Here is a 57,671-nt window from a genome sequence, read left to right as displayed (position 1 = left end):
CGAAGAACGCGTCATACAGGCCAGGCACGTCGGACGGGCTGAACAGAGTAATCTCTTCACCCTTCAGCAGGCGCTGATACATCAGCTTGTTCAGCTGCACGCCGTAGTCCATATGACGCACGCGGTTGCCTTCAACGCCGCGGTTGTTCTTCAGCACCAGCAGGCTTTCCACTTCCAGATGCCACATTGGGTAGAACAGGGTCGCTGCACCGCCGCGCACGCCGCCCTGAGAGCAGGACTTCACCGCGGTCTGGAAGTGCTTATAGAACGGAATGCAGCCGGTGTGGAATGCTTCACCGCCGCGGATCGGGCTGCCCAGCGCACGGATGCGACCGGCGTTAATGCCGATACCGGCACGCTGAGAAACGTACTTCACAATCGCGCTGGAGGTGGCGTTAATGGAATCAAGGCTGTCGCCGCACTCAATCAGTACGCAGGAGCTGAACTGGCGCGTCGGGGTGCGCACGCCGGACATAATTGGCGTCGGCAGCGAAATCTTAAAGGTGGAGATCGCATCGTAGAAACGCTTGACGTAATCAAGACGGGTTTCACGCGGGTAGCCAGAGAACAGGCAGGCGGCCACGAGGATATACAGGAACTGCGCGCTCTCGTAGATCTCACCGCTGACGCGGTTCTGCACCAGGTATTTACCTTCCAGCTGCTTGACTGCCGCATAGGAGAAGTTCATGTCGCGCCAGTGGTCGATAAAGCCGTCCATCTGCTCAAACTCTTCCGCGCTGTAATCTTCCAGCAGGTGAGGGTCATATTTGCCCATATCGACCATGCGTTTGACCTGCTCGATCAGCTTCGGCGGCTCGAACTGGCCGTAGGCTTTTTTACGCAGGTGGAAGATGGCCAGGCGGGCGGCCATGTACTGGTAATCAGGTGCATCACGCGAGATCAGGTCAGCGGCAGACTTGATCACCGTTTCATGAATGTCGGAGGTGCGAATACCTTCGTAGAACTGGATGTGTGAACGCAGTTCAACCTGCGAAACGGAGACGTTTTGCAGACCTTCGGCAGCCCAGTCGAGAACACGGTGGATTTTATCGAGATCGATGCGTTCGGTGCGGCCGTCGCGTTTGGTTACAAGCAGACTCTGATTCATGTCGCGTTTTACCTGTCCTTAACAAATAATCCCCACGTTTATACACAGCTTGCTCGTTGTGAGTAACTCTGTGGATAAACACTATATATAGGGGGTGAGGGAAGACTGACTAACAATATGGTGAGTATTCTAGTAATTTCCGCGTGCTTAACAAGGCTTGATTTTCAGGTGAAACTACTGTCGCAGGGTGGGTATTTTTCCTAAGTCCACGTTTCTCAAGGCCCACAGTCGATGTCAATGGTTTGAGAAATTTTTTAGAAATTTGATCGAGCGCGGGTTTCTTGTTCATCCCCGATATTTCCTGAATTTCTTTGCTGAAAAATACGGCGTATTGAGACGCCTCACAGCAATAATTGTCGTGATGGGGTAACCCTAACTCAGCCGTGATGACAGTTGTAAGACGAAAAAGATCTGGCAGGGGTGGAGCGGTATCCACCCCCTGATGGGTCAGTCAATCGCGCGGTGCGTGTGAACCATGTAGTTCACATCAACGCCAGGGGCCAGCTTGAAGTGGTTGGTCAGCGGGTTGTAGTGCAGGCCAATGATATGGCGCTCGCGCAGTGGGGTTTCGTCAACCCAGTTCAGCAGTTCGCCGGGGCGGATGAATTTTTTGATGTCGTGCGTTCCGCGCGGCACCATACGCAGCACGTACTCAGCGCCGATAATCGCCATCAGCCAGGCTTTGCTGTTGCGGTTCAGCGTAGAGAAGAACACTTCGCCGCCGGGTTTCACCAGCCTGGCGCAGGCGTGAACCACAGAGCGCGGGTCCGGCACGTGCTCCAGCATCTCCATGCAGGTCACCACGTCATACTGCCCGGCGAACTGTTCGGCGTGCTCTTCAACCGTTTGCTGCACGTAATCAATGGTTACACCGCTTTCCAGCGCGTGCAAACGGGCGACCTGTAACGGCTCCGCGCCCATGTCCAGCCCGGTGACGTTAGCACCTTCACGTGCCATGCTCTCCGCCAGGATGCCGCCGCCGCAGCCGACGTCGAGGATCTTTTTACCAAACAGCCCGTCGCAGTGCTGAGCAATCCAGCCGAGGCGCAGGGGGTTAATCCGGTGCAGCGGCTTAAATTCGCCATCCAGGTCCCACCAGCGTGTCGCTACTGCTTCAAATTTGGCGATCTCGCCGCGATCTACGTTCTGCGCGCCCGCGTTTTGTTCTGCTTTCATTGGGGTATGACTCCGGCCAAAGTTTGCCGCAGTATACAAGTTTCCCGCCCCTGACAGCCAGGGTTGTTGCCTGCGCTAAAAACAGAATGCAATAAAGCGGCCAAAGCGATGCTTTCCATTCAACACATGCCCGCGATGTGATATACTTTCGCACCTTTGAATCCGGGAATAAGACAGAAGGAAAGCGCGTCCATGAGCGACCTCGCCCGCGAAATTACACCGGTCAATATCGAAGAAGAGCTAAAGAACTCTTATCTGGATTATGCAATGTCGGTCATCGTTGGCCGTGCGCTGCCAGATGTCCGTGATGGTTTAAAGCCGGTTCACCGCCGTGTGCTTTACGCTATGAACGTGCTCGGTAACGACTGGAACAAAGCCTATAAAAAATCCGCCCGTGTTGTCGGCGACGTCATCGGTAAATATCACCCGCATGGTGATACCGCCGTGTACGACACCATCGTGCGTATGGCGCAGCCATTCTCGCTGCGCTACATGCTGGTCGATGGCCAGGGTAACTTCGGTTCCGTCGACGGCGACTCGGCTGCGGCGATGCGTTATACCGAAGTGCGCATGTCCAAAATTGCTCACGAACTGCTGGCGGATCTTGAAAAAGAGACCGTCGACTTTGTGCCAAACTACGACGGCACCGAGCAGATCCCAGAAGTGATGCCAACCCGCGTACCTAACCTGCTGGTTAACGGTGCTTCGGGGATCGCAGTCGGTATGGCGACCAACATTCCGCCGCACAACCTGACCGAAGTGATCAACGGCTGTCTGGCGTATATCGACGATGAGAACATCACCGTTGAAGGCCTGATGGAGCACATCCCAGGCCCGGACTTCCCCACCGCTGCTATCATCAACGGTCGTCGCGGCATCGAAGAAGCTTATCGTACCGGTCGCGGCAAAATTTACATCCGCGCCCGTGGCGAAGTGGAAGTGGATGCCAAGACCGGCCGTGAAACTATCATCGTGCATGAAATTCCTTATCAGGTGAACAAAGCGCGCCTGATTGAGAAAATCGCCGAGCTGGTGAAAGAGAAGCGTCTGGAAGGCATCAGCGCCCTGCGCGATGAGTCCGACAAAGACGGGATGCGCATCGTCATCGAAGTGAAGCGCGATGCGGTGGGCGAAGTGGTGTTAAACAACCTTTACTCGCTGACGCAGCTGCAAACTTCTTTCGGCATCAACATGGTGGCACTGCATCAGGGCCAGCCGAAGATTATGCCGCTGAAGGATATTCTCGAAGCCTTCGTGCGTCACCGTCGTGAAGTGATCACCCGCCGTACCATCTTCGAACTGCGTAAAGCGCGCGACCGTGCCCATATCCTTGAAGCACTGGCCGTGGCCCTGGCAAACATCGATCCGATTATCGAGCTGATCCGCCAGGCTGCGACCCCAGCCGAAGCAAAAGCGGGCCTGATTGCCCGCCCATGGCTGCTGGGCAACGTTTCTGCGATGCTGGAGCGTGCCGGTGACAACGCCGCCCGCCCTGAGTGGCTGGAAGAGCAGTACGGTATTCGTGATGGCCAGTACTACCTGACCGAGCAGCAGGCGCAGGCTATCCTGGATTTACGCCTGCAGAAACTGACCGGCCTTGAGCATGAAAAACTGCTCGACGAGTATAAAGATCTGCTGGCGCAGATTGCTGAGCTGCTGCGCATTCTGGGCAGTTCAGAGCGCCTGATGGAAGTGATCCGTGAAGAGCTGGAGCTGATCCGCGATCAGTTCGGCGACGCGCGTCGTACCGAGATCACCGCCAACAGCGCCGATATCAACATCGAAGACCTGATCAATCAGGAAGACGTTGTGGTGACCCTGTCGCACCAGGGCTACGTGAAGTATCAGCCACTGACTGATTACGAAGCGCAGCGCCGCGGCGGTAAGGGTAAATCGGCAGCGCGTATTAAAGAAGAAGACTTTATTGACCGCCTGCTGGTGGCCAACACCCATGATACCATCCTCTGCTTCTCAAGCCGCGGTCGTCTCTACTGGATGAAGGTCTACCAGCTGCCGGAAGCGAGCCGCGGTGCGCGTGGGCGTCCAATCGTCAACCTGCTGCCGCTGGAAGCGAATGAACGTATTACCGCGATCCTGCCGGTGCGTGAATATGCCGAGGGCTGGAACATCTTTATGGCGACCGCCAGCGGTACCGTGAAGAAAACCGCGCTGACCGAGTTCAGCCGTCCTCGCAGTGCCGGTATTATTGCCGTCAACCTGCGTGACGACGACGAACTGATCGGCGTGGCCCTGACTAACGGCACGGATGAAACCATGCTGTTCTCTGCCGCCGGTAAAGTGGTGCGCTTCGCTGAAAGCGCGGTGCGTGCCATGGGCCGAACCGCCTCAGGCGTGCGCGGTATCAAGCTGGCAGAAGGTGACCGCGTGGTTTCCCTGATTGTGCCGCGTGATGACGGCGCCATCCTGACGGTGACGCAGAACGGTTACGGTAAGCGTACCGCCAACAGCGAATACCCGACCAAGTCGCGTGCGACTCAGGGGGTGATCTCGATTAAAGTCACCGAGCGTAACGGACCGGTTATCGGTGCGGTACAGGTGGTCGACAGCGATCAGATCATGATGATCACCGATGCCGGTACGCTGGTGCGTACCCGCGTTTCTGAAGTGAGTGTGGTCGGGCGTAACACCCAGGGTGTGATCCTGATCCGTACCGCGGAAGATGAAAACGTGGTTGGCCTGCAGCGCGTGGCCGAGCCGGTAGCGGAAGAAGAGCTCGATGCTATCGACGGCAGTGTGGCGGAAGGGGATGATGATATCGCACCTGAAGTTGACAATGACGATGAAGCGCCAGAGGCCGATGACGAGTAATCGTTAAGCCCTGATGAAAAAGCCGGTTCAGCTGAACCGGCTTTTTTTTGCCTGAAATCTGGGGATCTGGAAGACGCTACGCAGGATGCAGCGCCAAATCTGACCAGCAGAGCAGAGAGTGATACAACCAGCGGGTACCCAAAAGGAAAGGTGGCCATGGATATTACTGTTAAGGCGTTCTCATCACCGCTATTAGCCAACGCGCTGAGTTATCTGGTTTCGGTGAAAAAGGCAGGGGGAAGAGACAATGAATATGTTGTTGAGATAAAAAGATTACCAACGATGATCCAGAACTGCTTTGGTTGTTACTGGTCTGGTTATTACCTACAGAATTGCTGCTGGTTGGTTGATTTTTATCCATATGACGCGCTATTCTCGTCGGAACCTGGTGCCCGCTACAAAGTCGACCGCCGTATGGCATTTAGCTACAGTGAGTTGATACGGTTTTTGGCAGAAGGGGTCGGCCAGGCGGTGGAGAGTTTTCTTCAGCATCAGCTTGTAGCCTCTCTTCTGGCTATGCCAATCCATCCGGCATTAGGAAAAATGTACCATCGGTTACTGCGGCGTTACGCCGCTGAAAAAGGATTTATTTATAATCAGACGTGGTTGCAGGAGGCAGTATATGTCATTGAAAAAAAATAATGCTATGGATATGAAGATTATAGCCACCTCAAAGCGGCGGGAAGCGATTGGCGCTGCGATGGACCAGATGTTTTTGGAAAGCAGTGCGAGAATACGCCAAATCCTGCTCGAGTATGGATCGCTGGAGCCTTTCCTTGGCCCCGACCTCTCTGCCAAACCTGAACTCAAATCGAAACGCTGAGTTCACTCAATATTGAAACTCCCGCTGCTCAGCTGCGCTGAATAAACGCGCTGACGGCGGTAATTGTCTGCTGATGTACCTCCTCACGCTTTTCCCGCGATGTTTCGCAAATAAATGCTTCCCCTTCCTCTGCCAGAATCGCTTGTGCCGCTGGCTGACATTGCGGCAGGAAGTCATAGTGTCCGGCCTGTGGCAGGCGCAACAGCGGTAGCGGCAACCTATCCACCCCCAAATTAATCTCCGGCTGTGCGCGGATATAATAGCCCGCGGCAATCACCAGCAGTGGAAGGGTAATAGAGTGCAGGCTGGCGGGAGTGAAAACATCGCTCATTCCCGGGTCGATAGCGACGACAAACTTCACTCGCGGGTCACGATAGCTGGCCGCCAGCGTGGCCGCCGATCGCTGTGCCAGCGGCAGGTGCCCGCGCTGGTAAAACAGGCAGTCCGGCATCTGCGGTTTGCTGCGGCAGTACTCAACCAGCCGTGCCTGGGTTATCCGCGCTCCGGCCAGTGCCAGCACGCTGTAACCGCCCTTTGAATGCCCGATAGCGCCAATCCTGTTGGCGTCAATGGCAGGCCGCCATCTTGCGTCATCAAGATAGTGGGTGATTAAAAACGACAGGTCGCGCGTCTGCAGCGTCAGGTCGGTATCGGGGCTGGAATCGCCGGTGGTGCTGCCCGGGTGATTAGCGGCAATCACAATGGCCCCTTGCGCCGCCAGCGGCACGGCCAGCCAGGCCAGGCTGCTGTTATTACCGCCGCTGCCGTGGCTCAGCACAATCAGGGGAAACTTGCCCGCAGCAGGCTGAGCCTGTTCTATCGCATAAAATCCAGTCAGCACCGGTCTTGCTGCCTGCAAGGTCGCTGCCTGATGGCTTTCGCTGGGGTAGAAAATACGGACATTAAGCGTGCGCTTCAGGGCAGGATTACTGAGCGTTTCCTGCTGCGTAGCAACGGAATAGCTCCAGCTCGAGAAACTGATTAACATCAGTGAAAACAGAAAAATCAGCGGCATCTTATTTACTCCTCACGTATAAAAGTCCCATTATCAGAACTTTACAGACGCCTGGCGTCCTCGATCGCGATTGAGTCCTATGCTAATACCGATAAATTTTCTCCTTAGCTTTGCCTGCCTGCTGCTGCTGGTGCAGAAACGTCAGGCTGGCGCGTTCTTCCGTCTGCTGCTGCTGGTTTTCCTGCTGCACACGGTGGTTGCCGGTTTGGGGGCACTGCCGCAGTTTAATCAGCTGCGCATAATACAGCCGCTGACGGCAGTTGCGCTGCCGCTGTTTTGCTATCTGGCACTGTGTCAGGCCACCGGGCAGAGGCTGCATCTTGCGCTTAGCGTGCTGGCGCTACTGTTAATGGCTGGCAGTATCCTGTGGCTACCGCAGGCGATTGATGGGCTGATGGCAGTCATCTGGATGAGTAGCGCAGCAGCGATGCTGATAACATTGCGTCAGGGCAGGGACACTTTCTGCCAGCTGCCGCTGGAGAGCAGTGGCCTGAGCGTGAATGGCTGGCGTCTGCTGGCCGTCTTGCTAATCGCGGTCGCGCTGATCGACATCAGCGTTGCGGGGCTGCTGGAATACAGGGCGGGCAGCGGGGTTCAGCTATTAACAGCCTGCGGTAATTTACTGGTCTGCCTGCTGGTGGCGCTGACGCTACTGCTGACGCCTGCCACCGCCAGCACGGCGGTAAAATCGCGCAAGGTGAAAGAGGGCGCCGCCGCCGTGCTCGAACGCATCGATGAGCTGATGCGTAGCGGTATTCATCGCGAGACCGGACTGAACCTGGAGCAGCTGGCGCGTAAATCAGGAATTCCGAGTCGTCAGGTCTCCGCCGCCATCAATGCACTCCACCGCCAGAGCGTATCGCAGTATGTTAACAGTTGGCGAATTGCTGAAGCCTGCGAGCACCTTTGCCGCAGTCAGAGTACGATCATTGAGATCATGGAAAACGTCGGTTTCCAGACCAAATCAAACTTTAATCGCGAGTTTCTGCGCATTACCGGAAAAACCCCCTCGCAGTGGCGTAAAGAGTCCGGGGAACAAAGCAGAATTAGCTGAAATAGAGCGGGGGCGGGGCGGGGATAACTGGCTTTTTCAGCAGGTGAACGCTACTGTATCGGCACTCTGTTTTATCACTGCTGATGGCTGCGTGGGTCCCGTTTGAAATATCTTGTCTCTTTCCGTACAACGTTAAAAATCTCGCGCTACCTGTTCCGTGCGCTGGCGCTGATGCTGTGGATGCTGGGTGCCTTGCTGACAACGTTCTACATTATTAACGTCCTGCACGAGAGAGAGTCCCAGGTTCGCCAGGAGTTTAATACCAGCTATGATCAGACTCAGTGGTACGTGCGTCACTCCGCAGACGTGACGCGCGAGCTGAAGTTTATTGCTGAAAACCGCCTGAATACCTCGTCCAGCGGGCTTGATGTGCTGAACGGCGTGTTTCCCGGTAAGAGTACGCTGCCGCAGTTCTACCCGCTTTATGCCGATTCAGACTGTAGTGCGATGAGCAACACCTGGCGTAATTCGCTGGAATCGCTCAGCTATTTCCTCAATTACTGGAAAGTGAACTTTGCCTCGGCCTATGAGCTGAACCGGGTGTTTTTCGTCGGTGGCGAGAGCCAGTGCCTGGCGGACTTCGGGGTGGGGAATGCTTCCGTCGACCGTGAGCGGGCGCTGAAATCGCTGCATGAACGCATCCTGAAGTACCGCAGCGGCAACGAAGAGGAGCGCAAAAATAGCCTGTTCTGGGTGTCGCCGACCGCGCAGCCGGGGGTCGGCTATTACTATATGATCACCCCGGTTTATGTGGCGAATAAGGTTGCGGCGCTGCTCGGTATTGAGCAGAGCATTCGTATGGAGGACTTTATCACCCCAGGCAACCTGCCGGTGGCGGTGACGCTGGTCGATCAGAACAACCAGCGGGTGCTCTCTTCCGCCCGCGGCGCGCTGGCCTTTTCCGCCGACGATCTCCCTGATGACGCCAGCTGGTTTGGCTATGTTGCCGGGTACAAACAGCTGGTGATGAAAAAAGAGCTGCCGCCTTCGTCCCTGAGCGTGGTGTACTCGGTGCCGACCAGCGCGATGATTGAGCCGCTAAAAATGCTGCTGATCAACGCCATTCTGCTGAATATTATCAGCGCGATTATCCTGTTTACCCTCGCCTGGCTGTTCGAGCGCCGCATGTTTCTCCCCGCCGAGGATAATGCACACCGGCTGGAAGAGCATGAGCAGTTCAACCGCAAAATTGTCGCTTCGGCGCCGGTCGGGATCTGCATTCTGCGCACCAGTGACGGCACCAATATTCTGAGTAACGAGCTGGCGCATAACTACCTCACCATGCTGACTCAGGAAGACCGTCTGCGCCTGACCGAGATTATCTGCGGACAGCAGGTTAACTTTGTCGACGTGCTGACCGGTAGCAATACCAACCTGCAAATCAGTTTTGTGCATTCACGCTACCGCAATGAAAACGTGGCGATCTGCGTGCTGGTGGATGTCAGCGCGCGCGTGAAGATGGAAGAGTCGCTGCAGGAGATGGCGCAGGCCGCAGAGCAGGCCAGCCAGTCGAAATCGATGTTCCTCGCCACCGTCAGCCACGAGCTACGCACCCCGCTGTACGGCATTATTGGTAACCTCGACCTGCTGCAAACCAAAACTTTACCCAAAGGCGTGGAGTCGCTGGTGACGGCGATGAACAACTCCTCCAGCCTGCTGCTGAAAATCATCAGTGATATCCTCGATTTCTCGAAAATCGAGTCTGAGCAGTTGAAGATTGAGCCGCGTGAGTTTTCCCCGCGTGAGGTGATAGCGCATATCACCTCCAACTATCTGGCGATGGTGGTGAAAAAGCGTCTGACGCTGTGGTGCTTCATCGACAGCGACGTGCCGGTGACGCTGGACGGCGATCCGATGCGTTTGCAGCAGGTGATCTCTAACCTGCTGAGCAACTCCATTAAGTTTACCCATACCGGCGGCATCGTCCTGCACGCCTACGTCAAAGATGGCTACTTGGCGTTCCGCGTGCGCGACAGCGGCGTGGGGATCCCGGCGAAAGAGCTGACCCGGCTATTTGACCCGTTCTTCCAGGTCGGCAGCGGCGTGCAGCGGAATTTCCAGGGAACCGGACTCGGGCTGGCGATCTGTGAGAAGCTGATCAACATGATGGACGGCGATATTGAGGTGGACTCCGAGCCGGGGATGGGCAGCCAGTTTATTATTCGTATACCGCTCTACAACAGCCGGGTGATGACCCCCGAGCTGCATGATGGCTTGCAGGATAAACAGTGCTGGCTGGCGGTGCGTAACGATCAGCTGGCGGAATTCCTCGACAAAATGCTGCGTGGTCATGGCATCCAGGTGCGGCGCTACGAGGGTGAGGCTGAAGCGGAGGACGTGATTATCTGCGATTACGACTGCCAGCCGGAACAGAACGTGCGCGCTGTGATACGCTTCGACAATCGTCATAATGACGGACCGCGCGAAGTGCTGCCGGGGCGCTGGCTGTGCGCCACGACCACGCCGCACGAGCTGCCGGTGCTGCTTGGGCGCATCTATCGCGTGGAAGTCGCGATGCCGGAAGGATTACCGGCCACGCTGGTTGAGCAGGAGAGCGGCGTCAGCAATGACGATATCCTGATTCTGGTGGTTGATGACCATCCGATCAACCGCATGCTGCTGTCAGATCAGCTCGGCTCGCTGGGTTACCGCGTCAAAACGGCGCAGGACGGTATTGATGCCCTCAATGTACTGAGCCGCAGCGAGATTGATATTGTGCTGACCGATGTCAATATGCCGAATATGGATGGCTACCGTCTGACGCAGCGCCTGCGCGAGCTGGGGCAAACTTTCCCGGTGGTCGGCGTGACCGCGAATGCGCTGGCCGAAGAGAAGCAGCGTTGTATTGAGGCTGGAATGGATAACTGCCTGTCGAAGCCGGTGACGATGGATACGTTGCAGCAGGCGCTGGCGTATTATGCGGAGCGGGTGAGAAAGGGCAGGGGTAGCGTTTAAGTAGTAAGGGCTGACCGGAAAAGAAGGTCAGCCCCTACAAATTCCCATGTAGGGGGCGACCCTTTTTCCGGTCGACCCGTTACACATTCCCTCGTAGGGGTCGACCCTTTTTCCGGTCGACCCGTTACACATTCCCTCGTAGGGGTCGACCATTTTTCCGGTCGACCCGTTACACATTCCCTCGTAGGGGTCGACCATTTTTTCCGGTCGACCCGCCAGGTGAATATTGGCTTAATCTACGGAAGGAGACATGCTCACTGAAGAGAGATAGTTCAGCAGGGCAATATCGTTATCAACACCCAGTTTCATCATCGCTGATTTCTTCTGGCTACTGATGGTTTTAATACTGCGGTTCAGCTTCTTGGCAATTTCAGTCACCAGGAAACCTTCAGCAAACAGGCGTAATACTTCGCTCTCTTTCGGCGACAGACGTTTGTCACCGTAGCCACCCGCGCTGATTTTCTCCAGCAGTTTTGCCACGCTATCCGGAGTATATTTCTTACCCTTCTGCAAGGCTGCCAGCGCTTTCGGCAGGTCGGTTGGTGCACCCTGCTTCAGGACAATACCTTCGATATCCAGGTCCAGTACCGCGCTCAGGATCGCCGGGTTATTGTTCATGGTCAGAACAATAATCGACAGGTCGGGATAGTGACGCTTGATGTATTTAATCAGCGTAATACCGTCGCCATATTTCTCACCTGGCATAGAAAGGTCGGTGATCAGCACGTTCGCATCAAGCTTAGGCAGGCTGTTAACTAAGGCCGTGGAGTCTTCAAATTCGCCTACAACGTTGACCCATTCAATCTGCTCAAGCGACTTACGAATGCCGAACAGAACAATAGGATGGTCGTCGGCAATAATGACATTCAGGTTATTCATATTATTGGTTACCTTGCTGCAGCAGTTCATCGACGTAAGTGTCAACTTCACTGGTGGTATTTTTAATGTTTGAATCGTCACATTCTTTAATGTGCAGTTCTAACGTTTCACAAAGCTGCTTGCCGGGTAGCAAATTTAACATGGCAAACACGCCTTTCAGCCGGTGTGCGGTCTGAGCCAGCGCACTGTAATCCCTGTCTGCGGCTTCATTATACAGCCTCTTTACATCATCTGGTACTGTATCAACGAAAAGCTGGAAATAGCCACTGGCGAAAAGTTGAGCCGTATCCTGCGGGTCCATATTTTCGTCAGTCAACTCGTCCCGGGCAAGCTGTTGTTCAATCAACGTCAGCAGCGCATCCTGCATCGCACTGCTGATATTGAAGTTCACGCGGTACTGATTTGCAGCCAGCTGGCTGAAACCGGGTTCATCATCCGTGAGCAGTAGCGACCATGGCGTTAAACGCTGTGGATCGTCAGTCACCAGCACATCATGTTCCTGGCCGGAGAAGCGCTCGTCTGGCGTAATGCAGTTCGCGCCCCAGTTTTCCAGTTGATGCACCACGATTTTACGCACGTCATCAACGGTAATATCAATCAGGGCGTTAACCCCTTCCAGCAGTTTCTCTTCCTGATCCTGCTGCGGCTCCAGCGGGGCGTGTAGCTGAATACTGTAGCGCGAGCCAATATCCGGGCGCGCCGCAATGTCCAAATGCCCGCCAAGCTGTTTACACAGCTGCTTGCAGAGGAAAAAGGCCATACCGGATGCCTGACCAAAACGATCCTGGTGCGTCTCTCCGAGGAACGGGAAATCGGTATTCGCCATCTCATCGGCGGACAGCCCCGCGCCGGTATCGACAATCTCAATCGACAGGCGGTCGGCGCGCTCTGGCGGTGCGATGATGGTGATGCTGACGCGGCCCCAGGTGGTGGTGGTCACCGCGTAATGCACCAGCGTTGAGAGAATTTTAGCAATGGCCCGGCGGTCACCGAAACGCATCTCATCGCTGCTAAGGGTGTTGTTAATCATCAGCGTCAACCCTTTGCGGCGCATTATCGGCAGGATCTCTACCGCCAGCTCATCCAGCAGGGTTTGCAGGCTGAAGCTGCAGGCGTCCGGCGCCCAGTCGAGGGTTTCCAGCTGGTTCAGCAGCACGATATCATCCACCAGGCGGCTCAGAGCCTGTGACGCCTCCAGCGAATCTTCGAGCTGCTCAGGCTGGTGTTCCGCCCCGAGAGACTGCAAACGGCTGATAACATCATGCAGCGGGCGCTGCAGGGCATGACCCAGGTTCTGTAACAGCTGCTGACGCGACTGGTGGTTTTTATCCAGCACCTGCTGCGCTTTCTGCAGCTTCTTGTTGACCAGTAATTCCCGGTCCTGATCGCGCATCATAAACAGCTGGGTATGCGGAGAAATGACGCTGCGCGCATGGCGGATCTCATACACTTCGTTATTCACCGTGGCCTGCAGCACGCCCTGATGCTGATCGGACATATTGATAATCTTTTGCAGGTTAAGATGCGGCAGCAGATGTTCGGCAATCTTGTTGCTGATAATCGTGCGGTTGTTGGCGAAGTCATACACCAGCAGACCGACCGGTAGCGTGCCAACAATCTCTTCGTTCAGCAGGCGCAGTGACTCCAGCTCTGCGCTCTGATTCTCGCTCGGGCGCAGCGACTGCTGGCGCAGCAAAAACAGCCCTGCCAGCGACATGATCAGCAGCGCGAAGTTTGCCAGCAGCGGCCACAGCAGATTGTGCAGGGTATCAATGACCAGGCCGGTGATCGGTACGCGATAAACCAGCTGTAGCGGGGTGCTGGCCAGCGAAGCGGCAATTTCAATATTCGGGTTAACCCAGTCAATGCGCGTGCTGCCGTTGCTGTCCTGATTGTCATCCCCTTCCGCCACCGGTGCGGCATCCTGCTTCAACTGGAAGTTTTCCAGCGGCATATTGAGCGGGACCAGGTCATTCACCGGCAGGTCAAACGCCACCACGGTTGCCAGATGACCCGGCTGATTAAAAGTGGTGCGAACCGTAAAGTAGTGGTCGTTCTGCCAGCTGAAGCGGCGCAGCGGCGAGAAGCTCTCGCGCTCGTCCAGGGCGTTGGCCTGCTGCAGCATCTCCGCGCGGCGTGCCTCAACGATATTGCTGATGGCGCTCTCTTTGTAGCGCGTGGCCATATCCTTCAGCGGCAGGGTAGAGACCAGGATCATGCTGTTATCCTGGCCGTTCAAAAAGTACATCGACCAGGTGCTGTTTTCCGCGCCCCACAGCGTATCAAGGTAGTTGCTCATGCGCAGGGTCATATCCAGCGTGCCGCTATCGTGAGAACCAAAAATCAGCGCTTCGGTTTTACGACGGGTTTTTTCCAGATAGTAGACGTCCGGGCGCAGGCGCGTTTCCTGCAGACTGTTCGATGGCATACCGGCCGCGCTGGCCGCCAGGTTTTCATAGATCTGCCAGGTGGCGAAGCGATAGGTATCAATGCGCTTTTGCATGGCATGGGTGATATCCGCCATCGCATAACGTTTTTCCGTCAACCAGGCATTTACCGCGTTGTGGATCATAAATCCTGATGCCAGAAGCAGCACCACGATAAACATCACAAAAAAGCGCGTAACATTGCCGGATGTCAGCGGAAATTTATATGGCAACATGCAATGAAACCCCAGTTAACGTGTAATCAGTCGGGCGCTGGCAGCCACGACTAAAAGCAGCGCGGCAATGGCACTGAAGGCCACCGACAGGCTGGACAACTGTGAGATAAATCCGACTAAAGCCGGGCCTGCCAGAATACCTGCATAACCGATGGTTGTCATGGCCGAAATCGCCAGATTGACCGGCATCACCTGCTGTTTACCCGCAGCGGTGAACATAATCGGTACGGCATTGGCACCACCAAAACCGATCAGCATAAAACCCAACAGCGTCACCAGCGTACTCGGCACCAACACCGCCAGCAGCATCCCGGCGGCGGCGCAGAGCGTGCCGCAGAATAGCGTCGCGGTGCGGCCAAAATAGTTAACGATTCGGTCGCCGGTTAAGCGGCCAATGGTCATCGCCACCGAGAACACCGCATAGCCCAGCCCGGCCTGAGCGGCAGGCAGGTCACGCGCCTGGTTGAGGAACAGCGCCCCCCAGTCGAGGATTGCGCCTTCGGTTAAAAACAGAATAAAGCACATCACTCCGAGGAACAGTACCCAGCCACGCGGCATCACAAACAGCGGTGTATCCGGCTGGTGCAGGCGCTGGTTCATCAGGTGACGCTGGCAGCCCAGCCACAGCAGGACCAGTAATAAATCGATAAACAGCACGCCAACTAACGGACTGGCGCCAAGGGCGAGGGCCGCGCTGACCAGACCGGCACCGACAATCCCCCCCGCGCTGAAAAAGCCATGAAAGCCCGACATCATGGCCTTATCTGCGGCCTTTTCGACCTCCACGGCCTGGATATTCATCGCCACGTCGATTAACCCGATCGCAGCACCAAATACCATCAGCGTCAGCCCCAGCGAGAGGGGCGTTGAGAGCGATGCCAGCAGAGGCAGCAGGACCAGCAGTAGAGCACTTCCGGTGGCCATCACCCGCTTGCAGCCGAAGCGGCCGACCAGCACGCCGGTGAGCGGCATGGCGATTAGTGAGCCTAAACCCAGGCACAGCAGCAGGGTACCGAGTGAGCCGTCACTCAGCTGAGCACGCTGTTTAGCGTAGGGGACCAGCGGGGCCCACGACGCCATCCCGATACCGGCGATCAAAAACGCTATTCGCGTTGCGCGCTGTACTGCTCGCGCTTGAGTATCAGAGGCTTGCGCATCCACTGTCGTCATTTTATCCCTATTGCCAGCCACAAAAATTAGCCCCAATTTTTACCACATCTGACCTGTTTTAAGAAGCTAAACCCTGGCGGAATGAGGTTAAAAGCGCTGGCACCAATCCAGCTAGATTAGGGTAGAGGAGTTAATAACCTGAAAAAATGCGGCTGTTAATCAGAATTGTCGCTTAAGGGCAAATTTCCAGAGGAGTCCTGGAAAGCGTGACGGGGATCACTCCTTAAGCCAAATCACTGGAAAAGCGTAAAAAAATTCTGCTGGCAGTGACTTTATGACCGTTCCTCACCAGACGTTTGTCTTGGATAAAACTTGTGCTGAATGTCACGAATCAACATGAAATTTTCGCGAAACTCACCGGGCGGTATTACCTGTTTTTAATCCACTCTGACGTAATAAATTGCCCATTCCTCTCGCTGCCGATTAGGATTTTTCTTGGATTTAAATCAAATCATTACTGTCAGCTGAATAGTAATTATCTGGCATTTTTTGCCGCTCTTCTCAGCTGTCGAGTACGGTTAGTAATTAAATAAATTTATCCTTCCGATAAATAAACATCAAACAACACATTCACTTTATTAATTATATCTGTTAGTGAAATTAACAAAATAACAGTCTCTATTAGCCAGTTTTGGTCCTATATTTTCGCGGGGAAACTAACCTCCGTCCGTACATCAGGTGAAAAGCGCTGCCGGTAGATGGCACTGCTCAAAATTTTGTCTAACGCAATAAAAGTGAAATTTATTTTCACTTTTATGCGTTGGACACTTAATCCCTGTTATCTGGTGTACACGAGGTTATGACCATGGCACAGCTCAATAATGGCAGCGTAGAAATCCTTTCACGCGACGACGGAACGATCCTCTCTCAGGCCACTTCGGGCTCCTCGAAAACGGTTCTCCTCAATCAGCCTAGCGTGGTGAAAATCCACGGCACGCGCGAGATGGTGGCTGAATACGAACGCCAGGGTAACGACCTGATCCTGCACATGAAAGATGGCACTACCGTGCGCTATCAGCAGTTCTTCTTTGACGATGTGGACGGCGAGCACAGCGAACTGGTGTTTGACGATGGGGTTAACCGGCCGGAGCACGTGCTGTTCCCGGTGACCAACGAACTTGATGCACAGACCGCGATGGTCCTCACCCCGCAATATGAATCCCTCGGCAGTATTGAACCGCTGCTGCTGGCTGATACGGGGGCCGGTAACGGCGTGATGACCGCTGCCGGTATCGGGGCGCTGGGATTAGTCGGCGTGGGCATCGGCGCCTTAGCGGGCGGTGGCGGCGGTGGCGGGGGCGATGACAACAACGGCGGCACAAATCCGCCTGCCACCACGCCGACGCTGACTATCGGCAACTTCGCCGGGGATAACATTCTTGACGGCAGCGAAAAGCAGACCAGCCAGCTGCTGAGTGGTACCACCACCAACGTGCAGGCCGGGCAGACGGTGACTATTACGCTTAACGGCGTGAGCTACACGGCGGTGGTGCAGGCCAACGGCAGCTGGAGCGTTTCCGTGCCTGCCAGCGCGCTGCAGGCGCTGGCGAGCGGGACTGCCACTTTCTCCGCCACCGTCACCAACGCCAGCGGCCAGACGGCGACCGACACGCATAATTTCACCGTTGAGCCAACGGTGGTACCCGGCGTACCCACCCTGACCATCGGCACTTTTGCCGGGGATAACGTGCTGGACGGCGCGGAAAAGCAGACCAGCCAGCTGCTGAGCGGCACCACCACCAACGTACAGGCCGGGCAGACGGTCACCATCACCCTTAACGGCGTTTCCTACACCGCCAGCGTGCAGGCCAACGGCAGCTGGAGCGTCTCGGTTCCTGCCAGCGCGCTGCAGGCGCTGGCGAGCGGCACCGCGACCCTCTCCGCCACCGTCACCAACGCCAGCGGCCAGACGGCGACCGATACGCACAATTTCACCGTACAGCCCGATGCCACCGGCAGCATCAGCATCACTGCGCCTATCAGCGGCGACGGCTATCTTAACGCCACGGAAGCACAAAGCGCGCTGACCATTTCCGGTACGGCCAGCGGTCTGCCAGCCGGCACGGCGATTTCCGTCACCCTCGGCGGCCATGCTTACACCACCACCACGGCAGCGAACGGCAGCTGGAGCATCAGCGTACCGTCTGCCGATCTGCAAAGCCTGCCGCAAGGCTCAAACCTGATCGTGGCGACCGCCACGCTGGCCAACGGCACCACTTTGCAGAACAGTACGGTCGTGACGGTTGACGTCCACACCACGCTGCCAAATGCCGGGATCGATCTGCCGTTTGGCGACGGGGTGCTGAGCGGTGCGGAAGCGGGCAGCAGCCAGACCATCACCGGTAACACCGGCGTGAGCGGGGCGGGGCAGACCGTCACTGTGACGTTCAACGGCAACACCTACACCGGCACGGTTAACAGTAACGGCAGCTGGAGCGTCACTCTGCCCGCCAATGCGGTCTCAACCCCGATTGAAGGGCAGCTGCCGCTGGTGGTGACCGTCACCGATCCCGCAGGCAACAAAACCACCACCACCACCCAGGTGAATGTCGATACCCAGCCTCCGGGGCTGGAGGTGAATATTCCTGATGCCCCACTCAACGCCGCCGATGTCGGCCAGGCGTTGACGCTGACCGGCACCAGCACCGGCGGCCAGACCGTCACCGTGACGCTGGATGGTCAGACCTACACCGCGACGGTGGGCGCGAACGGCAGCTGGAGCGTCAATATTCCAGCTTCCGCGCTGCAGCAGCTTGAGCAGGGGAATAATTCGCTGACGGTAACGGCCAGCGATAAATATGGCAACACGGTCAGCAGTGACCCGCTGAATCTCAACGTGGATACGCTGGCGCCTGCCGTTAGCGTTAACCCCGTCAGCGGCGATGGCTACGTCAGCGCCGCTGAACTGGCGGGTAACCTGACCATCATCGGTCGGGCGGAAGCCAACAGCACTATTCAGGTGAAGTTTGGCGACGTGACGCTGACCACCACCACCAACGGTTCCGGCGACTGGAGCGTGGTGGTTCCGCCGGAAAGCAAAGCTACCCTCATTGACGGCAGCTATCCGGTCACCGTAACGGCAACCGATGCGGCCGGTAACCAGGGCACGGCCTATACCGAGGTGACTTTTGCCGCCCAGCCAGCCAATCAGCCAACCATCACCTTCAACAGCTTCGCCGGGGATAATATTCTGCAGGGGGCAGAGCTGAATGTGGCGCAGGAGCTGAGCGGCACTGCCGCCCACGTGCAGGCCGGACAAACCCTGACCCTGACCTTCAACGGGGTGCAGTACACCACCACGGTGCTGGCGGGCGGGCTGTGGCACGTCTCCATCCCGGCCAGCGCCCTCAGCGGTCTGAGCGATGGCCAGACGGTAACGTACTCCGCCACCGTTGCCGATAAAGCAGGCAACGTCGCCACCAGCAGCGGTTCGGTCAGTGTGGTTCTCGATCCGGCTGCCGCCAGCCTCGCCATTGCTCCGATCAGCGAAGATAACTGGGTCAACGCGCAGGAGGCTCAGTCACCGGTTAGCGTGAACGGTACCAGCCTCAATCTGCCCGTGGGCGCGCCGCTCACCGTCACCTTTAACGGTCATACTTACAACACCACCGTGGCAGCCGATGGCAGCTGGAGCATCACCATTCCTCCGGCTGATTTCGCCGGAGTGGCTAACGGCAGTTATCCGGTGGTGGTCACCGATGCCAATAACAACTCGGTGACCAGCAGCCTCAATTTGGGCGTGCAGGTTAACTTCCCGAACAATATTGAATTTAATGCCGCCTTCGGTGGCGACAACATCCTCAACCTGGGCGAATCGACAACCCCGCAGGTGCTGAGCGGTAATACCGGGCTGGCGCTGCCGGACCAGGTGGTCACCGTGAGCCTGAACGGCGTGAACTACCCGGCGACGGTTAACCCGGCCACCGGCGAGTGGAGCGTAACGCTGCCGCCATCGGCGCTCAGCGGGCTGCCGCAGGGGAGCAATACGGTCACCGTGACCGTCAGCGATGCTGCAGGCAACCAGATCGTCAGCAGCACCACTGTCAGCGTGGATACCACCCCGCCAACCCTTTCTGTCGGCACCATTGCTGGCGACGGCGTGATTAACGCCAGCGAGCAGAATCAGCCGCTGGCGCTGAGCGGCCAGGCAGAGGCGCTCAGCACCATTACCGTGGTGATCAACGGTGTGACCTACCATAGCGCGGCCGATGCCAGCGGCAGCTGGAGCGTCAATGTCGACCCGGCCACCCTGCAGGGGCTGAGTGATGGCAAATATGACATCAGCATTACCGCACGCGACAGCGGCGGCAATGAAACCACCGTGCAGGCGCCGATCGTCATCGATACCGCGCCTCCGGTTGTGACCGTCGCGCCGGTTTCTGGCGATGGCTATCTTAATGCTGCCGAGCATAACGCGGCGCTGGCGATCGTCGGCACCACCGAGCCGGGTGCGGGCGTGGTCGTGACCATCAACAATGTCGACTACACCGCTACCGTGGCTGCCGATGGCAGCTGGAGCGCCAATATACCGGCCAATGTGGTTAGCGGCCTGGCGGACGGCAGCTACACCGTGACGGTGACCGCTACCGACAGTCTCGGCAACATGGGCAGCAGCAGCCAGCCGCTGACCGTGATTGCCAGCGCTGCCTCGCTGCCGGCGATTACCGTGGGCGCGTTTGCCGGCGATAATATTGTGGATGGCGCCGAGAAAGGGCTGTCGCAGCTGATGACCGGCAGCACCAGCAACGTACAGGCCGGGCAGGTAGTGACCGTGACGCTTAACGGCAACCAGTATACCGGGCTAGTGAACGCCGACGGCAGCTGGAGCGTGCTGGTTCCTGCAGCGGCGCTGGCTAACCTCGCGAACGGCACCGACAGCTACACCGTCAGCGTCAGCGACGTTGCCGGTAACCCGACCAGCGCCAACGGGAGCTTCACCGTTGATAACACCTTCAGCGCCATCGCCATCGGGGTGATCAGCGATGACAATATGCTGAGCCACAATGAGTCGCTGTTGCCGATGGCGATTCACGGCTTCAGCCGCTTTGTTGCCGCAGGCAGCCGCGTCGCGGTGACCTTCAACGGCAAAGAGTATCTGACCACGACCAATAGCGACGGTAGTTGGACGGTGAATGTGCCGTCTGCCGACCTGGTGGCGCTGCCCAACGGCAACCTGACCGTGACCGCCACTGCCACGGATATCAATGGCAACACCGTCACGGCTCAGCACTCGCTGGACAGTTCCGTGACCTCTGAGCTCGACCTCAGCATCAATCCGCCGTTTGGCGATGCCTTGCTCAACGCGGCGGAGGCCGGCAGCGAGCAGACCCTGAGCGGCAGCACCGGGGTGGAGGGGGCAGGCCAGACCGTCAGCGTGGTGATTGCGGGGATTACCTACACCGGGACGGTGGACGCGCAGGGCAACTGGAGTGTTTCCCTGCCTTCCGCCGTGCTGCAGTCTCTGCCGCAGGGGGCCAACTCCCTGAGCGTCACGGTGGCTGACAGTGCGGGCAACACCAGCACGGCGACCGGCAACTTCACCGTCGACACCGTGGCGCCGCAGGTCAGCGTGGAAGCCCTGACCGGGGATAACCGCATCAACGCCGCAGAGAGCGGCGAGCTGCAAACCCTCAGCGGCTCCGGCGAGGTCGGCGACCGCATCACCGTCACGCTGAATGGCGAAACCTACACTACCACGGTTGGCGGCACCGGCAGCTGGAGCATCGATCTGCCGGCAAACGCACTGACGGCCCTGACCAATGGCAGCTACCCACTGCAGGTCACCAGCACCGATACGGCGGGCAACAGCACCACCGTCACGCGCACCATCGAAGTGGACCTGACGGCCCCAGCGGTCAGCGTTAATCCGGTCTCTGACGGCGTTATTAACGCCGCGGAATCCGGCCAGCCGCTGGTCGTCACCGGCGGCGGGGAAGCGGGTAACGTCATTAGCGTTGAGCTGAACGGTACCGCCTTCAGCGCGGTGGTCGGCACCAACGGCCAGTGGACGCTGACCATTCCGGGAACTTACGTGGCGGGCGTAACCGACGGCAGCTATACCCTCAACGTCACCGCAACCGATCCGGCGGGCAACACCAGCAGCAGCAGCACGCCGCTGGCTATTGATACCGGGGTTCCGGCGATCTTTGTCTCTAACGTCACCGCCAATAATATCGTTGATGGCGCAGAGCAGCAGGTGGCGCAGATTATCAGCGGCACCGTGACCAATGCCGAAGCCGGAAATACGGTTACCGTTACCCTGAACGGCGAAAGCTACACCACCACGGTACAGGCGGGCAGTCCGGGCAGCTGGCAGGTGGAGCTGCCGGCATCGGCGCTGAGCGGGCTGGCGAATGGCTCTTACACCCTGACGGTCAGCATTACTGACCAGGCAGGCAACACCGGCAGCAGCAGCAAAACCTTCACCGTGGATAACACCCAGCCGGCGATTGCCTTTGACCCGCTGAGCGACGACGGCTATCTCAACCAGCAGGAAGCCGAAAACGGGCTGGCTGTGAGCGGTAGCACCCTCAATATCGCGGAAGGCAGCACCGTCACCTTCACCTTCAACGGCAAAACCTATAGCGCGCAGGTGCAGGCGGACGGTTCGTGGAGCACCACCATTCCGGCGGGCGATCTCACCGTACTGGCCGATGGTCCGTTTACCGCCACCGCCAGCGTGGTGGCGCCAAATGGCACTGAGGTGACCAGCAGCAGTACCCTCAATGTGCATATCAACACTCTGCCGCAGCCAACGCTGGAAGCGCCGTTTGGCGACAGCGTGCTGACCAATGCTGAAGCAACCGCAGCCGCGGGCCAGACGCTGAGCGGCACCACTGGCGAAACCGGCAACGGCCAGACGGTGGTGGTCAACATCGGCGGTACGGACTTTAACGCGACCGTTAACAGCTCCGGCGTGTGGACGCTGGCGCTAACGCCGGAACAGCTGCAGGCGCTGCCGACCGGGCAACAGAACATTACCGTCACCGCGACGGACGTGGCCGGAAACAGCAGCACTACCACGCCGGTTCCGGTGAATATTGCCACTGAGCTGCCGCCAGTGACGGTTGGCCCGGTGGCTGAAGATGGCATTATCAACGCGGCGGAACATGCGCTGCCGCTCGACATTAGCGGTACCACCACGGCGGGCAATAGCGTGGTGGTCAGCCTGAATGGCAAAACCTATGAGGCGGTGGTCGACGGTGACGGCAACTGGAGCGCCACCATCCCGGCCAACGACGTGCTGGCGCTGCAAAACGGCGGCTATCCGCTGACGGTCACGGTTTCTGACCCAACGGGCAACCAGACGGTTAACAGTGAGGTAGTACAGGTGCAGCTTACCGCGCCTACTTATACCCTCGATCCGATTGCCGGAGACGGCATCATCGATCGCGCTGAAGCCGCGCAGCCGCTGGATATCACCGGGACCGGCACCAGCGGTGATACCGTCAGCGTCACCATTGGTGGCCAGACGCTGACCACCACGGTGGTGAACGGCGCATGGTCGGTGACCGTTCCGGCAGAGACCCTCGGGGCACTGCCGCAGGGCGACAACACGGTAACCGTAGTGGTGACCGCGCCGAACGGTAACAGCGCCAGCCAAAATGCGACGGTCGATGTGGATACCAGTATCACCAATCAAGTGTTGGTGAATCCGGTTGCGGGCGACGATCTGATCAATGCGGTAGAAGCGACCGCCGGGTTTAACGTTACCGGCAGCGTGCCGGACGGCAGTACCTCGGTGGTAGTGAACTTCAATGGCACTAACTACCCTGCCACCGTCGGGCCTGATGGCCTGTGGAGCGCCACCATTCCGGCCGGCGCGCTGAACGGCGTGACCGATGGCAGCTACACGCTGACCGTGACGGCCACTACAACGGCGGGAGATGTCGCGACCGTGACTCGCCCTGTCGGGCTGGACACCACGCCGCCGGACTTTACCGTGGCGCCAATTTCTACCGATGGCTATCTCAATGCCGCCGAGCAGGGGCAGCCTCTGACCATCAGCGGTACCGGCGACAGCAATGACAGCGTGCGCGTGACGCTGAACGGCAAAGTCTACACCGCTAACGTTGACGGTGACGGCAACTGGTCGGTCAGCGTTCCGCCAGCCGATCTCGCTGCACTGACCAACGGCGACTACACCGTCAGCGTGGCGGTGAAAGATGGCGCGGGCAATATCAGCACGCAGACCCCGGCGCTGACGGTGGACGTCGCTGCACCAGCGCTGACGCTCAATCCGCCAGCCGGGGATAACATCCTCAACGCCGCCGAGCAGCAGGAGGGCATTACGCTGAGCGGCAGCGGCGAGCGCGGGGCCAGCATTTCCGTCACGCTAAACAATGAAACTTACACCACCACCGTCGGGCCAAACGGCCAGTGGTCGCTGCCGCTCAGCGCTGACGATCTGGCTGCGCTAACCAACGGTAACTATCCGCTCAGCGTGACCGCTACCGATGCCGCAGGTAACGTCACTACGCAGACCACCACGCTGGCGGTCAGTGTGGACGCGGCAACGCTGCCGACCCTGACGGTGAACACCTTTGCCGGTAATAACATCGTTGACGGCGCGGAACAGCACGTCAGTCAGGTGCTGAGCGGCACCACCACTAACGTGCAGGAAGGGCAGCTGGTTAGCGTCACGCTGGGCGGTGTGACTTACACTGGCGTAGTGCAGGCCAGCGGGGCATGGAGCATGACCATTCCGGCCTCCGCGCTGGAGGCGCTGAGTAACGGCCAACAGAGCTACAGCGTGGTGGTCAGCGATGCGGCAGGCAACCCGGCCACGGTCAGCGGCAGCTTCGAGATCAATAATCAGCTCTCCGGCCTGGCGATTAACCCGGTCAGCGTGGATGGTTACCTGAATGCGGAGGAAGCGGCGCAGCCGCTGACCATCAGCGGCACCTCGGCGAATTACACGGCGGGAACCCAGCTGACCGTGGCGATTGGCGGGGCGTCTTACCTGGCAACCGTACAGGCAGACGGCAGCTGGAGCGTGACGCTGCCGCAAAACGTGGTGGCGGATTTCACCGACGGCACGCTGCCGATTGTGGTCAGCGGTCCGGATGCGGCGGGCGTAACCCAGACCAGCAGCAGCAGCCTGGTGGTGATTGTTGATACCCTGCCGGTGGTCGCCGTTAACCCACCGTTTGGCGACGGCGCGCTCAACGCGCAGGAGGCAACGGCGACACAAAATATTACCGGCAGCACCGGCGTGACGGGCGATGGTCAGACCGTCACCCTGACGCTGAACGGCACCACCTATACCGGTATCGTAGCGGCTGACGGCAGCTGGAGCGTGGCGGTACCTGCCACCGCGCTGGCGGGCCTGGCCCAGGGGGATAACAGCTTCAGCGTGGTGGTCAGCGATGCCGCAGGTAACAGCGCCAATACCACCCAGCCGTTTACGGTCGACACCGTGGCACCAACGGTAACGGTAGCCCCCGTGGCGGGCGATGGCATCCTGAATGCTGCCGAACAGGGCGCGGATCTGGCCGTCAGCGGTCGGGGCGAAGCCGGGGACACGATTGTCGTCACGCTGAACGGCGTCACCTACCAGGGCGTGCAGGTCAACGGCAACGGCGACTGGACGGTATCTGTTCCGAGCGTCGATTTGCAGGCGCTGGCTGACGGCAGCTACACGCTGAGCGTTACGGCGACCGATGCAGCAGGCAACAGCACCACCACCAGCAGCCCGCTGGAGGTCAAGGCGGCGGCCGCCGATCTGCCGACCATCAGCATCAATACCTTTGCCGGCAACGATATTCTGGACGGGGCGGAGCAGCAGAGCAGCCAGCTGCTCTCCGGGACCACCAGTAATGTGGAGGCCGGGCAGACGGTCAGCATCACCCTTGGTACGGAAGTATACAGCGCGCTGGTGCAGGCGGACGGCAGCTGGAGCGTCTCTATTCCTGCCTCCACGCTGCAAGGGCTGGAGAACGGCACTACCACCATCGCGGCGGCGGTCAGCGATGCGGCCGGAAACCCGGTCAGTGCCAGCCATGATGTCACGGTGAACAGCCTGGCATCCGGCATCAGTATCGACCCGATCTCCAACGACGGCTATCTCAATGCCAGCGAAGCGCAGGAGCCGCTGATCGTGACCGGGCACACCGCCAACGTCGACGCGGGCAGCCAGCTGACGCTGACCATCAACGGCCAGACTTTCCAGGCGACGGTCGGCAACGGCGGCGCATGGAGCGTGGTGGTTCCGGCTGCCGCGCTGGCAGGGCTGCCTGATGGCCCGGCAACCGTCGGCGTCAGCGTAACCGACGCCACCGGTAACCTCGTCAACAGCAGTGCGAGCCTGAATGTGGTGGTCAATACGCTTCCTGCCGTCACTGTCGACGTGCCGTTTAACGACGGCGCGCTCAACGCGAGTGAGGCCGCGCTGACCCAGACGCTGAACGGCACCACCGGCGTCAGCGGTAACGGCCAGACGGTGAGCGTCACCATTGACGGCACCCAGTACAGCGGCACCGTCGACGGTAACGGCAACTGGAGCATCAGCCTGCCTTCTGCGGTACTGCAATCCTTCGAACAGGGCAGCAATACTCTGCAGGTGACGGCAACCGATGCGGCGGGCAACGCCAGTACGCAGCCGGTCAGCTTTAACGTTGATACCGTGGCTCCGGCCATTACGCTGAACCCGATTGCCGGCGACGGTATTATTAACGCCAGCGAAGCGGGCCAGCCGCTGACCATTAGCGGCAGCACCGATAACGGCAGCGGTCCGGCACTGGAAGGGCAGACGGTCACCGTTAACTTCAACGGCCAGACCTGGACCACCACCGTGGGTGCCGACGGCAGCTGGACGCTGGATATTCCGGCGGCGGCATTGACGGGCGTCACCGACGGCAACTACACGCTGACCGCCACGGTCACCGACCAGGCGGGCAACCCGGGCAGCAACAGCGCGGATGTCACCCTGGCGACCGCCGCGCTGCAGCCGACCATCAACACCCCGTTTGGCGATGGCTACCTCAACCAGGATGAAGCAGGCGCAGGCCAGACGCTGAGCGGGACCACCGGCACTGTCGGTGCAGGCCAGCAGGTCAGCGTGAACATCGGCGGCACGGACTATCCGGCCACGGTGGATAACAACGGCAACTGGACGCTGAATATCCCGGCGGCCACGCTGCAGGGGCTGAACGAAGGCAATCTGCCGATTACGGTGACGGTGACCGATGCCGCGGGTAACAGCGGCACTGTCAGCAGCGCCGCCATCGTGGACCTGACGCCGCCGGATCTGGTGCTGAATAACGTGGCGAGTGATAACGTCATCAACCCGACCGAGATCCAGCAGACGATTACCGTTTCCGGCAGCACTTCGCCGGATGAGGTGGGCCAGCAGGTCAGCATCATCTTTAACGGCATCCAGCCTGCTTACATTGCTATCGTGCAGAGTGACGGCAGCTGGAGCTTCGATCTGCCGGGCAGCGTGACCAAAACGCTCGCCAACGGCGATTACACCGTGACCGCCACGCTGACCGACAGCGCGGGCAACCAGACGGTACAAACTGAAACCGTCACCGTGCGCGCTACCGCTGCTGACCTGCCGTTAATCACCATTGCTCCGGTCTCCGGCGATGACTACATCAACAGCACCGAGCATAATCAGCCGCTGCTGCTGAGTGGCACCACCAGTGACGGCGTGCCGGACGGTCAAACGGTCACCATCACGCTCGGCGGCCAGACTTATACCACTACGGTAACCGGTGGGGAATGGAGCTTCAGCGTACCGGCTGCGGATGTACAGCAGCTGGCGGATGGTGCTCAGCAGGTGAGCGTTTCCGTCACCGACCGCGATGGCAATATTGCCAACGACAGTCAGGACTTCACCGTGGTGGCGCAGCCTGGCAACCTGCCAACCATTACCATCGATCCCGTGACCAGCGACGATATGGTCGACTACCAGGAGTCGCGCAGTGACCTGACGATCACCGGGAGCAGCCAGCATATTCCGGCGGGGCAGACGATTACCGTCACCCTGAACAATAAAAACTACACCGCGACGGTGGATGCCGACGGCAACTGGCAGGCCACCGTGCCCGCTGCGGATGTGCAGGCGCTGCCGCAAGATGGCAACACCGTCACCGCGACCGGCAATGATGTGGCGCAGAACGTGGCGACGGACAGCCAGGAGTTCACCGTTCACACCGTGCCGCCGCTGCTGACGGTGGATGTCGGCGTGGGTGCGGATAATATTCTCAGCCTGGCCGAAGCGCTGGCGGGTCTGCTGATTGAAGGCACCACCCTGCCAAACCTTAATCTGACCATCACGGTGGGGGCCAAAGTTTACAACGTGCTGGCCGATGCAGACGGTAACTGGAGCACCACTATTCCAGCCGCCGATCTGCTGGCGCTGGTGGACGGCAACGTCACGGTAGGCGTTTCCGTTATCGATACCAACGGCAATACCACCACCAGCAACGTCGGGATTGTAGTGGATGTTCACGATACGCCAACGCTGACGCTGGGTCTGCCGTTTGGTGACGGCCTGGTGAGCGGCGTGGAGGCGGCGCTGGCGCAGACGCTGACCGGTACGGTGAGCAATCTTGAGGTCGGCACGGCGCTGGTGGTGACGGTCGGTAACCTGACCTTTACCGGTACGGTGGGCGCTGACGGTACCTGGTCGGCGAATATTCCGGCGGGCGCGCTGGTCGGGCTGGGTAACGGGGCGGTGCAGGTCACTGTCAGTACCGAAGCCGGGCTGGTGAATCCGGCCAGCGCTACCGCCAGTGCGGAACTGGTGCTGACCACTACGCTGAACCCAACCATCAATCTGCCGTTTGTTGACGGCTTGCTGAATGTCGCTGAGGCGGGCGTCGCACAGACCCTGACGGGCACCACCGGCCTGATCGGGGCCGGGCAGACCATCAGCGTCACCATTGGCGGCACCGCGCTGACCGCGACGGTCAATGATAATGGCGTATGGAGCGCCACGGTGTCACCGGCGCAGCTGCTGGCGCTGGGCAATGGCAATCATGAAATCGTGGTGACGGCGGGCGATGCAGCGGGCAATAGCGACAGCGCCACGCTGAACTTCGACGCCATCGTTACCGCACTGCCAACCGTGTCCGTTGGCGGCCTGCCGCTGTTCGGCGACGGCGTGCTGAACGCGGCGGAAGCGGCGCTCGGCGGCACCCTGAGCGGGGCGATCACCCATGCCGGTGGTCTGGCGGGGCTGACGGTGACGGTCAACGTCAATGGCGCACTGCTGCCTGCCACCATCAGTGCCGACGGCACCAGCTGGTCGCTGCCGCTGTCGGCTGAGGTGCTGCAGGCGCTGCCGGACGGTAACTGGCCGATCTCGGTGACCATCACCGATGCGGTTGGCAACAGCAGCTCTGCCAACACTTCGCTGGTGGTGGCGGTGCATGATATTCCGGCCGTGACGCTGGTTACGCCGTTTGTCGATGGCCTGCTGAGCATTGCGGAGGCGGGCGTCGCCCAGCTACTCAGCGGCTCTACCGGCGTGACCGGGGCGGGGCAGAGCGTGCTGGTCAGTATTAACGGCGGTACGGCGATTGCCGCCACGGTAAACGCCAACGGCGACTGGTCGCTGAACCTGACGCCCGATCAGCTTGCCGGGTTTGGCAACGGGACGAAAACCGTGGTGGTGACCGCTACCGACAGCTACGGCAACGAATCGGTGCTCAACGGCAGCTACACCGCCGTGCTGACCGCCCCGGTGCCGACCATCACCAATCCGTTTGCTAACGACGCGCTGGGCATTACTCAGGCCAACGGCGCGATCACCATCACCGGGAATACCGGCGTGACCGGCGCCAATCAGGGCGTGGTGCTGAAGGTCGACGTCAATGGCATCAGCTATACCGGCACGGTGAACAGCGACGGCAGCTGGTCGGTGGCGCTGCCTGCCGGGGCGCTGAGCGGCCTGGCGAACGGCGAACACAATCTCAGCGTGACGGTAACCGATGCGGCAGGCAACAGCGCCAGCCAGACGCTGGGCTTCGACGCTTACCTGACGCTGCCGCTGCCCACGGTTGGCGTGGCGTTTGGTGACGGCTACCTTAATCTCAACGAGCTGACCAACGGCGGGACGCTGACCGGAACCACCGGGGCAGTGGGGGCAGGCCAGACGGTCTCCGTCACCCTCAACGGCCAGACCCATGCAGCTACGGTGGGGACCAACGGCAACTGGACCCTCGCGTTGACCAACGCCGAACTGAGCGGGATTGGCCAGGGGTCGCAGAATCTGTCGGTGACCGTGACAGACCCTGCGGGCAACAGCAACACCATCAGCGAAGGCTTTATCGTTGACACCGTGGCGCCAGCGATCTCCGGCCTGACCTTTGCCGGGGATAACACCCTGAGCTATCTGGAAAGCCTGACCACTCAGACGCTGACCGGGACCACCAACGCTGCCGACGTCGGCTCCACCGTAACGTTGACCATCGGCAGCCAGACCTTAACCGGCACGGTGCAGGCCAACGGCAGCTGGAGCGTCAATGTCTCGGTCGCCGCGCTCGCCGAGCTGGCAACCAACCTGGGCGCTTACAGCGTATCGATTACCGACGCGGCGGGTAACACCGCCACCGCCAATGGTTCGGTGATTCTTGACCTGACCGTGCCGCTGACGCCGTCAATCACGCTGAACCCGGTAACCGGCGACAATATTATTAACGCAGCGGATGGGGCAACCACCACCCTGAGCGGTGCGTTGCAAAATGCCACCCCGGGTGTCGGAGGCACCATCACCATTACGGTGAATGGCACCTTAGTCAGCACGGTGACGGTTAATGCAATCCGTGCGGATAACAACTGGACCTCTGCTGCACTCTCCACTGCGGAATTCCCGCAGGGGACAGATACGGTGGTTGTCACCTATACCCCAACCGTTGGCTCTCCGGTAACCACCACCACCACGGTGCTGGTCGATACGCTGGTGCCAACCCTGACTATCGGTGACTTTGCCGGTGCGGATAATGTGCTGAACGCCAGCGAAGCCGCGGTTTCGCAGACCATCAGCGGCACCGCATCGCTCACTGAAGTGGGGCGTACGGTGACCGTCACGCTGGGCGGAAAAACCTACACCACCGTGGTGCAGGCGGGCGGTACCTGGTCACTCAACGTGCCGTCGGCGGATCTGCAGGCGCTGGGGCAGAATGCGCAAACCATTAATGCCTCTATTAGCGATGCAGCGGGCAACGTCGGGACGGCAACGCATGGCATCGTGGTGGCTACCACACCGCCGCTGATCGCGCTTAACGTGCTGGCGCAGGACAACATCATCAATGGGGTGGAAGCAACGCTACAGCAGCTGCTGACCGGGACAGCGACCGGCGCGGATGGTCAAACCGTTGGCGTCTATCTGGGCAACACGCTGCTGGCCTCGGCCGTGGTGACTGACGGGGTGTTCAGCATCCCGCTGGCCGCTGCCGAGATTGCCCTGTTAGCCAGCGGCACCAACGTGCTGTCGGTCAGAGTCAATGACGTCAACGGCAACCAGGGCAGCGCCGCGCTGACCATCAGCAAAGTGCTGAACACCCTGGCGCTGGCGGTTGACCCGCTGTTTGATAATGGCTTCCTGAGCAAAGCCGATCTGCTGGTCGATCACGTGATTACCGGTACCGGCACCATTGGCGCAACGGTTTCCCTGTCTCTGGGGGGACAAAACCTGACCGCCACCGTGGGCCAGGATGGTAAATGGTCGCTGGCCATCCCATCCTCCGCGCTGAGCGGCGTGACCGATGGCAATCTGGCGCTCAATGTAGTGGTGAGCGACGCGGCAGGTAACAGCAAAACCCTGGCGGAAAACGTCACGGCGATTATCAACAACGTACCGGTAGTTCCGGCGCTTACCGGCCTGTTTGGCGGGGATAATCTGCTGAACCACGCTGAGGCGCTGCTGGGCCAGACCATTGGCGGTACGCTGAATGCGGTGGCCGGTTCAACCGTTACCGTCACCCTCGGCACTAAAACCTATACCACCACGGTGCAGGCGGGCGGGGCGTGGAGCGTGAATGTTGGCGCCACGGATCTGCTTAGCCTGGCCACCGGGAACGCCACGCTGGGCGTCAAAGTGGTCGACCCGGCGGGCAACACCGCCAGCAACAGCGTCACCGTGGGCCTGCTGACCGCAGAACCGAGCATTACCCTTAACACCATCTTCGGTGACGGGGCGCTCAACCTTAACGATGTCACTAACTTCGCCAGCCAGCTGATTAGCGGCACGGTGAAAAACGTGGCGGCGGGCACTATCGTCAATCTCAACGTGGGGAATATTGTCTCTGCCACCGCCACGGTGAATGCCGATGGCACCTTCAGCACCAACCTGACGCAGGCGCAGCTGCAGCTGCTGACCGGTAACCCGAACCTGACGGTGACCGCTTCGCTACAGGATGCGGCGGGCAATACCGCCAGCGCCTCGGGCGGGCTGGCAGTTAACCTCACCGCGCCGTCGCTGGTGCTCAACCAGCTGCAGCTGTTCGGTGATGGCGTGCTGAACGCGGCGGATGCGCTGCTGACCCAGACCATCAGCGGCACCACCACTGCCGGAGCGCGCGTGGTGGTAAGCGTAAACAGTACGCAGCTGGTAGCGACCGCAGGCAGCGACGGGAAATTCAGCATTGCGCTGACCCCGGCGCTGCTGGCAACGCTGACCGACGGCAACCTCAATGTCGGCGTCAGCGTTACCGACGCGGCGGGTAACACCACCAGCAACTCGCTGAGTGCGATTGTGGGCATCAACAACCTGCCTTCGGTCACGCTGAATCCGCTGTTTGGCGATGGCGTGCTGAGCGTGGCGGAAGCGCTGCTCGGCCAGACGCTGAGCGGGCATGTGAATAACGTGGCGGCGGGAACCAGCGTCAGAATCAATGTGGGTACCACCACGCTGACCGCCACCACCGATGCCAACGGTAACTTCACCGCCGCGCTGGCGCCTTCGCTGCTGACCACGCTGCTGACCGGCAATCTTACCGTGGGTGTGGCGGTGACCGATGCCTATGGTAACAACGCCAGTGCCAGCGTGGGCGTCATCATCGGCGTGCAGAGCGCCCCCACTATCGCGGTCAACACTATTTTCGGTGACGGCGTGCTGAGCGCGGGCGATCTCGCCAACGCCCAGCTGATCAGCGGGACCTCTACTAACGCGGTGGCGGGTTCAACGGTCACGGTGGTGCTCGGAACGCATACCTATACCACCACGGTGGGCAGCGGCGGTGGCTGGAGCCTGAGCGTGCCGAAAGCGGACCTCGCGACGCTGGCGAACGGTACGCAGACGGCGCAGGTCACGCTTAGCGACCCGTATGGCAACAGCGCGACCACCAGCGGTACGGTCAGCGTGATCGCCCAGACCGCCCCGACTATCACTATCGGCACGCTGTTTGGCGACGGCGGTCTGAATGCGGTCGAGGCGCTGTCGGCGCAGACTATCTCCGGTACCGCCACCAATGCGGAAGGTTCAACCATTGCGGTTAAGGTCGGTGCACTGACCCTTAACGCTATTGTTGCCGCCAACGGCAGCTGGAGTGTCTCAGTCCCCTCTGCCAGCCTGCTGGCGCTGGCGGACGGTACGCAGACCATTACCGCCAGTCTGGTCAACGGCGCGGGCAACACGGCAAACGGCTCGGCATCGGTGATTGTCGGTACGCACGTCACGCCAACGGTCACGCTGACCAACGCCTCGGTGTTTACCGACCACTACCTCAACCTGGCGGAAGCGGGGGCGGCGCAGACCCTGAGCGGCACGGCAACCAACGCGGTGGGCGGAACCGTGGCGGTCAACATTGCCGGTACGGTCTACAACACCACGGTGGGCAGCAACGGCAGCTGGAGCGTCAGCGTGCCGAGCTCGGGCCTCAGCGCGATTGCCGATGGCAGCCACACTGTCGCGGTAACCGTGACGGACCGGGCGGGCAACAGCGCCAGCACCAGCACCAGCTTCACGGCGGTGACCCATAGCCTGCCGGCAATTGGGGTCGATGCGGTTACCAGCCTGGTGAGCGTGTTGTTAACCGGTCTGACCATCTCCGGCGGCACGCTGCGCCTGGCAACGGGCACCACGGTCAGCATCACGCTGTCGCAGAATGGCCAGTCGCAAACGCAAACGGCAGTGATTGACGCCAATGGGCGCTACAGCGCCAAGTTCACCGGGGGGCTGCTCACCACGCTGAACCTGGGCGCGCTGGTGACGGTCGCGGCGGTGGATGCGGCAGGCAACCCGGCGACGACCTCTACCACGCTGCTGCTCGGCTCGCTGTTGCCGGTCAGCTCAACGGTGGCAGCGGCATCGCTGATGGCGGTCGCGGCTGATGACTCGCTGGCGGTGGCCTCAACCGATACCTCCAGCACCAGCAGCAAAACAAGCACCACGGAGGAGAGCAGCAGCACGGCGCATGCCGTCGCGGCAGTTCACTCGACGCTGGTGACCGACAGCGACACCAGCAGCACCGATGCCGCCACTACCAGCACCAGCGCGACGACCAGCACCGCGGCAGCGGCGACCACTCCCGTCGAGGCTGACAGCGATGCTTACACTATCGGCGGCGTAACCATTACGCTGGCGGACGGGCAGGTGCTGCATGGCGACTCGGTGACGGGCAGCAGCGGTAACGACACCATCTCGGTTGGCTCAATGGACTTTAGCCATATCGACGGTGGCGCAGGGACCGACACCCTGGTGCTGAACGGCGAGCATCTCACGCTGGATCTCACCTCGCTCGGGCTGAAGGTGGAGCATATCGAGATTATCGACCTCGGCAAGGCGGGCAATAACAGCATCAAGCTGGACCTTAATGAGGCGCTGAACATCACCGACAAGCAGACGGATGATTTGTTGATTAAAGGGACGCTGGGTGACCAGGTAACGCTGGCCAACGGTGATGGCGGCATCTGGGCTACCACCGGGCAGCGCACGGTCGGCGGGCAAACCTATGACGTCTACCACAACTCGGCGCTGTCGTCGGAGAACACCCTGGGCGACGTGTTGATCCAGCACAATCTGCAGGTCCATGTCGTATAACAAAAAAATAACCCCTGCGCGGTTCGCATTCCCGTGCAGGGGGTCTAAAGTTAAGAGGAAGTGATGGGTTGGTAAAAATAATGACCAGCAGCGGCTTCGGCCGCTGTTGGTCGTTGTGGCGCCAGTCAACCCAGTATAGAAACTGGCACTCAATGACGCCGGTATTGATAACGGCATGAAAATTCTTTGCATTTTTTTGGCGCTGAGCCAATTTATTCTTGTTACGGATTACATGGTAATCCTTAAGCACACCGGGTAAAGCCTGGCATCATGGTTGTGATGCTGGCCAACGTGATACGTGGGAAGAAACAGTACAGCTTGTGTTTTTCCGCGGGCGTTTTTTCATTTTTCCGGGGTATTAAGGAGAGATCAATGGCTAATTCCGCCCGTGGCGCGGTTATTATTCTTGCCACCTGCCTGAGTAGTCAGACGGCGCTGGCCGCGCAACAGCAGCCGGTCGCGGCATTTAACTGGCGCGCGGCACCGACCGAAGAACAGATTGCTACCCTGACCCTGCGCGATGCCATCCTGCGCGCTTTTGCCCGCAACCCGAAAATTTCTGAAGCTGCCGCACAAATCCGTGTTGGTGACGCCGATCTCGATGCGGCGAAAAGCGCGTGGTATCCGCAAATCTCGCTGGCGGCCAGCGGTGGGCGCTCGCAGCAGACCGACTCCGCAGGCAGCCTGAACAACAGCGCTTCTGGCGGCATCACCCTCAGCCAGCTGCTGTATGACTTTGGCCGCACCGGCGGGGCGATTGATGAACAGCACAAGCTCTCTGAAGCCTATCAATATGCCCTGTACGACACCATGACCACCGTGGCGCAGGACACGCTGCAAGCCTATCTGTCGGTCAAGCGCTACCAGGCGCTGGTGGAGGCCGCGCGCGCCAACATTCGCTCTCTGGAGCGGGTGCGCGACATGGCGAAACTGCGCGCCGACGCCGGGCTTAGCTCGCAGTCCGACGTATTGCAGGCCTCAACGCGCATCGCCGGGATGAACGCCAGCATGGAGCAGTATCGTGCGCAGGAGCGCTCGGCGCGCGCGCAGCTGACGGTGCTGACCGGAGTGATGTCCGACAATCTGCCGGAACTGCCGCAGGCACTGCTTAACCAGCAGGTAACGCTGGATAAGATTGCCTATGAGAAAAGCGCTGCGGTGCGCAGCGCGCAGGCCAAGCAGGAAGCGGCGATGGAGCGCGTGCGCCAGGCCTCCTCCAACCACTGGCCGACCATCAAAGTGCAGGCGGGGCGTACCCGCTATGAAAACCAGAGCCGCTCTTACTGGGACGACGAGCTGCAACTGCAGGTCGAAGCGCCGCTCTATCAGGGCGGGCTGGTTAATGCCAAAACCCGCGCCGCCGAGGGCGACCGCGAAGCCGCCGAAGCCGCCATCCAGCAGTCAAAGCTGCAAATCAACCAGAATGCCTCCACTGCCTACGCCGACATGATCGGCGCGCAGCAGCGCCAGCAGGCGGGTGAGATGCAGCTGGACAGCGCGGATCATACGCGTTCGGTCTACGCCGATGAGTACAAACTGAACAAACGCAGCCTGAATGACCTGCTCAGCGTGGAGCAGGATGTCTTTCAGGCCGACAGCGGCCGCCTGACGGCGCTGTACGACGGCTGGGATGCCACGGTCCGCTACGCTGCCGCCGTCGACAATCTGCTGGATATTTTAGGCATCGATCGTGAAGCAAACAGTGGGCAAACGCTGCCGTCGCTGTAAAGCGGCCGTGTGCATGACAACCAGATAAGGCAGTTCTATGACGAAACAAACCGCAACCACCGAAAACTGGATCGATGCCATGCTGCGCGTGGCGGCGCGCTTCGGTAAGCCGGCCGATGGAAAAACCCTGCGTCAGCAGATGCGCTGGTTCGAACACCTCAGCCCGCCTCAGCAGCTGGAGCGCCTGGCCGGGCTGCTCGGTCTGCATCTCACCATGACCCCGCGCGATAAGATCCGCTGGCGACAGGAGGTCACGCCGGTGGTGCTGATCATGGAGAACGGCAGCGTGGTGGTGCTGGAAGCCATCGACGGCGAAGGTAACGCCCGCTACTGGCTGAGCGACGGCGGCGACGTGGTACGCGAAAGCGAGCTGGCGCTGCTGCTGGCCCAGAGCCAGCAGGAGGTTGGCATCGTTGGCGTGGCGGCGCGCGGGCGCGATGCGCGCATCGATGAATTTGTTCAGCCGTATAAAGAGCACTGGTTCTGGCACAACTTCAAAGGAATGGGGCGCCGAATTGGTGAGATCTCGCTGGCCTCGATTGTTGGCAACGTGCTGGCGCTGGCCGGGATCCTGTTCTCGATGCAGATCTATGACCGGGTGATCCCCGCACAGTCCGAATCGACGCTGTGGGTGCTGTTCGGCGGCGTACTGATCGCGGCGGTGATTGAATATCTCATCCGCCTGATGCGTACCCAGGTTTCCGATCTGATGGGGAAGCGCATCGACCTGAAAGTCTCCTCCATGCTGTTTGCCAGGGCGATGAACATCCGCAACGAGGCCAGGCCCAAATCCACCGGTTCGTTTATCTCCCAGCTGCGTGAGATAGACCAGGTGCGCGAGCTGTTGACCTCCACCACCGTCGGGGCGGCAGCGGATATGCCGTTTGTCATCCTGTTCCTGTTTATCATGGCGTTTATCGGCGGCCCGCTGGTGATTGTGCCGCTGCTGGCGATCCCGCTGATCGTCATTCCTGGCCTGCTGATCCAGATCCCGATGGCGAAACTGGCAAAAGAGGGGCTGCGCGAAGGGGCGCTGCGCAATGCGATCCTGGTGGAGACCATTGAAGGGATTGAGGATATTAAATCGCTGCAGGCGGAGCCGTACTTCCAGCGCCAGTGGGAGCAGACGCATGAAGTGAGCGCCGCCATCGGCATGCAGCAGCGACTGTGGGGCGCCCGGCTCACCGGCTGGGCCTCCAGCGTGCAGCAGCTGACCTATGCCAGCATGCTGGTATTCGGCGTCTATCTGGTGCTCGATGGCGCAATTACCACCGGTACCCTGGTCGCCAGCAGCATGCTCTCCTCACGTACCATTGCGCCGCTGATGCAGCTGACGATGGTGTTCTCGCGCTGGCAGCATGCAAAAAGCGCGATGAACGGTCTGGACGAACTGCTGAAAAAGCCGCTCGACCAGCCGGAGGAGGGCGAAATGGCGCACTGCCCAACGCTGACCGGGCACTACGATCTGCGCGGCGTGCAGTACAGCTATGAGGAAGAGAACCCGAAAAACGTGCTGACCATCAATCAGCTGCAGATTAAACCGGGGGAGCGCATCGCCATTCTTGGCCGCGTCGGTGCCGGAAAATCGACGCTGCTCAAGCTGCTGGCCGGCCAGGCACTGGCCAGCCAGGGCAAAGTGATCGTCGATGGCGTTGATCTGCGCCGTATTGACCCGGTGGATCTGCGTCGTCAGCTCGGCTGGCTGTCGCAGGATTCACGCCTGTTCTTCGGCACGCTGCGCCAGAACCTGATGCTGGGGAATCCCCACGCCAGCGAGCAGGATATGCTGCAGGCGCTACGCGTCAGCGGGGCGCTGAGCCTGATCCAGCAGGATGCCGCCAGCCTCGACCGCATTATTAATGAGGGCGGGCGCGGGCTGTCCGGCGGGCAGCGGCAGATGGTGATGCTGAGCCGTATGATCCTGCGCCAGCCGCAGGTGGTACTGATGGATGAGCCGACCGCTTCAATGGATGAACAGCTGGAAGAGCATGTGATTAAGCAGATGCAGGGCTGGCTGAGCGGACGCACGCTGGTGCTGGTCACCCACCGCCCGGCGCTGCTGAAAATGGTCGATCGCATTATCGTGATGGACAACGGGCGGGTCATCGCCGACGGCCCGAAAGATGAGATTCTTAAGCGTGCCACTGCTGCCAGCACCCCGCCGGCCGCCACGCCCGCCCGGGGAGATGCCGCATGAGCCTGGTATTGATCGACCGCAGCCTGAAAAAAAATGAACGGCGCACCTCCGCCATTATCTGGATCTGTACCGCTGCGCTGGTGCTCTTTATTGTCTGGGCGCACTTCGCCATTCTTGACGAAGTTACCGTCGGTACCGGCAAGGTCACCCCGCTCAGCCGTGCGCAGGTGATCGAAAGCCTCGACGGCGGCATCGTCGATGAGCTAAACGTGCACGAGGGTAACATCGTGGAGAAGGGGCAGGTGCTGGCAAAGCTCGACCCGACCCGCTTCCAGTCGAACTTCGGCGAGGCGGCCTCCAAAGCGACCACCCTGCGCGCCTCGGCAGAGCGCCTGCGCGCGGAGCTGACCGGCGCACCGCTGCAGTTCAGTGCAGCCACCCTGAAAGAGCCGGACCTGGTGGCGCGTGAGACCCAGCTCTATCAGTCACGGCGCCAGAACCTGACGGAAACCGTTAGCAACCTGCAACAGTCGAAAAAGCTGGTGCAGGACGAGCTGCGCATGACTGAACCGCTGGTGGCAAAAGGTGCAGCCGGTCAGGTAGAGGTGATCCGCCTGCGGCGTCAGGTCACTGAGCTGCAGGGTAAAATTGACGAGGCGCGCAATGACTACGCGGTACGCGCCCGTGAAGAGCAGGTAAAAAATAACGCCGACCTCGACGCTCAGCTGCAGGTGATGACCGGTAAAGAGGATCAGCTCACCCGCGCCACAATCTATTCGCCGGTGCGCGGTATCGTGAAGGATATCCAGGTCACCACCGTAGGCGGCGTACTGCAGCCTGGCGGCAAGCTGATGGAGATTGTGCCGTTAGAGGATCAGCTGCTGATTGAAACGCGCATTAACCCGCGTGATATCGCCTATATCCGCCCCGGGCTACCCGCCACGGTGAAGGTGACCGCCTATGACTCTTCGATCTATGGCGACCTGCACGGCGAGGTGGAAACCGTGTCGCCGGATACCTTACAGGATGAGGTCAAACGCGATCAGTACTATTACCGCGTCTATGTGCGCACCGACAAAGCCGAGTTGACCAATAAAGCAGGGCGCAAATTCCCTATCGTGCCGGGCATGGTGGCTAATGTAGAAATTAAAACGGGCCAGAAATCCGTCATGGATTACCTGATTAAGCCGCTGAATAAAGTCAAAGAGTCGCTGCGTGAGCGTTAGATATTACGGCCAGGCTTACTGAAAGGGGCAGTTATTTTCGGCGCTTAATTGATTGGCAATTTAGAGAGGAGCACGCCGGATATTTTTCAGTTATCTGGCGTAAATTCCCGGCAAAGCGGGGACGTATTTTGTTGCCGTGGTTAACTTTACCGTTATTGACATTTTTTGACACTGGGTGAAAAAAAGGCAAAAAAATGCCGGGAACTAAGCCCGGCGGGAATACTAAATGTGGCAACTCATTCGGGGTGAATGAAGGTAATACTGAAATAAAATGATGATAGCGGGGTAATAATACATCCACATGGGTGAAAATTTTTATCATTCAGTGCGCAAGGATAGGTTTCCAGTTAAGTTGATGTAATTATGGACTTATCTTATTTTCTTGTCTTTAGATGCCATAATTTTTATCTATTTGTGCTGTATAAAAGTTCCGCTTAAATTACATTTTGTAATATTTTTACCTTAAATGAAACACTTTCGGAAATTCAGTATCATTTTCCTGATAGATTATTACTCACCTCGGCTTAACATGACACTTCGTGCTCATATCCATATTCAGCACGCAGTGGCAAATAAGACTTATAATCGAGAGGGTAATAAAATGAAACTTCGCGTTCTTTCCCTGATGGTCCCGGCATTGCTGGTTGCAGCATCGGCTGGTGCAGCAGAAATTTATAACAAAGACGGCAACAAACTGGACCTTTTCGGTAAAGTTGACGGCCTGCACTATTTCTCTGACGACTCCGGCACCGATGGCGACCAGTCTTACCTGCGCTTTGGCTTCAAGGGCGAAACTCAGATTTCAGACCAGCTGACCGGTTACGGCCAGTGGGAGTACCAGGCTGCGCTGAACACCGCAGAATCTCAGGGTACGGCAAACAGCTACACGCGTGTTGGCTTTGCTGGTGTGAAATTTGGTGATGCTGGCTCTTTCGATTATGGTCGTAACTATGGCGTAGCCTATGACATCGGCGCATGGACCGACGTGCTGCCAGAGTTCGGTGGCGATACCTACGGCGCGGACAACTTTATGTTCCAGCGCGGTAACGGCATGGCGACCTACCGTAACAACAACTTCTTTGGTCTGGTTGACGGCCTGAACGTCGCCGTACAGTACCAGGGCAAAAACGACAGCGATGCAGAAGTCGCCGGCAACCGCAGCGCCACCGCGCAGAACGGTGATGGCTACGGTCTGTCTGCCACCTATGACTTCGGTCAGGGCTTCAGCGCCGGTGCGGCCATGTTCTCCTCCGACCGTACCAACACTCAGAACAGCGCAGCGCTGCTGGGTAACGGTGACAAAGCTGAGGCTTACACCGGTGGTCTGAAATATGATGCCAACAATATCTACCTGGCCGCGATGTACACCAAATCGTACAACGCCACCCGTTTCGGCAGCACCGACAACCCAGCCGCCTACGGCTTTGCGGATAAAGCAGAAAACTGGGAGCTGGTTGCTCAGTACCAGTTCGACTTCGGCCTGCGCCCATCTCTGGCATACGTGACCTCACGCGGTACCGACATTCAGAACTGGGGCACCCAGAACCTGAAGCAGTACATCGACGTGGGCGCCACCTACTACTTCAACAAAAATATGTCTACCTATGTTGATTACCAGATCAACCTGATGGACAGCAACGACTTCACCGAAGCCGCCGGTATCAACACCGACGACGTGGTGGCAGTGGGCCTGGTTTACCAGTTCTGATCAAAAGGGTCGGCCCGACTGTAGGGGCCGATCGTCTTTTCCGAACGGCCCATCGGGGCGACCTTTTTTTCCGGTCGCCCCTGTTCAATATCAACCTGTCTACGCGGCAATCACGCCCGCTTTCTTCTCACTACTCTGATCTTTCGTTGGCAGGTAACTGCCTTCCAGCCCCATCCCACCGAGCGTAAACAGCGAAAAACGCAGCAGGCGACGACGTGCCTGGTTCTCTTTAACCGAATTTTTGTTGCGCATTGTCGTATCCCTCGCGGTCAGCAGAAAACATTTTCTGTCTCCAGTCATGCTTGCAGAAAACGTGCCAGCTAAGCGGGGGCGATTGAGGCGGGATTAAGGTGTGGCAGGGCAGAATAGCTGCGCTAATACGGTGCAGCGCGCACGAAGAGAGTGCCGCAAGGGCAACTCCCCTGGCCAACAGGGGAGCCGGGTTAGCATCAGCGATAGCGCGGGCGATGCAGCTGGCGGGTGTGTGTCTGCTTGTAATGCTTATAGCCCGCAAAGATAATCAGTGCGGTGGAAATCATGAGAAGCGCGAAATAGATCATTATGGCTCTCCTGTTAAGGGTGAAAAAAGGGGGCGGGGATCGGCCCTGTTCAGCCACTATCCTGGTGAGAGCACGCCGCAAGATCAAGGTCTCGAATCTGAGTTTTTCCTGCGCGATAACCCGGATCGGACCAGTTTTTAATTAAGATTACAGGCAAATATGAAGAGTAATTGGCGGTGTTTTTTAAGTTTTATGGTGGTTTGCTTGCTGGCAGCCTGTGACGCGCCTCAGCCATCGAAAGGTCCTGATGGTATGGTACTCGAAGGGCGCACTATGGGAACATTCTGGAGAGTTAGCCTGGCCGGAGTGGCAGCGGATCGGCGCGCGGCGCTGCAAACAGCGGTGCAGCAGCAGCTGGACAACGACGACCATGAGCTGTCGACCTGGAAAAATGACTCGGTGCTGTCGCGGTTTAATCAGTATCGCGGTACTGACCCGCAGCCGGTGAGCAACAATATGGCGGATATCGTCACGCTGTCGCTGCGCATTGGCCAGCAGACGCAGGGCGCGATGGATATCACCGTCGGGCCGCTGGTGAATTTGTGGGGCTTCGGGCCGGATAAGCAGCCGGTGAAAACGCCGGACGCGCAGCAGATCGCCGCCGCACGCGCGCTGACTGGCCTGCAGCACTTGCAGGTGATCAACCGCGCCGGGCAGGCCTGGCTGCAAAAAGATCTGCCAGGGCTGTATGTTGATCTCTCTACCGTCGGCGAAGGCTTCGCCACCGATCACCTGGCGCGCCTGATGGAGCGGGAAGGGATCAACAACTATCTGGTATCGGTCGGCGGGGCAGTGCTGACGCGCGGGAAAAACGCGCAGGGCAATGCCTGGCAGGTGGCGATCCAGAAACCGACCGATAAAGAGAATGCGGTGCAGGCAATTGTCGATTTACAGGGCCACGGCATCAGCACCTCCGGCAGCTATCGCAACTATTATGAACTGGACGGTAAGCGCATCTCGCACGTCATTGACCCGGCAACCGGGCAGCCGATTCAGCACAAGCTGGTTTCTGCCACGGTGATCGCCACAACCGCGCTGGAGGCCGATGGCTGGGATACCGGGCTGATGGTGCTGGGTACCGAGCGCGCGAAAGCGCTGGCGCTGCGTGATAAACTGGCGGTATATCTGATCTACAAGCAGGGGGATCGCTTTGAGAGCTGGATGTCGCCGCAGTTTGCTGCCTTTCTTACCCCGTCCTCCACGCACTGATTAAGGAGAGCCGATGCTCGATCTGTTTGCCGAAGATAGCCCGTGGCAGGAGCCGCTGGCAGAAGGGGCGGTGATCCTGCGCCGTCGCGCCCGCGCACGTTCAGAAGAACTGATGACGCTGGTGGAGCAGGTCGCGGCAGAGAATCCGTTTCGTCACCGCATCACGCCCGGCGGCCACCGCATGTCGGTGGCGATGACCAACTGCGGTGATTCCGGCTGGACCACCGATTCACGCGGCTATCAGTACAGCGAGCAGGATAACCTGAGCGGGCAGCGCTGGCCCGCGATGCCGCCGCTGTTTCGCCAGCTGGCGGTAACATGCGCGCGCGAGGCGGGGTTTAACGGCTTCAATCCCGATGCCTGCCTGCTCAACCGCTACCAGCCGGGGGCGAAACTGACGCTGCATCAGGATAAAGACGAGCGCGACCTGCGCCAGCCGATTATTTCTGTCTCGCTGGGGTTACCGGCGATATTTCTGTTCGGCGGCTTCGAACGCGGTGATGGCTGCCAGCGCGTGCTGCTGGAGCATGGCGATGTGGTGGTGTGGGGCGGTCCGTCGCGCCTGCGCTATCACGGCATTTTGCCGCTTAAGCCGGGCATTCATCCGCTGGCCGGGGCGTTCCGCTTTAATCTCACCTTCCGCCGCGCCCGCTAATTTCCCCCGCGGCACTCTCCCGAATGAGAATTGTTATTGATATCGTCTTGCTTCTCATTAAACTGCAAGCTGCTTTTTTACCTGCCGGGATGTATTCATGGAGTTGCTTCACGTCGTTTACAAGCAGTACCGCTGGCCGTTTATTCTGGTGATTGTGCTCAGCCTGCTCAGCGCCGCGCTGGGGATCGGGCTGATCGCGTTTATTAACCGCGAGCTGATCGTCACCTTAAATTCCTCGCTGATGGTGCTGCCACAGTTTCTCGGCCTGCTGCTGCTGCTGATGGCGGTAACGCTTGGCTCGCAGCTGGCGCTGACGCTGCTCGGCCACCACTTTGTCTACCGCCTGCGCGGCGAGTTTATCAAGCGCATCCTCGACACCCGCGTAGAGCGCATTGAGCAGATCGGCAGCGCACAGCTGCTGGCCGGGCTGACCAGCGACGTGCGCAATATTACTATCGCCTTTGTGCGCCTGCCGGAGTTAATCCAGGGAATTATCCTGACCGTCGGCTCTGCGGCCTACCTGGCCTGGCTGTCGCCGAAAATGCTGGTGGTGACGGCCGTCTGGGTGGCGATCACCATCATCGGCGGCTGGCTGCTGGTGGCGCGGGTTTACCGCCATATGGCAATCCTGCGTGATACCGAAGATAACCTGTACGCTGACTTCCAGACCATAATTGAAGGGCGTAAAGAGCTGGCGCTCAACCGCCAGCGCGCGCAGCAGATCTTCGACGAGGTCTACAGCGTGGATGCCAAAACCTACCGTCATCACATCGTGCGTGCCGATACCTATCACCTCAGCGCGGTGAACTGGTCGAATATTATGATGCTCGGCGCCATCGGGCTGGCGTTTTACCTCGCCAACAGCCTGGGCTGGGCCGATACCGCCGTGGCGGCAACCTACTCTCTGACGCTGCTGTTCCTGCGCACGCCCATGCTGTCAGCAGTCGGCGCGCTGCCGACGTTACTCACCGCGCAGGTGGCATTTGACAAGCTGAACAGGTTTAATCTGGCGCCGTATCAGGCGGAGTTCCCGCAGCTGCCGGCGGCAAAAAGCTGGCAGACGCTGGAGCTGCGCAATCTGATGTTCCACTACGGCGACCACGGTTTTGCCGTTGGCCCGGTGAACATGACGCTGAAGCGCGGCGAGCTGGTGTTCCTGATTGGCGGCAACGGCAGCGGTAAGTCAACGCTGGCGATGCTGCTGACCGGGCTGTATCAGCCGGTTTCCGGTGAGATCCTGCTGGATGGCAAGGTGATTGATAGCGCGGCGATGGACAGCTACCGCCGCATGTTCTCGGCGGTGTTTACCGACGTGCATCTGTTTGATCGCCTGATTGATGACCAGGGTAAGGCGATCGATCCGGCGCTGGTGCAGAGCTGGCTGGAACGCCTGAAGATGCAGGACAAGATCAAGCTGGAAGGCAACCGGGTGCTGAACCTCAAGCTGTCGAAGGGGCAGACTAAGCGCCTGGCGCTGCTGCTGGCAACCGCCGAACAGCGCGACATTCTGCTGCTGGACGAATGGGCGGCGGATCAGGACCCGCACTTCCGCCGCATCTTCTATCGCGAGCTGCTGCCGTGGTTAAAGGAGATGGGGAAAACGGTGTTTGCCATCAGCCATGATGACCACTACTTCCTGCATGCCGACCGCCTGCTTGAGATGCGTGACGGCGTGCTGAGCGAGCTGACCGGCATTGAGCGCGATGCCGCCACGCTCGATGCGGTGAAACGCACCGATACCGATACCGCAGCGTGTTCCCCCCCGTAGGGGGCGACCATTTTTTTCGGTCGCCCCGTGCCGCAGGTTTGCACCGGCCGCAATGGAGACCATTTTTTTCGGTCGCCCTCGACGCGGTGAAACGCACTGGTACCGCAACGGGTTGACCGAAAAAGAAGGTCAACCCCTACAAAACAACGTGTTCGCCCCGTGCCGCAGGTCCTACAATACTTTCGCCAGAAAACGCCGGGTGCGTGGGTGCTGCGGCTGGTTCAGCACCTGCCGTGCACTGCCCTGTTCGACAATCTTTCCTTCCACCATAAACACCACCTGGTCCGCCACCTCGCGGGCAAAACCAATCTCGTGGGTCACCACCACCAGCGTGGTGCCGGAGCGCGCCAGCTTTTTAATGGTGTCCAGCACTTCGCCCACCAGCTCCGGGTCCAGCGCTGAGGTGGGTTCATCGAACAGGATCACCTTCGGGTTAAGCGCCAGCGCCCGGGCAATGGCCACGCGCTGCTGCTGGCCGCCGGAAAGGTGGCGCGGCCAGGCATCGGCCTTATGGCGTAGCCCGACCGCTTCCAGCAGTTCCAGCGCCCGCCGTTCCGCTGCCTCGCGGCTGAGCTGCTTATGCGCCAGCGGCGCTTCAATAATATTTTCCAGTACCGTCATGTGCGGGAACAGATTGAAATTCTGGAACACGTAGCCGACGCCGGTGCGCTGACGCAGGATCGCTTTCTCTTTCAGCTCGTACAGCCGGTTGCCGCGCCGCTGATAGCCAATATAGTCGCCGTCAATGCGGATAAAGCCCTGGTCCACGCGCTCCAGATGATTAATCGCGCGCAGCAGGGTGGACTTGCCGGAGCCGGACGGGCCGATGATCACCGTCACGGAACCCGGCGTCAGCTCCAGTGAAACATCGTCCAGCGCTTTAAATTTGCCGTAACTTTTACTCACCCCGGCGATGGAGATATGGCCAAGGGTCGGGACGTTTTCCAGTGCAATCGCTTCAGACATGGTTAGCTCCTGATTGGGGTGATGGCGGCGGCGCCCGGCGCAGTGGTTGCGGTGCGCGACCCGGATTCACGCGTGGCGCCGCGTGCCAGCCAGCGCTCAACATAGTGCTGAACGGCGGACAGAACGGTGGTGATAATCAGATACCAGACCGCCGCCACCATCAGCAGTGGGATCACCTGCTGCGTGCGGTTGTAGACCATCTGAATGGTGTAGAACAGTTCCGGCATCGCCAGCACGTAGACCATCGCGGTGCCTTTGGCGAGGCTGATAATCTCGTTGAAGCCGGTCGGGATAATCGCCCGCAGCGCCTGCGGCAGGATAATGCGATAGGTGCGGCGTGAGGCGGGCAGGCCGAGCGCCGCAGCGGCTTCAAACTGCCCCTGATCGACCCCGAGAATGCCGCCGCGAATAATCTCCGCACTGTAGGCCGCCTGCACCAGCGTCAGGCCAATCACCGCAGTGCTGAACTGGCCGAGCACGTCGATAGTGTGGTACTCAGCCAGCGTTAGCGCGGTAAACGGAATGCCAATCGACAGCGTGTCGTACAGGTAAGAGAAGTTATAGAGAATAATCAGCACCACAATCAGCGGCAGCGAGCGGAACAGCCAGATATAGCTGAACGCCAGCCCGGAGAGCAGCCAGGAAGGGGAGAGGCGCGCCAGCGCCAGCCCGACGCCGAGCACGATGCTCAGTACGCTGGCAATCAGCGTCAGCAGCAGCGTCTGCCCCAGCCCGCTGAGGATGGCCGGGTGGAAGAACCAGTGGGCAAACACCGACCACTCCCAGCGTGGATTAAACGCCACCGACTGGATCACCACCGCCAGAATAAACAGCGCAATCGCCGCACCCACCAGCCGCAGCGGATAGCGGGCGGGCACCACGCGCAGGGTTTCAGTCGATTTCATGGGTGGCTCCTGTTGTGGCATGCTGATGCAGCGCTTTGGTAAAGCGCAGGCGGCCATCGTAAGGGGCGCGGCTGTACTCTTCCGGGTCGCGCGTGGTGTCAAACTGCGGCTGATAGCCGTGCGACAGATAGAGGCGCACCGCCTCCGGCTGGCGGAAACCGGTGGTGAGATACACCTGACGATATCCAGCCTGCAGTGCCAGCCGCTCCAGCTCCTGCAGAATTTTCAGCGCCAGCCCCTGGCGACGCAGATCGCCGCGCGTCCAGATACGCTTCAGCTCGGCGGTTTCCGCATCCAGTGGCTTATAGGCGCCCATGGCAATAATCTCGCCGTCGCGCTCCAGCACCACAAACATACCGCGCGGTGGCAGATACCATTCGGTCAGTTCAACCTCGGCATCGCGCGCAAAAAAGTCGCCGTAGCGCGCGCTGTATTCACCGAAAAGCCCGTCGATAATCGGTTCCAGCTCCGGGGCTTCCGGCGACAGCTGGCGAAATTGTTCATGGCTCATGCGGACCTCCGTTAATCGCCCAGACCGGCCGGGTTAATTTCTGAGTGGTCAAGGCGCTCAATGCCTTCGCCCCAGCGGTTCAGCACTTTGTCGTACTCGCCGCCTTTGATCACGCCGTTCAGCGCGGCATTCACCGCCGTCACCAGACCGCTGCCTTTCTTCAGCGTCACCGCGATATGCGCCGCTTTTGGCCAGCCGCCGTCTACGCTGCCGACCAGTTTGGTTTTGCCGGTCAGCGCCGCTTTCCATGCGCCAATCACGTTCGGGCCGAAGTAAGCGTCGGCGCGGCCGGACTGGATCGCCAGCGTCTGCGCGGCATCATCCTTGACGTAGATCGGCGTGAAGGCCTTCAGGCCGTTTTTCTGGTTCTCTTCATCCCACGCCAGCAGGATCGCTTCCTGATTGGTGCCGGAGCCGACAATAATCCGCAGCCCGGCAATATCCGGCGCTTTGGTCAGTGAGGTGATTTTGCTGTCAGATTTGACGTAAAAACCCAGCGAGTCCTTGCGGTAGGTGGCGAAGTCGAACTTCTCTTTGCGCGCTTTGGTCACCGTCACGTTGGTGATGGCCGCATCATATTTGCCCGAGCTGACGCCCAGCGGCCAGTCTTCCCATGAGGTGGGTACCACATTCAGCTCCAGCCCGAGGCTGTCGGCCACCAGGCGGGCGATGTCTACCTCGCTGCCCTGCAGGGTTTTATTGTCGTCGGAGAACAGCGTTAACGGCGGGGAGTTAAGCGCGGCAACTGCCACGGTAAATTTGCCCGGCTGCGCCAGACGCAGATCCTTCGGCAGCAGCGCGACTGCCTGCGGGTTGACCGGCGCATGGATTGGCGCGGCGTTGGCTTCGACGCTGATCCCGGTGCCGTTCACGGTGACGGTTTCGGCGCGTGCCGTGATGCTGAGTAACAGCGAAGCGCTGAGCAGGCTGAGGAGCAGTGTTTTTTTCATAGTGAGTGACTCTTATTATGTGTGCAGATGAAAGTTCGGCAGTTCCCTGCCGGTTAAGCGATCTCGTGTAATGCATCCTGCGCCAGCTGGCTGAAATAGTGCGCAGCGGGTGAGAGCAGAGCCTCGTCCGGGTTAAAAGCGGGATGATGCAGGCCAAACTCGCTGGCGCTGCCGATGCTGACAAAGGTGCCGGGGGTATCATGCAGATAGAAGGCAAAATCCTCGCCGCCCATCTGCAGTTCGGCGTGCTGCACCTCGTACCCGGCGCGTGCCGCCACCCGTTTGCTGAACTCGGCCCAGCGCTCGGTGTTGACCACGGCGGGCGGACCCGGGTGCCAGTTGAGTTCGCTGCGCGCGCCAAACCCGGCGGCAACGCCCTCAATCAGCTTAGCGAGGCGCACCGGCACATCACGACGTATGGCATCGCAGTAGGTGCGCACGGTGCCTTCCAGCACCACTTTTTGCGGCAGCACGTTCCAGGTATTTCCGCCCTCAATGCGCGTGACGCTGACCACCACCGTTTCCAGCGGGCTGTAGCTGCGGCTGACCAGCGTTTGCAGAGCCGTGACGATCTGGCTGGCAGTGACAATGGCATCGACCCCTTCCTGCGGGCGGGCGGCATGTGCCCCTTTGCCGTACACCTCGATTTCAAAGCGGTCGACGTTGGCGTAAAACGGGCCGCCGCGCGTGGCGAAGGTGCCGACCGGCAGCTCCGGAGCGTTATGCATGCCGAAGATTGCCGCGACGTTTTGCAGCGCGCCGGCGGCGATCAGCGTTTTGGCCCCGCCGAAGCGCTCTTCCGCAGGCTGGAATAGCAGCCGCACGCGGCCGGGTAAGGTTTTTTCACGCGCTTTTAGCAGCCGCGCCGCGCCGAGCATCACCGAAGTATGCACATCGTGACCGCAGGCATGCATCACTCCGGCGTTGCGCGAACGGAACTCGACCGCTACCCCCTCTTCTATCGGCAGGGCATCGATGTCGGCGCGCAAAGCAATCAGCGGCTCGCCCTGACCGATTTCCGCCACCACGCCGGTCGCCAGATCAAACGGCAGCAGGGTGATGCCGTCAGCCCGCAGCCAGTTTTTAATGCGTTCGGTAGTGGCGAACTCCTGATTGGAAAGCTCGGGAAACTGATGCAGCTCGCGGCGCCAGGCGATCAGCTGTTGGGCAAAATCGTGGCTCATAATACGGCCTCCTGCGCGATGGCGGGCTGGCGGCTGGCGAGCAGGCGCAGGGAGTTGAGGCGCGGTACCGCGGCGTTGAGCGGCGTATCGATGATAAATTCCTCGACGCCAAACTGCTGGTGCAGCTGCGCCAGCCGGGCGTGAACCTGGGATGCAGTTCCCTTCAGCACCGCCGATTCACGCGGTTCGATGCGATGCCGGGTAGCACCCGACTGGCGAATAAACGCCTGCGCCTGCTCAAGGTTGCCCACGGTGACGCTCTGACCGTTATCCACATGCACCCGGTATTGCTGCAGGTCCGCTGCCAGCAGTTCGGCTGCGGCGGGGGAGTCGGCGACAATCACCTGTACCGCCAGCAGTGCGGATTTGCCGCCGCTCAGGTCGCGATACGCGGCCAGCGAGCGCTCCAGCTCCTGACGGTCGCCGTTCAAATGCGCGGCGAAAACAAACTGCCAGCCCAGCTGTGCCGCCAGTCGGGCGCTGGCTTCGCTGGCCCCCAGCAGAAAACGTTCGGCGGGGCGGGCGGGCAGCGGCGTCGCCAGCAGCTGGTCCTCCTCTTTGCCCGTGGGTCTGGCATTCAGCCAGCTATCCAGCAGCTTGAGCTGGCTGGCAAAATCGCCTTTCTCTTCAGCATGCACGCCAAGCTGCAGGGCTTTGGTCGACAGCGGCAGGCCGCCCGGCGCTTTACCGACGCCAAGATCCACCCGGCCCGGGGCCAGCGCGGCCAGCAGGTTAAAGTTTTCCGCCACTTTATAGGGGCTGTAGTGCTGCAGCATCACGCCACCGGAACCGACGCGCAGGTGGGTAGTGTGCGCCAGAATCCAGGCGATCAGCACTTCCGGCGACGGGCTGGCCAGCGCCTGAGTATTGTGATGCTCGGCCAGCCAGAAACGATGATAGCCCAGCGCCTCCGCCTGCTGTGCCAGGGCTACGGTGCGTGCCAGCGCGGCAGATGCGCTCTCGCCTTCGGCCAGCGGGCTTTTATCCAGTAAGCTCAGTCGGTAAGCCATAATGCATCCTTGTTCAGTTCAGATGCGGGCAATTATTGAAGGGCTGAAGGGGGGCTGTAAAACAACAAATCTGGCTTAAAACAGTCGCCAGACGGGAATGGCGGCCTTTGCCGGAAAACGCAAATAGCTGTGAGAAATGGGTATTTTGCCGCAGGGCAATCGTCAGGTTTAATCAGGGTTCACTGAGCAGAGGAGAACAGAGTATGAAAGGGTTCTGGCAGCACTTTACGCGTTATTTTGAAGGCCCCTCTGGTATGGCAACCTTTGACAGCTGTCGCGTGGTCGAGGCGATGATACCGATGATCGAACTGTACGGTGTCGATCTCTATGAGCTGACCACGCCGGAGCCGCGTGGACAGGATGAAAACCGCTAACGCAACCTTATTACTGCTGCCCGACGACCCAGGTTAACACCTCGTCGGGCTGCACCTGCGCTCTGCCAGTAAACTCCCGCCCGGCCACCATCTCTGTTGAAAAAGTGTGCGTCAGCCGCAGCGTCAGCTGTTGCAGATCGTCACTGCAGGCCACCACTTGCGCCGCGCTGAAATCCATAAACTGCAACAGCTGCGGATAGAGCGCTTTGTACAGGCTCTCCTTTAGCGAGAACACCACCGTCAGAGCCAGGTTAAACGGCAGGCTGCACTGCTCCAGCAGGCGCTTTTCCGCCGCGTTGATTAACATATGCTGGGTTTCGGCGGCAGTTTCCGCCGTCATCAGGCGTTCGCAATCCACCCCCAGCAGCAGTCCGCGCTCCCGCGTCAGCAGCGCGCATACCCGATGCTGCGTATGGGACAGCGACCCACCGATTCCCTCAGGCCAGACTGGCGCGCGATCTTCCCCGTTACGCAGCACAAAACCCTCAATCCCCAGCGTCTGCATCGCCTGCTGAATGCAGTAGCGGCTGACCAGATATTCAGCGCGGCGCTTTTTCACGGCGCGAATGAGATGCGCGGGTGGGGTGATGTTCAAGGTGCTGAACAGGGATTCCGCAAACTGGCTGGCGTCGAAATGCACATCAAGTAGCAAAATAGCCGGATAGTCGTCGAGGGGGCGCAGGGTGTAGTTACTGAACAGTGGGGTGCTTAGGGCAGACATAGCCACTAACCTGTTTAAAAAAGATAAAATATTTAAACAGGTTAATGGCCGGATATCAAAAGCTACTTTAATGCATCAGTGATTTGGCGGTATCGCCAGGCTTTTCAGAGAGACGACGAAGTGATCGTCACCCTTGGAGATTTTAGCGCCGCGGTCACACCACTGGCTGGCCAGGCGAAAGAAATCATCGCTGCCGATGTCGTAAGCCAGTTCTACTTTGCTAATCCCGGAGTACAGCATTTCTTCTGCATCTTTAAGGTTTTTTGCTTTGATCGTCGCCATGGGTTTGATCCTGTTTACGGATTGCCGGGGAAGTGTAGCGACAGCCTATGATATTACTGTGACAGTTTTGTTGCAGGGTTGAAAATTGAGAAGATCGCCACAATTTTACGACCAGTGAAAACTTTAGCTACAGTGAAAAAAAACTGTAAAGAAGCGCCTTTTTTCCTCCCCTTTTTCGCCGCGTTAACTACACTTTTTAGCCTTTTCCGGGCAGGAAATTCTGAAAATCAATGAAAGACGCCAGTCTTAACATCAATTTCGCCGCTTCGAGCTAATGTTAATAAGGTTATAAAAACAACAAAACGATAAGGGTCTGTAGATGTTTACTTTTTATTATATTAATAAACTACCACAGCAAAATGGCCTGTACGGCGTCCATATTAAGGGCTGTCGCCACCTTCCTCCGGTGCAGCAGCGCGAGTTTCTCGGCAGTTTTTTCTCCGCAAGCGATGCATTAAGAGTGGCCAGGCTGCGATTCGGACCGGTGACCCGCTGCCAGTCCTGTCTGCATCCCCAGGGAACCCCGCCGGCCCGCCGTCAGCGTCAGCAGACAGGTAAAATACAGCCGGGCAGTGGCAAGCACTGCGGCCAGTAGCCCTGAAACAAAAAAGGAGCTAATCGTAAGATTAGCTCCTTTTCAACTGGAGTATTTTGGTCGGCACGGAGAGATTTGAACTCTCGACCCTCGCCACCCCATGACGATGCGCTACCAGGCTGCGCTACGCGCCGACAGATGACGTTATATTACTCAACTTCACTTCGATTGCAAGCGGCTAACATCTTGACTGCGCAGGATTTGTGCAGTTAATTGGCGATAAAGCGCTTCTCGTCGGTCAACACCTGTAACAGCAGTGCCAGCTGCGGCTTATGGTCTTTCAGACTATTGCCCTGACTATCCCATGCGGCATAGCTGCCGTTATTATCCAGCGCCAGCGTCTCCTGTGGGGTGGTGATCAGCAGCTGATGGTTGGTGCTGCTGGCAACCCAGTTATGACGTCGCTGAGCGGCAAACAGATCCTCGCCCTGCGAGTAATCCACCGCAGGGGTGCTGACGTGCAGCAGCCGCTGCATCAGGGTGGTCATGATGTCCTGGTGATCGGTGAGTTTATTCACGGTTTGCGCCGGCGTGTTTGGCCAGTGTACTACCAGCGGCACCTGCAGCATTTCACGATTCCCCGCTACGGCTTCGCCATCCAGCACTACGCCGTGCTGGGCGGTGATCACCACCACGGTATTCGCCAGCAGACCTTTCTGATCGAGCGTGGTCAGCACGTTCTGAATCTGTTTATCCACGTTACCGGCTGCGCGGTTGTAGCGGCGCAGCGTAGTTTTATCCGCACTGTTGCTGTCATCTGCCGTCGACAGGGAAATATAGGAGAACCACGGGCTGCTCTCATTTTTATGGCTGTCCAGCCAGCGCTGCCACTGGCTGGTGGTATCCGCGTTGGACTGATTTTGCGCGCTCGGCAGTGAGAAGTCGGACAGCAACGCCTGACGATACAGTGGCGAATTAAAGCCGTCGCTGGCAAACAGGCCAAACTGGTAACCCTGCTGGCTCAGCGCATTGATTAGCGTTGACGGCACGCGCGACGACAGCACACCGTCCATATAGCTTGGTGAGATACCGTAGAACAGGCCGAAAAGACCGCTGTCTTCTGAGCTGCCGGAGCTGAAGTGCTGGCTGAAGCGCACGTTGTCGTCGGCGAAGCGCATCAGGTTGGGCAGCGATTTCGCCATTGAGGCTTCATTCAGGCCATCAACGGTGATCACCAGCAGATTATTGCGCGTGCCTTTATCGCTGAAGGTGATGTCGTTAAGCGGGTAAGCCACCGATACCGCTTCTGGATTGCCCTGCTGGACCAGACGGCGCTGGTACTCCTGCGCATCCAGCAGCCCGTGTTTTTCCAGGAAGCGACGCGCGGTCATTGGATAGGAGAGCGGCAGGTTAGAGCGCTGCATGGTGATCGGGCGATAGAAGTTAGCATCTGCCCAGATATACATCAGATGGCTGGTAAAAAACGCGGTGATAAACAGCCCGGCCAGCGGTTTACCAAAGCTGCGCCGGTTGAGGCTGCGCAATTTCTGCCAGCTCCACGTCGCGAATAGCATCTCAACGAGGAAAATCGCCGGCACGCTGATAAACATCAGCTGCCAGTCGCGCGCCATCTCACTCTGGTCGGGGTTAACGACCAGTTCCCAAACCACCGGATTCAGGTGCAGGTGGAAGCGGGCGAACACCGCGCTGTCGATGAGGATCAGCGTCAGCCCGGCGGTGGCAATAATCGCCGACAGGAAACGCAGCAGGCGTTGCGACATCACCACAAAGGTGAGCGGGAAAACAATCAGCAGATAGGCGGCAAAGACAATAAAGCTGAAGTGACCAATCCAGCTGCTGAAAGAGTAGATACGTCCGGCCAGCGAGGCTGGCCAGTCGGAGACAAACAGGTAACGGCTGCCGAGAATAAAGGCAAAAATGATGTTAAACAGGGCGAACCAATGCCCCCAGCTGATCATCTGGGAGACTTTTTCTCGGTAGCGCTGTCGATTTGTTACCATAGCGGGATCGGGGCGTCTCTTTAGTGGGCTTTGTCGTTGTTGATCACGGAAGCCTGCAGGGCTTCGGCAAACGAACGAGCCATATGCTGGCGCTGCGCAGGTGCCACGCTGGTGTTAAGTAGATTGGTCACCATATTTCCCAGAACCATCAGGGAAAGATCGGTTGGGGCCTGGTTTTGTTCCAGAACCTGCACCATTTCTGCGAGGATGCGTTCCACGCGTTCGTTACTGTAGCGAGATGATTGGGCCATGAGGTCAATTTTACTGAGATTTAAAAGGCGCTATCTTACCGTAAGAGCGCATTTTTTTCTGCATTTTTATCGTAATCATCCGCGTAAACTTGTTGCAGTTGATCGTAAAGGCGCACAGTGATTGAATACGCGCCTGTGCTTAAAGGAGAGTTTACCATGAGTCTGGATATCGACCAGATTGCCCTTCACCAGATGATCAAACGTGACGAACAAACGCTTGAGCTGGTCCTGCGCGATTCCCTGCTGCCGTCCAATGCGACCGTGACGGCGATGATGGAAGAGCTGCATCGTGTTTACAGCGCCAAGAGCAAAGCCTACGGCCTGTTCAATGAAGAGAGCGAGCTGGCCGATGCGCTGCGTAACTGCCGCAAGGGTGAGAATGACTTCCTGGCGTTCAGCCGCGCGGCCAGCGCACGCCTGCGCGATGAGTTGGGCAAGTATCCGTTTGCGGAAGGCGGCATTGTGCTGTTTGGCCATTACCGCTATCTGGCGGTTGAGTACCTGCTGATTGCGGTGCTCAGCAGCCAGAACAGCATGCGCGTTAATGAAGAGCTGGATATCAGCAGCACGCACTATCTGGATATCAACCACGCGGATATTGTCGCGCGTATCGATCTGACCGAGTGGGAAACCAACCCGGAATCGACGCGCTATCTCACCTTCCTGCGCGGGCGGGTAGGGCGTAAAGTCTCCGATTTCTTTATGGATTTCCTCGGTGCCAGCGTCGGGCTGGACACCAAAGCGCAGAACCGCGGCCTGTTGCAGGCAGTGGATGATTACTGCGAAGAGGCGAGCCTGGATAAAAACGAGCGTCAGAACTATCGTCAGCAGGTCTCGGCCTACTGCAACGAGCAGCTGAAGTCCGGTGAAGAGATTGAACTGGCCGGGTTGTCTAACGAGCTGGCGCCGCTGGGGGAGAAAACCTTCCAGGCATTTACCCAGGAGCAGGGCTACGAGCTGGAAGAGAGCTTCCCCGCCGACCGCAGCACGCTGCGTCAGTTAACCAAGTTTGCCGGCAGCGGCGGCGGCTTAACCATCAACTTCGATGCGATGCTGTTAGGCGAGCGTATTTTCTGGGACCCGGTGACGGACACTCTGACCATCAAAGGCACGCCACCGAACCTGCGCGACCAGCTGCAGCGCCGCACCAGCGGGAAGTAGCCGCAGGGAAGAGGGGGGCCATAACGGGTCGACGCTACCACTCTTTTTAGAGGCCGACCGCGAAGGTATCCTCTGAAATGCCCCCCTCGCTATACGCCTGCTAACCGGTCTGAGCTCAGCCTGAGCACGCCGGAACGGCAAAAGACGCTCCCTGCGGGCCTCGGCACGCGGCATCCCTGCCGCGTGACGTCCGGCTTACCTCAGGCTGAGCTCAGCTCCCGCTATCATTATGCTCGCTGTGGGTTTACAACTACGACGATGAGGCTATGTCGAAAGCAGCCTTCCTCCTCAAACCGACAGCTGTCATCCCGCGATAATATTCAGATCAATTTTTATGGGGATACCTCAGGGGCCGACCTTATTACTGAAGAAATTCCAGTAGGTAGAAGTTTTCGGAAGTTCGTCCAAGATGCTTAATCTCAACCTATGCTGGCTCGGCAGGCATATGAGGTAGTGAAAAGTAATCTTTTTCAATTTTCCTGATTTCTTTCCAGTCCGTATCCAATTGTTCGAATTTCTTATGAAACAATCCGACCATACCGATGGCTGTCTGTAAGCCTGTAGTGACCTGCAGTATGTCACCGGGCTTCACCCAGCGCTTTACACTGACAAAAGACGGGAGGTTTTCAATTCTGTCCCACGGAAAGTCCCTGAATTCACGATCTGAGACTGGCGAAACCAACAGTATATGACCGCAGAAGCCGCTGAATACGGGGTCCTGACTGATGCTGTCGATAAAATGTGACGTATTAACAAAGGCGTTTACTGTAGCGGAAACATGGTTTTCGCCCGTAACGGCTGTGGTCAATAAAGGGTCGAGGCTTCCATGGAGGCGGGAATTCAGCTCAACGATGACCGGGCCTTCACTGGTTAACATAACTTCCATGTGTGATGGGCCATAATTTAGCCCCACCACATTCAAAACCTTTTTAGCGTAATCAATAAGCTGTGAGTAACTCTGTTGCGTATGATCAACCACCATCATTTTTTCAAGCCGTGGCGACTCGCGGCGGTCGCGATCAACTTGCCATACGCTGACAACTTTGTGAATTCCCTTAAAAGATACGATGTCAACAATAAATTCCTGACCTTCTGTACAGGATTGAACCAGAATTTCATTCTGATCTTCATTATAATAAGATTTAGA

General features: G+C 58.9%; 32 protein-coding genes, 1 tRNA gene and 1 pseudogene (2 of these 34 cut by a window edge). 15 read left to right on the top strand and 19 right to left on the bottom strand.

Going from position 1 to position 57,671, the window contains the following annotated elements; translation table 11 throughout:
- Together nrdA and ubiG are read right to left on the bottom strand one after the other, a co-directional pair.
- Positions 1 to 1,108, bottom strand: partial view of a class 1a ribonucleoside-diphosphate reductase subunit alpha gene (gene nrdA / locus QLG07_RS08170; protein ID WP_048915472.1) — the 5' end (the start) only. 1,178 nt of this gene lie to the left of the window's left edge; only the first 1,108 of its 2,286 coding nucleotides appear in the window; the start codon lies at positions 1,106 to 1,108; its stop codon lies beyond the left edge, outside the window.
- Between the two features lie 447 nt (positions 1,109 to 1,555).
- Entirely contained in the window at positions 1,556 to 2,284 is a 729-nt protein-coding gene (ubiG, locus tag QLG07_RS08165; RefSeq protein WP_048915473.1) for a bifunctional 2-polyprenyl-6-hydroxyphenol methylase/3-demethylubiquinol 3-O-methyltransferase UbiG, read from the bottom strand.
- A gap of 192 nt (positions 2,285 to 2,476) precedes the next feature.
- On the opposite strand from ubiG, the gene gyrA reads away from it, so the two are divergent.
- The 3 genes from gyrA (at position 2,477) to QLG07_RS08150 (ending at position 5,936) form a co-directional block, all read left to right on the top strand.
- Positions 2,477 to 5,113 (top strand): DNA topoisomerase (ATP-hydrolyzing) subunit A, encoded by a 2,637-nt coding sequence (gene gyrA / locus QLG07_RS08160; protein WP_048915474.1) that lies wholly within the window; start codon positions 2,477 to 2,479, stop codon positions 5,111 to 5,113.
- A gap of 156 nt (positions 5,114 to 5,269) precedes the next feature.
- Positions 5,270 to 5,755, top strand: coding sequence for a hypothetical protein (locus QLG07_RS08155; RefSeq protein ID WP_282468971.1), 486 nt, complete (start codon positions 5,270 to 5,272; stop codon positions 5,753 to 5,755).
- The gene (locus tag QLG07_RS08150; RefSeq protein ID WP_282468970.1) at positions 5,736 to 5,936 is read left to right on the top strand and encodes a hypothetical protein; all 201 of its coding nucleotides are present in this window, start codon (positions 5,736 to 5,738) and stop codon (positions 5,934 to 5,936) included. Before QLG07_RS08155 ends, QLG07_RS08150 begins: the two co-directional genes overlap by 20 nt.
- 28 nt (positions 5,937 to 5,964) lie before the next feature.
- Here the strand turns inward: QLG07_RS08150 and QLG07_RS08145 are convergent, their stop codons facing one another.
- Positions 5,965 to 6,951 (bottom strand): hypothetical protein, encoded by a 987-nt coding sequence (locus QLG07_RS08145; protein WP_282468969.1) that lies wholly within the window; start codon positions 6,949 to 6,951, stop codon positions 5,965 to 5,967.
- A gap of 79 nt (positions 6,952 to 7,030) precedes the next feature.
- Here QLG07_RS08145 and QLG07_RS08140 point away from each other — a divergent pair, with 79 nt between their 5' ends.
- Positions 7,031 to 8,005 (top strand): AraC family transcriptional regulator, encoded by a 975-nt coding sequence (locus QLG07_RS08140; RefSeq protein ID WP_282468968.1) that lies wholly within the window; start codon positions 7,031 to 7,033, stop codon positions 8,003 to 8,005.
- Positions 8,006 to 8,107: 102 nt separating this feature from the next.
- Positions 8,108 to 10,960: a two-component system sensor histidine kinase RcsC gene (gene rcsC / locus QLG07_RS08135; RefSeq protein ID WP_282468967.1), complete on the top strand. Its 2,853-nt coding sequence runs from the start codon at positions 8,108 to 8,110 to the stop codon at positions 10,958 to 10,960.
- Positions 10,961 to 11,191: 231 nt separating this feature from the next.
- On the opposite strand, the gene rcsB is transcribed toward rcsC, so the two are convergent.
- The 3 genes from rcsB to QLG07_RS08120 are packed head-to-tail and all read right to left on the bottom strand — an operon-like array spanning position 11,192 to position 15,671.
- The gene (gene rcsB / locus QLG07_RS08130) at positions 11,192 to 11,839 is read right to left on the bottom strand and encodes a response regulator transcription factor RcsB (RefSeq protein WP_048915479.1); all 648 of its coding nucleotides are present in this window, start codon (positions 11,837 to 11,839) and stop codon (positions 11,192 to 11,194) included.
- 1 nt (position 11,840) lies between these two features.
- Positions 11,841 to 14,501, bottom strand: a complete 2,661-nt coding sequence (gene rcsD / locus QLG07_RS08125; protein ID WP_282468966.1) for a phosphotransferase RcsD — start codon at positions 14,499 to 14,501, stop codon at positions 11,841 to 11,843.
- 15 nt (positions 14,502 to 14,516) lie between these two features.
- Entirely contained in the window at positions 14,517 to 15,671 is a 1,155-nt protein-coding gene (locus QLG07_RS08120) for an MFS transporter (RefSeq protein WP_062818157.1), read from the bottom strand.
- Positions 15,672 to 16,476: 805 nt separating this feature from the next.
- Between QLG07_RS08120 and QLG07_RS08115 the strand changes: the two genes are divergently transcribed.
- From QLG07_RS08115 to ompC, 5 genes are all read left to right on the top strand, one after another.
- Positions 16,477 to 34,662 carry an Ig-like domain-containing protein gene (locus tag QLG07_RS08115; protein ID WP_282468965.1) on the top strand — a complete coding sequence of 6,062 codons (18,186 nt, stop codon included), beginning with the start codon at positions 16,477 to 16,479 and terminating at the stop codon, positions 34,660 to 34,662.
- Positions 34,663 to 35,034: 372 nt separating this feature from the next.
- Positions 35,035 to 36,390, top strand: a complete 1,356-nt coding sequence (locus QLG07_RS08110) for a TolC family outer membrane protein (protein WP_099754253.1) — start codon at positions 35,035 to 35,037, stop codon at positions 36,388 to 36,390.
- A gap of 37 nt (positions 36,391 to 36,427) precedes the next feature.
- Positions 36,428 to 38,587, top strand: coding sequence for a type I secretion system permease/ATPase (locus QLG07_RS08105; RefSeq protein WP_282468964.1), 2,160 nt, complete (start codon positions 36,428 to 36,430; stop codon positions 38,585 to 38,587).
- Positions 38,584 to 39,753 carry an HlyD family efflux transporter periplasmic adaptor subunit gene (locus QLG07_RS08100; protein WP_062818159.1) on the top strand — a complete coding sequence of 390 codons (1,170 nt, stop codon included), beginning with the start codon at positions 38,584 to 38,586 and terminating at the stop codon, positions 39,751 to 39,753. Before QLG07_RS08105 ends, QLG07_RS08100 begins: the two co-directional genes overlap by 4 nt.
- 601 nt (positions 39,754 to 40,354) lie before the next feature.
- Positions 40,355 to 41,461 (top strand): porin OmpC, encoded by a 1,107-nt coding sequence (gene ompC, locus QLG07_RS08095; RefSeq protein ID WP_282468963.1) that lies wholly within the window; start codon positions 40,355 to 40,357, stop codon positions 41,459 to 41,461.
- Positions 41,462 to 41,560: 99 nt separating this feature from the next.
- Here the strand turns inward: ompC and QLG07_RS08090 are convergent, their stop codons facing one another.
- Positions 41,561 to 41,713 (bottom strand): hypothetical protein, encoded by a 153-nt coding sequence (locus QLG07_RS08090; RefSeq protein WP_166643170.1) that lies wholly within the window; start codon positions 41,711 to 41,713, stop codon positions 41,561 to 41,563.
- A 467-nt stretch (positions 41,714 to 42,180) separates the two neighbouring features.
- Here QLG07_RS08090 and apbE point away from each other — a divergent pair, with 467 nt between their 5' ends.
- The 3 genes from apbE (at position 42,181) to QLG07_RS08075 (ending at position 45,653) form a co-directional block, all read left to right on the top strand.
- Positions 42,181 to 43,230, top strand: coding sequence for an FAD:protein FMN transferase ApbE (gene apbE / locus QLG07_RS08085; RefSeq protein WP_048915481.1), 1,050 nt, complete (start codon positions 42,181 to 42,183; stop codon positions 43,228 to 43,230).
- A 13-nt stretch (positions 43,231 to 43,243) separates the two neighbouring features.
- The gene (alkB, locus tag QLG07_RS08080) at positions 43,244 to 43,885 is read left to right on the top strand and encodes a DNA oxidative demethylase AlkB (protein ID WP_282468962.1); all 642 of its coding nucleotides are present in this window, start codon (positions 43,244 to 43,246) and stop codon (positions 43,883 to 43,885) included.
- Positions 43,886 to 43,982: 97 nt separating this feature from the next.
- Entirely contained in the window at positions 43,983 to 45,653 is a 1,671-nt protein-coding gene (locus QLG07_RS08075; protein WP_282468961.1) for a multidrug ABC transporter permease/ATP-binding protein, read from the top strand.
- Positions 45,654 to 45,824: 171 nt separating this feature from the next.
- Here the strand turns inward: QLG07_RS08075 and QLG07_RS08070 are convergent, their stop codons facing one another.
- The 6 genes and pseudogenes from QLG07_RS08070 to QLG07_RS08045 all read right to left on the bottom strand — a co-directional run bounded on the left by QLG07_RS08070 (position 45,825) and on the right by QLG07_RS08045 (position 51,179).
- Positions 45,825 to 46,619 (bottom strand): amino acid ABC transporter ATP-binding protein, encoded by a 795-nt coding sequence (locus QLG07_RS08070; protein ID WP_133623226.1) that lies wholly within the window; start codon positions 46,617 to 46,619, stop codon positions 45,825 to 45,827.
- 2 nt (positions 46,620 to 46,621) lie between these two features.
- Positions 46,622 to 47,524: an amino acid ABC transporter permease gene (locus tag QLG07_RS08065; RefSeq protein WP_048915485.1), complete on the bottom strand. Its 903-nt coding sequence runs from the start codon at positions 47,522 to 47,524 to the stop codon at positions 46,622 to 46,624.
- Positions 47,511 to 48,035 (bottom strand): GNAT family N-acetyltransferase, encoded by a 525-nt coding sequence (locus tag QLG07_RS08060; RefSeq protein WP_048915486.1) that lies wholly within the window; start codon positions 48,033 to 48,035, stop codon positions 47,511 to 47,513. Before QLG07_RS08060 ends, QLG07_RS08065 begins: the two co-directional genes overlap by 14 nt.
- Positions 48,036 to 48,046: 11 nt before the next feature.
- A pseudogene (locus QLG07_RS08055) lies at positions 48,047 to 48,997 on the bottom strand (ABC transporter substrate-binding protein); the annotation flags it as partial.
- A gap of 41 nt (positions 48,998 to 49,038) precedes the next feature.
- Positions 49,039 to 50,169 (bottom strand): M20 peptidase aminoacylase family protein, encoded by a 1,131-nt coding sequence (locus QLG07_RS08050; protein ID WP_282468960.1) that lies wholly within the window; start codon positions 50,167 to 50,169, stop codon positions 49,039 to 49,041.
- Positions 50,166 to 51,179, bottom strand: a complete 1,014-nt coding sequence (locus tag QLG07_RS08045; protein ID WP_048915489.1) for an MsnO8 family LLM class oxidoreductase — start codon at positions 51,177 to 51,179, stop codon at positions 50,166 to 50,168. Before QLG07_RS08045 ends, QLG07_RS08050 begins: the two co-directional genes overlap by 4 nt.
- A 203-nt stretch (positions 51,180 to 51,382) precedes the next feature.
- On the opposite strand from QLG07_RS08045, the gene QLG07_RS08040 reads away from it, so the two are divergent.
- A complete protein-coding gene (locus QLG07_RS08040) occupies positions 51,383 to 51,553 on the top strand; it encodes a hypothetical protein (RefSeq protein ID WP_166643171.1) in 171 nt (56 codons plus the stop codon).
- Between the two features lie 10 nt (positions 51,554 to 51,563).
- Here QLG07_RS08040 and QLG07_RS08035 read toward each other — a convergent pair whose 3' ends face one another.
- The 5 genes from QLG07_RS08035 to QLG07_RS08015 form a co-directional block, all read right to left on the bottom strand.
- Positions 51,564 to 52,274: a 4'-phosphopantetheinyl transferase superfamily protein gene (locus QLG07_RS08035; RefSeq protein WP_187498586.1), complete on the bottom strand. Its 711-nt coding sequence runs from the start codon at positions 52,272 to 52,274 to the stop codon at positions 51,564 to 51,566.
- Positions 52,275 to 52,349: 75 nt separating this feature from the next.
- Positions 52,350 to 52,556: a hypothetical protein gene (locus tag QLG07_RS08030; protein WP_282468959.1), complete on the bottom strand. Its 207-nt coding sequence runs from the start codon at positions 52,554 to 52,556 to the stop codon at positions 52,350 to 52,352.
- Positions 52,557 to 53,208: 652 nt separating this feature from the next.
- Positions 53,209 to 53,285: transfer RNA gene (locus QLG07_RS08025), tRNA-Pro, on the bottom strand.
- 75 nt (positions 53,286 to 53,360) lie between these two features.
- Complete coding sequence (gene yejM, locus QLG07_RS08020; protein WP_187498585.1) at positions 53,361 to 55,112, bottom strand: LPS biosynthesis-modulating metalloenzyme YejM; 1,752 nt, start codon at positions 55,110 to 55,112, stop codon at positions 53,361 to 53,363.
- Positions 55,113 to 55,132: 20 nt separating this feature from the next.
- Positions 55,133 to 55,363: a YejL family protein gene (locus QLG07_RS08015; RefSeq protein WP_048915494.1), complete on the bottom strand. Its 231-nt coding sequence runs from the start codon at positions 55,361 to 55,363 to the stop codon at positions 55,133 to 55,135.
- Between the two features lie 156 nt (positions 55,364 to 55,519).
- On the opposite strand from QLG07_RS08015, the gene yejK reads away from it, so the two are divergent.
- Positions 55,520 to 56,524, top strand: coding sequence for a nucleoid-associated protein YejK (gene yejK / locus QLG07_RS08010; RefSeq protein WP_048915495.1), 1,005 nt, complete (start codon positions 55,520 to 55,522; stop codon positions 56,522 to 56,524).
- Between the two features lie 424 nt (positions 56,525 to 56,948).
- Here the strand turns inward: yejK and QLG07_RS08005 are convergent, their stop codons facing one another.
- A protein-coding gene (locus QLG07_RS08005) for an ATP-grasp domain-containing protein (protein ID WP_187497882.1) crosses the window boundary here: on the bottom strand, positions 56,949 to 57,671 show its 3' portion. The gene runs 543 nt beyond the window's last position; the window shows 723 of its 1,266 coding nt (coding positions 544–1,266); its start codon lies off the right edge, out of view; it ends in the stop codon at positions 56,949 to 56,951.

The organism is Erwinia sp. V90_4 (assembly GCF_029967685.1).
In the GTDB taxonomy this organism is placed as follows: Bacteria; Pseudomonadota; Gammaproteobacteria; order Enterobacterales; family Enterobacteriaceae; genus Erwinia; species Erwinia aphidicola.
This window is presented reverse-complemented; position numbering and strand designations above follow the sequence as displayed.

Excerpts from the sequence above, each read along its gene's own strand:
- QLG07_RS08110 (WP_099754253.1), top strand. The coding sequence starts at position 35,035 with ATGGCTAATTCCGCCCGTGGCGCGGTTATTATTCTTGCCACCTGCCTG.
- QLG07_RS08105 (WP_282468964.1), top strand. The coding sequence starts at position 36,428 with ATGACGAAACAAACCGCAACCACCGAAAACTGGATCGATGCCATGCTG.
- QLG07_RS08070 (WP_133623226.1), bottom strand. The coding sequence starts at position 46,619 with ATGTCTGAAGCGATTGCACTGGAAAACGTCCCGACCCTTGGCCATATC.
- QLG07_RS08115 (WP_282468965.1), top strand. The coding sequence starts at position 16,477 with ATGGCACAGCTCAATAATGGCAGCGTAGAAATCCTTTCACGCGACGAC.
- QLG07_RS08075 (WP_282468961.1), top strand. The coding sequence starts at position 43,983 with ATGGAGTTGCTTCACGTCGTTTACAAGCAGTACCGCTGGCCGTTTATT.
- QLG07_RS08050 (WP_282468960.1), bottom strand. The coding sequence starts at position 50,169 with ATGAGCCACGATTTTGCCCAACAGCTGATCGCCTGGCGCCGCGAGCTG.
- QLG07_RS08120 (WP_062818157.1), bottom strand. The coding sequence starts at position 15,671 with ATGACGACAGTGGATGCGCAAGCCTCTGATACTCAAGCGCGAGCAGTA.
- QLG07_RS08150 (WP_282468970.1), top strand. The coding sequence starts at position 5,736 with ATGTCATTGAAAAAAAATAATGCTATGGATATGAAGATTATAGCCACC.
- rcsB (WP_048915479.1), bottom strand. The coding sequence starts at position 11,839 with ATGAATAACCTGAATGTCATTATTGCCGACGACCATCCTATTGTTCTG.
- QLG07_RS08090 (WP_166643170.1), bottom strand. The coding sequence starts at position 41,713 with ATGCGCAACAAAAATTCGGTTAAAGAGAACCAGGCACGTCGTCGCCTG.
- QLG07_RS08015 (WP_048915494.1), bottom strand. The coding sequence starts at position 55,363 with ATGGCCCAATCATCTCGCTACAGTAACGAACGCGTGGAACGCATCCTC.
- apbE (WP_048915481.1), top strand. The coding sequence starts at position 42,181 with ATGAAGAGTAATTGGCGGTGTTTTTTAAGTTTTATGGTGGTTTGCTTG.
- QLG07_RS08045 (WP_048915489.1), bottom strand. The coding sequence starts at position 51,179 with ATGGCTTACCGACTGAGCTTACTGGATAAAAGCCCGCTGGCCGAAGGC.
- ompC (WP_282468963.1), top strand. The coding sequence starts at position 40,355 with ATGAAACTTCGCGTTCTTTCCCTGATGGTCCCGGCATTGCTGGTTGCA.
- QLG07_RS08145 (WP_282468969.1), bottom strand. The coding sequence starts at position 6,951 with ATGCCGCTGATTTTTCTGTTTTCACTGATGTTAATCAGTTTCTCGAGC.
- QLG07_RS08155 (WP_282468971.1), top strand. The coding sequence starts at position 5,270 with ATGGATATTACTGTTAAGGCGTTCTCATCACCGCTATTAGCCAACGCG.
- rcsD (WP_282468966.1), bottom strand. The coding sequence starts at position 14,501 with ATGTTGCCATATAAATTTCCGCTGACATCCGGCAATGTTACGCGCTTT.
- QLG07_RS08140 (WP_282468968.1), top strand. The coding sequence starts at position 7,031 with ATGCTAATACCGATAAATTTTCTCCTTAGCTTTGCCTGCCTGCTGCTG.
- yejK (WP_048915495.1), top strand. The coding sequence starts at position 55,520 with ATGAGTCTGGATATCGACCAGATTGCCCTTCACCAGATGATCAAACGT.
- QLG07_RS08065 (WP_048915485.1), bottom strand. The coding sequence starts at position 47,524 with ATGAAATCGACTGAAACCCTGCGCGTGGTGCCCGCCCGCTATCCGCTG.
- QLG07_RS08100 (WP_062818159.1), top strand. The coding sequence starts at position 38,584 with ATGAGCCTGGTATTGATCGACCGCAGCCTGAAAAAAAATGAACGGCGC.
- alkB (WP_282468962.1), top strand. The coding sequence starts at position 43,244 with ATGCTCGATCTGTTTGCCGAAGATAGCCCGTGGCAGGAGCCGCTGGCA.
- QLG07_RS08060 (WP_048915486.1), bottom strand. The coding sequence starts at position 48,035 with ATGAGCCATGAACAATTTCGCCAGCTGTCGCCGGAAGCCCCGGAGCTG.
- ubiG (WP_048915473.1), bottom strand. The coding sequence starts at position 2,284 with ATGAAAGCAGAACAAAACGCGGGCGCGCAGAACGTAGATCGCGGCGAG.
- QLG07_RS08035 (WP_187498586.1), bottom strand. The coding sequence starts at position 52,274 with ATGTCTGCCCTAAGCACCCCACTGTTCAGTAACTACACCCTGCGCCCC.
- gyrA (WP_048915474.1), top strand. The coding sequence starts at position 2,477 with ATGAGCGACCTCGCCCGCGAAATTACACCGGTCAATATCGAAGAAGAG.
- QLG07_RS08040 (WP_166643171.1), top strand. The coding sequence starts at position 51,383 with ATGAAAGGGTTCTGGCAGCACTTTACGCGTTATTTTGAAGGCCCCTCT.
- yejM (WP_187498585.1), bottom strand. The coding sequence starts at position 55,112 with ATGGTAACAAATCGACAGCGCTACCGAGAAAAAGTCTCCCAGATGATC.
- QLG07_RS08030 (WP_282468959.1), bottom strand. The coding sequence starts at position 52,556 with ATGGCGACGATCAAAGCAAAAAACCTTAAAGATGCAGAAGAAATGCTG.